The sequence below is a fragment of the Streptomyces sp. NPDC026672 genome, assembly GCF_040638185.1.
Lineage (GTDB): Bacteria > Actinomycetota > Actinomycetes > Streptomycetales > Streptomycetaceae > Streptomyces.
The window spans coordinates 56,144-113,814 of the sequence record NZ_JBEZXS010000008.1 but is presented as its reverse complement, the minus strand read 5'-3'; the positions used below and the strand labels follow the sequence as shown (position 1 = coordinate 113,814).

The following is a 57,671-nucleotide window of genomic DNA, read 5'->3' as shown; positions in this document are numbered from 1 at the left end:
GCAGCGCAGCCGCGCCCCGCCCCGCGAGGTGTCCAGCGCGGGCAGCGTCAGGGTGGCGGTGGCGGCGCTCGCCATGCCCGAGAACCACGCGCTGCGGCCCCGCGCAGGGCGGACGGGGACGGCACGGGCGAGAGCGTTGCCCGCGGCCACCCGCGGGGCCGAGCCGGAGCGCCAGGTGCGCACCGGGTGCACCGAGTTGCCCAGCACCACGAGGAACGAGTCGGTCGTCGGGTCCAGCACGAGCGAGGTCCCGGTGAAACCGGTGTGCCCGGCCGTGCGCGGGGTGGCCAGGGCGCCCATGTACCAGTGCTGGTAGAGCTCGAAGCCGAGCCCGTGCTCGTCGCCGGGGAAGGCGGTGTTGAAGTCCGTGAACATCAGGTCCACCAACTCCTGCCCGAGGATGCGGGTGCGGCCGTGGACGCCCCCGTCGAGCAGGGTGCGGCCGAGGACGGCGAGGTCCCACGCGCACGAGAACACCCCGGCGTGGCCGGCGACCCCGCCCAGGCCGTACGCGTTCTCGTCGTGCACCTCGCCCCACACCAGCCCCCGGTCGAGGCCCGACCAGGGCCGGCGGGCGTCCTCCGTGGCCGCGATGCGCGGCTTCCAGGAGGCGGGCGGGTTGTAGCGGGTGCGGCTCAGCCCGAGCGGGCCGGTGATCTCCTCGCGCAGCAGGACGTCGAGACGGCGGCCCGTGATCCGTTCGAGGACGAGCTGGAGCGAGATCAGGTTCAGGTCGGAGTACAGATAGGCGGAGCCGGGCGGGCTGACGGGCGCCTGGTTCCACAGGAGTTGCAGCTTCTCCTCGTACGTGGGTGCCTCGTACAGCGGGATCCAGGCCGTGAACCCGGAGGTGTGCGTGAGGAGTTGGCGGATCGTGACGTCCTGCTTGCCCGCGGCCCCGAACTCCGGGACGTACGAGGCGACCCTGGCCTCCAGCTCCAGCCTTCCGCGCTCCATCTGCTGCACGGCGAGCAGCGAGGTGAACAGCTTGGACACGGAGGCCAGGTCGAACACCGTGTCCTCGGTCATCGGGATCCGCCGCTCGGGCGGGAGCTCGACACCGGTGTCGGTGCTCTCGTCGTACGCCGAGTAGCGCACCGCCGAGCCGATCGGCCGGTGCAGGGCCACCGTGTGGCCGCGGCCCGCGAGCAGGACGGCGCCCGCGTACCACGGATGCGTGGGGGAGGGGCCGAGGAACGCCTCCGCGTCCGCCACCAGCCGGTCCAGGTGCTCGGGCAGGAGCCCGGCGCGCTCGGGGGTGCCGTGCCGCAGGGTCGGGCGGCCCGCGGCCGTCGGGGCGGCGGCCGCCGGGCCCGCCGGGCCCACCGGGAGGGAGGCGAACGCGAGCGCGCCGCCCAGTGCCAGGCCGCGCCTGCCCAGCGCGCGGCGGGTGAGCCCGCCCGCTCGTCCGCCTGCCGCGTCGTCGGTCATGGTGAGGCTCCCGTCTGAAAGAATCTTTCCGGACGTGCCCTGCGTGGTGAAACTTTCCTGTCAGGGGCGGGTGGTGTCAACGCCGCGCGCTGCGGGGCCGGGAACCGGCGGAACGTCAGGAACCCCTGCGGGGCTCCGAGTCGAGGGCGAGCACGGTGGTCCGCAGGGCCTCCGCCACCAGGGCCACCGCCTCCGCGGGCCGCCCGGGGAGCCGGGCCAGCAGCAGCCTGCGCTGCTCCTGCGGGCCACCGCGCACCGGCAGCACCCGCACCCCCGCGGGCGCGGCCGGGGCCAGCGAGGCGGGCACCGTGGTCAGTCCGCAGCCGGCGGCCACGAGGTGCAGCTTGGCCAGCCAGTCCCGCGCCGTGTGGGCGATCTCCGGCCGCTCGTCCAGCCCCGGCCACACGCCCATCGACCCCTCCGCCCCCGACGACGGCGCCGCGATCCAGCGCTGCCCACGCAACTCGGCCACATCCACGAACTCACCGCGCGCCAGCGGATGGGAGACCGGCACCGCCAGACACAGGGGCCGCTCGGCGAGCGTGCGGAGCACGAGCGCCGGCGACTCGGCGTCCGGCGGACGGAACGGCGGCGCCGACGCCAGCAGCGCCAGATCGAGGACACCCGTGCGCAGCGCCCGCACCAGCGCCGGGGTGCTGCCCTCACGGGTCACCACCCGCAGGGCGGGAGCGGTCCGGCGCAGCTTGCCCAGGGCGGCGGGCAGCAGGACCGCGCCCGCGCTGGGGAACCAGCCCACGCGCACCGTCCCGGCCCCCACGGGCAGCCCCGACAGCTCGCGTGCCGCCGCGTCCAGCTCGTCCAGCGCGGCCGACGCCCGGCGCAGCACGATCCGCCCGGCCGCCGTCAGCCGCACGCCCTCGCGCCGCCGCTCCAGCAGCTCCCCGCCCGCCGCGCGCTCCAGCGACGCGATCTGCCGGGACACCGCCGACTGGGTGTAACCCAGGGAGTCGGCCGCCGCGGTGAACGTCCCCCGCTCGGCCACGGCGCGCAGGACCCGCAGCGCGGTCAGCGACACATCCGATAGCTCCATGAGTACTACGCATACCATGTGTGCCGAACATTCGTTGGACGCATGGTGCGCGGCTTCCTAGCGTGGGACGCATGAACGTTTCACGCATCGCCCTGGTGACCGGAGCCAACCAAGGACTCGGCCGTGCGCTGGTGGAGGGACTGGCGGCCCGCCTCGGACCCGACGACCTCGTCCTGCTCACCGGCCGCGACGGGACCCGGGTCGCCGAGGCGGCCCGCGAGGTGGGCCGCCTCGCCACGAGCCGCGCCCGGGTCGAGGGCCGCGTCCTGGACGTCACCGACACGGCAGCCGTCGCCGCCCTCGCGAAGGAACTCGCCGACACGCACGGCGGGGTGGACGTGGTGATCTCCAACGCCGTCGCCCGCGTGCTGCCCGGGGAGTCGCAGTCCGCGCGCGCCGACGAGTTCATCGACGTCTCCAACACGGCCACCCACGCCGTGCTCCGCTCGTTCGCCCCCGTGCTGCGACCCGGCGGCCGGCTCCTGGTCGTCGCCAGCAGCCTGGGCACCCTCGGCCACCTCGACCCCCGGCTGCACCCCCTCTTCGACGGCGTGGACCTGGACCGTGTGGAGGCCGCCGTCGAGTCCTGGCGCGCCGCCGTCCACGCGGGCACCTCCGAGGCGGCGGGCTGGCCGCGCTGGCTGAACGTGCCCTCGAAGGTGGCCCAGGTCGCCGCCGTCCGCGCGGTCGCCGCCGAACGCCGCGAGAGCGACCTCGCCGACGGCGTCCTGCTGGCCTCGGTCTGCCCCGGCATGGTGGACACCGCCACCTCCCGGCCCTGGTTCAGCGACTTCGACGGCGCACAGTCACCCGCGGACGCCGCCCGCGCCGTGCTGGACCTGGTCCTCACCGACCGGGTGGACCCCGCCCTCTACGGCGAACTGGTCCGCCACGGCGAGGCCCTGCCCTGGCACGCGGGGGCACCCCTGCCCGAACAGGACCGGCTCGTCACCCCGTGACGCGCCGAGCGCGCACGGCCCCCGGGCGTCAGCGCTCCGACACCCGCACCACCCGCAGCGCGGGCGACGCCAGGATGTCCTTCTCGCAGAACCGTGACGTCACCCACCGCCCGTCGGAGAACAGCCGGGTCTGGTCGGCGTGGTGGGCCGAGTCCGGGTTCGAGGACTGGGAATACGTCAGCAGCGTACGGGCGACCGGGCAGGGGCCGCGGCCCCAGCCCACCGCCTGGATGTAGCTGGAGCCCGTCGTCACCTCCGTGTACCCGCCGTGCGCCGGGTCCCAGACCTGCTCGACCTTGTTCCACACCCCCAGCGACTCCGTCCCGCCCGGCACCGGGATGCGCCGCCCGTCCCGCACCACGAACTGGTGGGCGCCCAGCGGGGAGTCGAGCGGGATGCCCGCCGCACGCAGTTCGGCGACGGTGTCGGCGAGCGCCGCGGCGAAGGCGGCCGACCCCGTGTCGAGCGTGTTCGGGGTGTTCACCGGGTCGGCCGCCGAGAACGGCACCTTCCACAGCTGCGCCACGGGCAGTCGGCGCCACAGCCGGTCGAAGAGCAGCGCGCCCCGGCTCCCGGTGCCGGCCGTGCGGTCCCACGCCGCGAGCACCGGGCACGCCCCGCCGACGTCGACCGCCGTGCCGTCGCTGCCCGTCGCCGTGCCCCCGGGCAGCGCCGCGCACGCCCGCGCCGCGTCGTCGGCCACCAGGTCGCCCGCGGGCACCCGGTTCGCGAACTGCTGCCGCTCCAGGTCCCGCACGGTCAGACCACCGCGCGCGGCCATGGCCGACACGTCCTGGAGGGCGCCCCGGGTGCGCATCGAGCGCACGGCGCCGACCGTGCCGAAGACCCGCTCGTACCCGGTCAGCGGCCGCTCGGCGTTGGCCAGCCAGGCACTGTCGTTGGAATTCTCGGCATAGGGCGCGTCCCGCAGCGTCGGCATCTTCGCGGGCCCGAAGACACCGGGCTGCACGGCGTCGGGGTCCCGGCCGAGCGCGCAGTCGCCGCGCGAGCCGTCCAGGACCGCGAGACCGGACGACGGGTAGGTGGCCCTGCCGAGCGGTGTGGAGCAGCGCTGCTCCAGGTCGTCGGTGACACGGGGCAGCACCTGGGACTGGGTGAACAGGGTGTGTCCCGCGGAGTCGGCGGCGACGGTGTTCACCCAGGGCAGCCCCTGGGTGCGCTGGAGAGCGGCGAGGACGTCGGCCGTGCCGCGGGCCCGGCTGAAGCCGAGACCGGTGTCGGAGGAGCGCAGATTGCGTGCGTTGGGATCGTCCAGGGCGTACGCCGTGGCGGCCGTCCACGGCAGCGGCACCGACGCGCCGAGCGACGTGACCACCGGGCCGTACCGCGTCCACCACTGGGTACGGGTCACCGGCGGGCCGTCCTTCACCCGGACCGTGACGGTCCGCTTCGTCATCCGCTCGGGCCTGCCGTCCACCAGGTAGACGGTCGGCTCTGCCGGGTCCAGCGTCAGCTGCCGGAGGCTGAGGGGCACTCCGGTGGCGACCGTATGGCTCCACGCCACATGGGCGTTGTAGCCGATGGACACCGTCGGCGAGCCCAGCAGCGAGCCGCCCGTCACGTCCAGCCGTCCGGGGATCGTCTGCTGCGACTGCCAGAAGCGCCGGCCGCCCTGCCAGGGATAGTGCGGATTGCCCAGCAGCAGCCCGCGGCCACCGGCCGTGGTGGAGCCCGCGAAGGCGACCGCGTTGGACCCCATGCCGGCGTCGTCCACGGCGAACAACTCCCGCACGGCACGCGCCGTCCGCCCGACATCGGCCACCCCGGAAGAGCCGGAGGACACCACCGGCGGCGCGACTCGGCCGGTGCCGGCCGGAGCGGTGGGGGTCCGTGGTTCGGCCCGTTGGGTGCCGGCCGGTGCGGTGGGTCCCGGTGGTTGGGCCGTGGTGATGCTGTCCACCGCGCGGCCCTGGCCGGCGAGCACGGCGAGTGCGAAGGTGCGCGCGGCCACGTCGGTCTCGGTGACCGGCCGGACCCAGGCCGAGCCCCGGCACGCCGGGTCGGTGATCCGGTTCTGCCGCAGCCAGGCGTCGTACCCGGCGGCGAAGCCCCGCATCAGGTCCTTGACCTCCCGGCCGGGCCCGGCGGGGGCGGGCGTCGCGAGCAGCCGCTCCACCGTGCCCGCCTCGCGCACCCCGCGGAAGTACAGGTCGCTGGTGAGGTTGCGGCTCGCCGAGGACAGCGACTGGTCGGGCGCCGCGTCCGGCCCGAAGTGGCGCGAACGCTCCCCGCGCACGGTCACGAAACCGTCCGCCAGCGTGCACACCTGATCAGCGGCCTGCGCCCAGCCGGTGCCGAAGCCGAGATCCGCGTAACTGTTCGCGAGGATGTGCGGAACGCCGAACTCGGTGTAGCGGACGACGGCCGACAGCCCGCCGTGGGACGGGTGTTCCTGACGGGTCCGGTTCTCCGCGGCCGCCGCGGGCAGCGCGGTCACGGCGGTGAGCAGGGCGACGGCGCCGACGGCGAGCCGTCTCGGACGCATACGCATCGTGCCTCCCAACGTCTTCGGGGGAAGGGGCGGTTGAGCCGGGTGACGGGTGCGCGCCGCGGCGCCGGTCCTTGACCTCCCCCCGGCGGCACACCCAGGATCGACTGTCATGACGCAGGGACACGGCAGCACGGTTGACGGAGTGCTGCGGCGCAGCGCCCGGCGCACCCCGGCGCGCATAGCGCTGGAGTACGGCGAACGGACGTGGACGTACGGCGAACTCGACGACGCCGTCTCCCGCGCGGCGAACGTCCTGCTCGCCCAGGGACTCGCCCCCGGCGACCGCGTCGCCGCGTACGGCCACAACTCCGACGCCTATCTCGTCGCGTTCCTCGCCTGCGCCCGCGCCGGCCTGGTGCACGTCCCCGTGAACCAGAACCTCACCGGCGACGACCTCGCCCACATCGTCGGCCAGTCGGGCAGCGCCCTGGCCCTCACCGACCCCGGCCTGCGCGACCGACTCCCGCACGGCACACGGGTGTTGGCGCTGCGCGACACCGACGACTCGCTGCTCGCCCGGCTCGCGCACACCCCGCCGTACGACGGCCCCGAACCGCGCACCGAGGACCTGGTCCAACTGCTCTACACCTCGGGCACCACCGCGCTCCCCAAGGGCGCGATGATGTCCCACCGGGCCCTGGTGCACGAGTACCTGAGCGCCATCACCGCCCTCGACCTGAGCGCCGGTGACCGGCCCGCGCACGCGCTGCCGCTCTACCACTCCGCCCAGATGCACGTCTTCCTGCTGCCCTACCTCGCCGTCGGCGCCACCAACATCGTCCTCGACGCACCCGACGGCGACCGGCTGTTCGACCTCGTCGAGAGCGGCCGGGTGGACAGTCTGTTCGCGCCGCCCACCGTGTGGATCGGCCTGGCGAACCGCGCCGACTTCGCCACCCGCGACCTGGGCGGACTGCGCAAGGCGTACTACGGCGCCTCGGTCATGCCGGTGCCCGTACTGGAACGGCTGCGCGCCCGGCTGCCCGGCCTCGCCTTCTACAACTGCTTCGGCCAGAGCGAGATCGGCCCCCTCGCCGCCGTGCTCGGCCCCGACGAGCACGAGGGCCGGCTCGACTCCTGCGGCCGCACCGTGCTGTTCGTCGACGCGCGCGTGGTCGACGCCGACGGCGAGGACGTGCCCGACGGCACCCCCGGCGAGATCGTCTACCGCTCACCGCAGCTGTGCGAGGGCTACTGGGACAAACCGGAGGAGACCGCCGAGGCGTTCCGCGGCGGCTGGTTCCACTCGGGCGACCTCGCGGTCCGCGACGCCGACGGCTACCTCACGATCGTCGACCGCGTGAAGGACGTCATCAACTCCGGTGGCGTGCTGATCGCCTCGCGCCAGGTCGAGGACGCCCTGCACACCCACGAGGCGGTCGCCGAGGCCGCGGTGATCGGCCTGCCGGACGAGCGCTGGATCGAGGCCGTCACCGCGGTCGTCGTACCCCGCGGTGAGGTCACCGAGGACGAACTCGTCGCCCACGTACGGGAGAAGCTCACCGCGTTCAAGGCACCCAAACGCGTGCACCTCGTCGACGAACTGCCGCGCAACGCCAGCGGCAAGATCCTCAAGCGGGAACTGCGCGCCCGGTTCGGACCCACCACATGACGCCACGGCCGGATCCGCCAGGGTCGGGCCCGCCACGGCCGGACCCGCCGTGGTCGGATCCGCCAGGGTCGGGGCCGCCAGGGTTGGGCCCGCCGCGGTCGGATCCGTCTGGGTCGGGGCCGCCAGGGTCGGGCCCGCCGCGGTCGGGGCCGCCGCGGTCGGACCCATCACGGTCGGGCCTGCCGCACGGGGCCACAGATGGTCTCGTCCCATACCCGGCCCCGCCGCCGGTACCACGGCCGCCGTTCACACCCGCCGGGCACACCCCGCACATGGCCAGCCGCCTCCCCGCTCCCCTCGCCGCCCTCGCGGCCCTGCCCGGCCCCTGCGAAGTGCTGCGCTCCGCCCTCCTGCTCGCCCCGGCACTGCTGCGCTCCCCCTCCGCCGCCCACCGGACACGTCCCCCGCACCACCGCCCCGTCGCCGCCCTCCACCTGGAACTGGTCACCCTCACCGAGGACAGCGCCGTCATCACCTGGTACACCGCCCTGCCCGCGACCGGCGAGGGCCCGCTCACCCTGCTGCCCGCCGTCACGGAGGGCGAGGTCGTCTACGGCACGCACCCGGCCCGCCTCGACCGCACCGCGGGGGAGGACCGCCCCACCGCACACCACCATGTGGAACTCACCGGCCTGGAGCCGGGACAGACCTACTACTACCAGGCCCGATCGGAGGGTGTGGCCGCCACACCCACACCGCTGCACCTGGTGCGCGGCAACGCGGCGGGCACCTCCCACCACGGCCCCGGCCGGCACGGCGGCCCCTACTCCTTCACCACACCCCAGCCCCCGCCGGGCCGCGCCCTGATGACCCTCGCGCTCTGCAACGACCTGCACCTCGGCGAGAACACCGCGGGACTCGTGGCCGGACTGCCCCTGGTGCGCGGGGTGTCGCAGCGGCCGGGACTCCCGCCGTACCCGGAGATCCTGGGCCGGGCCGTGGTCGAGGAGGCCCTCCGGCGAGGGGCCGACCTGCTGCTGGCCGCCGGCGACCTCTCGGCCGGCGGCGCCCCGCACGACCTGGCGCGGGCCAGGGACATCCTGGACGGCTTCGGCACCCACGGACGGGACTACCTCGTCGTACGGGGCAACCACGACCGGGCCCGCCCCGGCACCGGGCACGGCGACTCCTTCCGCCGGGCGTTCGACGGCGACGACGGGCCCGGACACCTCTCCCACGACATGGGCGGGCTGCGCGTCATCGGCCTCGACACCTACCGCAGGCAGGACAACGGCGCCGGCGCCGGCAGCCTCGGCGCCGAGCAACTGTCCTGGCTGCGCCACCGGTTGAGGGAGAACCCGGACCAGCCCACCGTCGTCTTCGGCCACCACCCGCTGGCCGTGCGGGACTCCGTCCTGCCCGTGAGCCCCGGACAGCGCCTCGGCCGCCGCCAGGCCCGCTCGGTCCTCGACGCCTACGCCGCCGCCCCCGGCGTCTTCCTCCACCACGCGGGCCACACCCACCGCAACAAGCGCACCGTGCTGCCGCCCGCCCCGCACGTGGTCCAGCAGGAGGTCGGCGCCACCAAGGAGTACCCCGGCGGCTTCTTCCTGCTGCGGATCCACTCCGGCGGCTACGCCCTCAACTTCTACCGGGCCCCCGCGGCCCACGCCCTGGAGTGGAGCGAGCGCACCCGCCGACTGGCCGGGGGACTGTGGCCGCACCACGCACTCGGCCGCCACGTCGCCGACCGCAACAGCGTCGCCGCCCACGACCTGTCCGGGATCACCCGACCGGTGCCACCGGCCACCCCGGCGGGCTCCGCCCAAGGGATGAACCCCGCCGCGAACCGCCGGCCGCCCCCCGACCGTCCGCCGCCCCGTCCGTAGCCTCGGGGCATGGCGACCCTGTGGGACCTCATGCGCGACTGCATCCCCGACGACCACGCCCGCCAGGTCACGTCGCGCTACTACCTCGACGAGGCCATGAGCTCCCCCGGGGCACCCGACCGCGTGGTCGACCTCGGCTGCGGGCGCGGCACGTCGGCCCGGCTGTTCCGGCGGCACGATCCGGGCGTGCGGTGGCTGGGGGTCGACATCCGCGACTCCCCGGAGGCCGCGCAGCGCCCGCCCGGCGGCGACCCGGTGGTGTACTTCGACGGCGTCCGCCTGCCGTTCCGCTCCGACGGGCTGCCGCTGATCTACTCCCATCAGGTCTTCGAGCACGTCGCGCGGCCGAGGGAACTGCTGGCCGAGGTCGGACGCGTGCTGCGCCCCGGCGGGCTGTTCATCGGCAGCACGTCCCAGTTCGAGCCCTATCACTCCTTCAGCCTGTGGAACTACACGCCGTACGGATTCCGGGTCCTCGTCGAGGAGGCCGGGCTCGCCCTGAAGGAGATCCGGCCCTCGCTCGACGGCGTGACGCTGATGATGCGCGCCTACCACGACCGGCGGAAGGAGTACGGCCGCCACTGGAACGAGGAGTCCCCGCTCAACACGGAGATCGACGCCTGGGCCCACCGGACGCGGCGCCGCACGGCCCTCGTGAACCTGCGCAAGCTCACCTTCTGCGGCCAGTTCGCGTTCCGGGTGACAAAACCGGACCCCCGCGGCTGACCGTCGGGCACGCGCTCACGGACGACCGACCACGGACACCCGCTCCCGCGGACGCCGGCTCACGGGCGCGGGCGCAGGTCCACGATGCGGCGGATCTTGCCGACGGAGCGCTCCAGCGACTCCGGCTCGACGATCTCCACGGCGACGGACACCCCGATCCCGTCCTTCACCCCCGCGGCGATCGCCCGCGCCGCCTCCTCCCGCACCCCGGGCGTGGCGCCGGGACGGGCCTCGGCCCGCACGGTCAGCGCGTCCAGCCGCCCCTCGCGGGTCAGCCGCAGCTGGAAGTGCGGGGCGACCCCGGGGGTGCGCAGCACGATCTCCTCGACCTGCGTCGGGAACAGGTTCACCCCGCGCAGGATCACCATGTCGTCGCTGCGGCCGGTGACCTTCTCCATCCGCCGGAACACCCGGGCCGTACCCGGCAGCAGCCGTGTCAGATCGCGCGTCCGGTAGCGGATCACCGGCATGGCCTCCTTGGTGAGCGAGGTGAACACCAGCTCGCCCTCCGCGCCCTCCGGCAGCACCTCGCCCGTGATCGGGTCGACGACCTCCGGGAAGAAGTGGTCCTCCCAGATGTGCAGACCGTCCTTGGTCTCCACGCACTCCTGCGCCACACCGGGGCCGATCACCTCGGACAGCCCGTAGATGTCCACGGCGTCGATCCCGAACCGCCCCTCGATCTCGCGCCGCATCTCCTGCGTCCACGGCTCCGCGCCGAACACGCCCACGCGCAGCGAGGTGCCGCGCGGGTCCACGCCCTGCCGCTCGAACTCGTCGAGCAGCGTCAGCATGTACGACGGGGTGACCATGATGATCCCGGGTTCGAGGTCCTGGATCAGCTGGACCTGACGGGCCGTCATGCCGCCGGACGCGGGGATGACCGTACAGCCGAGGCGCTCGGCACCGTAGTGCGCGCCCAGCCCACCCGTGAACAGCCCGTAGCCGTACGCCACATGGACACGGTTGCCGGGGCGGCCGCCCGCCGCCCGGATCGAGCGGGCCACCATGTCCGCCCACATGGAGAGGTCGTTGTCCGTGTAGCCGACCACCGTGGGGCGCCCGGTGGTGCCGCTGGAGGCGTGGATACGGCGGATGCGCTCACGGGGCACCGCGAACATCCCGTACGGATAGTTCGCCCGCAGATCGGCCTTGGTCGTGAAGGGGAACCGGGCCAGATCGGCGAGCGAGCGGCAGTCCTCCGGACGCACACCCGCCGCGTCGAAGGACTCCCGGTAGAAGGGCACGTTGTCGTAGGCGTGCCGCAGCGAGGCCCGCAACCGCTCCAGCTGGAGCGCCCGCAGCCCCTCGGCGTCGAGCCGTTCCCCGGCGTCGAACAGCTCCGTGACCTCGTCCGCCATGGGGCCACCTCTCCTCACCGACCGCACCGATCCGGACGACCGATCATTCGGTCGCCCCGCCGGAGATCAGTAACCCAGCCCCCCGCCCCCGAAGCAACCCCCCGACACCGTTTCCCCCGGCCGCGGTGCGGCACGGGTGTGGGTCGGCGGGTTGTGAAAGGTCCCCCTCACGTGGCCTGTTGGCGGTCGGGAGGGGTCGCTAGGCTGGCCGCGGACGACGATCGGGAGGAGCACGGACGTGGCCGAGAGCACCATCCAGCAGCAGCCGCTCATGGGCTGGGACAAGCCGGACCTGGACCTGAGCAGCGCCGAGTGGCAGTCCAGCAGCCGAGGTCTGGGGGATGTCCAGATCGCCTTTGTCGAAGGATTCATCGCGATGCGCAACAGCGGCCGCCCGGAGAGCCCCTCCCTCATCTTCACGCCCGCCGAGTGGGGCGCCTTCGTCTCCGGCGCGCGCGAGGGCGAGTTCGACCTGACCTGAACCGCCCGCGGCGCCCCTCGGGAGCCGAACCGGGGGTGTTCCGCCCCGAATTCCGGACACGCGAGCAGCAGAGCCCCCTCGGGGATCATGCCTGAGCGAGGCTGACCCCCGCAGTGGGGGAGGTCGTACTCCGGAGGTGAGCAACCATGACCACTCCGCCGGTCATCGCCGCGGTCGACGGTTCGGACGACAGTCTGCGCGCACTCGACTGGGCGCTCGACGACGCCCGCAGGCGCTCGGCACCGGTCCGCGTCGTGCACGTACGGCAGTACGCGCCCTGGGCGCAGCCCGAGGTCCCGGTCGCCGCGCCGCCGGACGGCGACGACGACCCGGTCCTCGACCGGGTACGGGCGTTCGTGAAGGAACGGGCGGAGGGCGCGGACGCCGAGTACACGACCCTGTCGGGCGCGCCGGCCGCGCTGCTGCCCGAACTCGGCGACGCCGCACAGCTGCTGGTGCTCGGCTCCCGCGGCCGCGGCGGCTTCGCCAGCCTGCTGCTCGGCTCCAACGGCCTGGCCGCCGCCCGCACCGCCGCGTGCCCCGTGGTCGTGGTGCCCCGGCCCGGCCGCGGCACCGACGACCCGTCCCCGGTCGACACCGCCCCGGGCCCACGGGTGGTCGTCGGCGTCCAGGTGGACGACCCCGACGAGGGCACCCTCGCCTTCGCCTTCGCGGAGGCCGCGGGGCGCGACGCACGGCTCCAGGTGATCGCCGCGTACCCGTGGCCCGTGCAGACCTGGGCCGTCGCCGGCGAACCGGTGCCCACCGTCCTCGACCAGCAGCCCGTCGAGGACGAGACCCGCATCCTCCTGGAGGAGGCCCTGGCCCCGCACCGCGCCCGCCACCCGCACGTCCCCTCCGAGGCGTACGCGCTGCCGGGCGACGCCGCCGGGCTCCTCGTGGCCGCCTCCCGGGACGCCGAACTCGTCGTGGTCGGCCGGCACCGGCGGCGCCCGCTCTCGCCCGTCCGCATGCTGGGCTCCGTCACCCAGGCCGTGCTGCTGCACGCGGCGAGCCCGATCGCGGTGGTCCCGCCGGCCCCCACGGACGAGCCGACGAGCGGGTCGGCGCAGGAGTCGGCAGGGGAGTCGGCAGGGGAATGACCGGACGCACGGCCCGGACGCACGACAACGCCCGGGCGACGGCCCCCTCCGGAGGGTGCGCGGGCGCCCCGCGTCAGGGGGTTCGTCGTGCGTCGTGGTGGGGGCGCCCGCACTCCGCCGGGCGCCCGTGTGCACGTACCATGGCGGCATGTCGTTCCTCCGCCGCCGCAGCGCGACTCCCGCCGGGCCCGACTTCGACGTGCTGGCCATGGACCCGGGAGACTGGCCGGGCAACCTCGGCGCCGGTCTGCTGCCCGCGCCCGACGGCACCTGCCAGGGCGTCTTCCTGCGCTACGACCTGTTCGGCGGCCGCGGCCCCGCCATGATCATCGGCAACCTCCCGGAGGGCTCCCCGGCCCGCGAGGTGGCCGAGGACGAGATCCCCTTCGAGGTCGTGCAGCTGCTGCTGGCGCTGGACAACGAGGAGGAGGTCACCGTCACCGGCACCGAGGACATGCCGGTGCTCCAGGGCGACAACCTGCTGATCGTGCGGCGCCTCAAGCTCTCCGAGAGCCGTATCTCCTGCGTCCAGTTCGACCGCAGCGACGGTGTCCTCGTCACCATCGCCGCCTGGGACCGGCCCATCACGGACGACCTGTACGCCCTGCTGAAGCCGCTCCCGGCGGAACTCTTCCAGCAGGGCTGACGGCCCCGTGGCCTAGGGCGTGTTTCGAAAGTCCCGCCCTCCGGGCGGACGGCGCTACTTTCGAAACACGTCCTAGCGGGCCGAGGACTCCACCCGTACGTCGGCGGCGCGTACCCACGCCACCCGGTGGCCGTACTGGATCTCGTAGTACAGGTCCTCGCCGATCACGACCGCGTGCGTGCCGGTGGTGTAGGTGACGGCGTAGTAGTACTCGCCGGGCGCCCGCTCACCGACGGCGTACCGCTGGCCCGCCGGGATCGTGTACGGCAGCGGCGACACCGTCTGCGCGGGCACCCCCGCCGGGTACGCCGCCGCCTCCGGGTACGCCCGCCCGTACACCGGGATGCTCGTCACCCCGTCCTTGGGCGTGATCACCGGGCCGGACGCGTTCACCGCCGCCGGCCGCCCGTTCGGGTTCCTGAACCAGGCCTTCCGGCCGAGGTACCAGATCGCCGTCCAGTCGCCCCAGCGGCCGGCGACCGCGAACCGCTGGCCGGTCGACACCCGTGACGACAGGTCGTTCACGTCGGTCGTCGGACCGGTGCCGAGCCCGACGTCCCTGATCAGCGGCGAGTCCTCGCTGTGGTCCGAGTACAGCCGCACCTCGCCCGACCCGTGGTCCGCGCACGGGTCGCCGGCGGTGACGCAGCCCGTGTAGACGGGCCGGTTCGCCGTGTAGTCCGGCAGGATCGTGACCAGCCCGCCGGCCCTGCCCGCGGTCTTGCGGAACGGGTGGCCCAGCAGCTCGAAGTAGTGCCGCCAGTCCCAGTACGGGCCGGGGTCGGTGTGCATGCCCGCGACCGCGGACGTCGTCGGACCCGGCACGTTGTCGTGGCCCAGGACGTGCTGCCGGTCCAGCGGGATGCGGTACTTGGCGGCGAGGTACCGCACCAGCCGGGCCGACGAACGGTACATCGCCTCCGTGTACCAGGAGTCCGGTGAGGTCAGGAAGCCCTCGTGCTCGATGCCCACCGACTTCGCGTTGACGTACCAGTTGCCCGCGTGCCAGGCCACGTCCTTCGCCTTCACATGCTGGGCGATCAACCCGTCCGTCGAGCGGATCGTGTAGTTCCACGACACATAGGTCGGGTCCTCGATCAGGTTCAGCACACCGTCCCAGGCGCCCTCCGTGTCATGGATGACGATGAACCGGATGCTCTGCGACGCCGGCCGCTCCCCGAGGTCGTGGTTGCCGTAGTCACCGTCCCCGAACTCCTCGTACGGCGCCGGGACCCAGGTGCAGGACACCGACGAGGGGCACTCCGTGTCGCCGGACGACACCGACCTGAGCCCGGTCCGCCGCAGCTGCGCGGTGTCCGGCACCAGGTCCGGCCGGGCGGCGAGGGTCACCGACCGGCCCTGGTCGGTGACGCGTTCCTCCCCGGTGCGCAGCACGTCGTACACGTCGTCCGCGTACGCCGCGGCCGTCGTCGCGTCCTCGGCGCCGGAGAAGCGGGCCACCGCGCCGTACCAGCGTGCCGGGTCCGCGCTCAGCGGCTCGCCGAGTTCCCGCTGGGCAGCCGCGAGCAGGGCCGCGCCACCGGCCACGTTGGCCGCCGGGTCGGTCCGCAGTTCCTCGGCCGGCAGCCCGGTCAGCCCGGCGGCCCTCGGCAGCGTCCTCAGCCGCGCCGGCAGCGCACTCCCGGCCGGCAGGGCCGCCGCCACCGGGGCCGTTGCCGCCGCGGCCGGACGCGGGGCGGGGCGGGCACCGTCGCCGCGGGCGTCCTCGGTGCTCCCGTCGTGGTGCGAGCGTGCGGCGAGCGCGGTGCGCGCGTCGGTCAGGTGCATGGGGCCGTACCCGCCGGTCACGCTGGGGGCGCCCGCGTGCGTGTCCCAGCGGGACTGGAGGTAGGAGACGGCCAGCAGGACGCTCGGCGGCACGTGGTACTCGGCGGCGGCGCTCGTGAACGCGCGTTGCAGTCCGCCGGCGGTCGACGGGCCCTGCGCGGGCGGCGGGGCGGCGCCCAGCAGCGGCAGCAGCAGGGCCCCGCAGGCGACGGCCCCGGCCGCCCTGCGGACGCGTCCGCCACCGCGGGCGCGCGTGGGTGTGTCGGATCCTCGCAAGGCGACCTCCTGGGACGGACGGGCTCGACGGGTCTCGACCGGTTCGACGCGGTGTGCGGGCACTGAGCGTCGCTCAGTGGTACCGGCTTGCCGACGATCCGTCAATCATGCCCAGGAGAGGGCGATTTCCCATGTCAGGCGGGTGCTGCGGGAGTTTCGCGGCGGCAGTGCCCGGGCCTGCGGCGCGTCAGTGGCGTACACCTGTGGGGCCCGCACACATGTCCTGGCGGTCCGCGGTCCGCGGTGCGCCGTTGCCCCGGGCGTTCCGCGGACCGTCGTCCCCTTCGATGAGGCTCAGCGAGTGCCGACCGCCGCGCGTACGGCCCTGCGGGCCAGCTGGCAGTCGTCGTGCAGCCGCCTGAGCAGCAGCCGCTGTTCCTCGCCGGACGGTGCGGCGCCCGGGGTGGCCGCACCGGGCGCCGCCGTGGGCGTGTGGTGCAGGGAACGCTGCACGGCGGTCTCGTAGGTGCGGATCTCCCGGGTGAGGACCAGCATCAGGTTGACGAGGAAGGCGTCCCGCGAGGCGGGGCCGGCCGACTGGGCGATCTGGCTGATCTGACGCCGCGCCACCGGCGCGTCGCCGAGGATCGCCCACAGCGTCGCCAGGTCGTAGCCCGGCAGGTACCAGCCGGCGTGCTCCCAGTCCACCAGCACCGGACCGGCGGGGGAGAGCAGCATGTTGGAGAGGAGCGCGTCCCCGTGGCAGAACTGGCCCATGCCCTGGCGGCCCGCCGCGTGCGCGATGCCGTGCAGCAGCTTCTGCAGGTCGCCGAGGTCACGGTCGGTGAGCAGGCCCAGTTCGTGGTAGCGGGAGATCCGGGCCGCGTAGTCCAGCGGCGCGTCGAAGGTGCCCGCCGGGGGCCGCCAGGCGTTCAGCCGGCAGATCGCGCCCAGCGCCGCCCTGATGTCCGCGCGCGGCGGGGTCTCCAACGGGTGCCGGTGCAGGGCGGCCACCCGGCCGGGCATCCGCTCGACGACCAGCGTGCCGTTGTCCGGGTCCGCCGCGATCAGCCGCGGCACCCGGATCGGCGGCCGGTGCCGGACGAACGACCGGTACGCCCCTATTTCGTGCCGGATCCGCTCGGCCCACGCCGGCGACCGGTCCAGTAAGCACTTGGCGACGGCCGTGCTGCGCCCCGTCGTTCCCACGAGGAGCACCGAACGGCCGCTCTGGCGCAGCACCTGCACCGGAGCGAACTCCGGGCAGATCCGCTGCACCGACGCGATCGCGGTGCGCAACTGCGCGCCCTGGGGGCCGGACAGGTCGAGTCTGCCGCTGAGCGGACCGGTGCCGGGTCCCGCCGCGCGCCGCGGCCGGCCCGCGACCGGCACCGGCGCTCCCGGCCGCGCGGGCTCGAGACGGGGGCCGCCGCCCGCAGGGCGGGAGCGCAGCGGCCGGGGCGGGGCGGACACGGAGGACGATGCTGCGTACATGGGAGATACAGATCCCTTCGTGTGCCTGCTGTGCCTGCCGTGAAGCTCGATCGCCCTCCCGTCCCGGCCGCCCCGGTGCACCCTGGGGAGTGTTCCTCGGCGACCGGGTCGGGGTGGCGCATTCCTACCTGACACCCGGTGCCCAGTGGCACACCATCTGGCGCACCCTGGCGAACCCTGGCGAATAGTCGCCCGGCAACCGCCACCGGGCTAGTGTCAACTCAGCCGAGAACCTGGGGGCTTGACGTGAGCGGACAACCCAACACCCGGCTCGCGGACCTGTTCGGCCTGGCCGGCTGGTCCAAGGGCGAACTCGCGAGGCTGGTCAACCGGCAGGCGGCGGCCATGGGCCACCCCCAGCTGGCGACCGACACCTCCCGGGTGCGGCGGTGGATCGACACGGGAGAGATCCCGCGCGATCCGGTGCCGCGGGTGCTGGCGGCCCTGTTCACCGAGCGTCTCGGTCGTGTCGTGACCATCGAGGACCTCGGTCTGGTGCGGCACGGGCGCGCGGGGAAACGGCAGGGCGGCGGGAAAGCGGAACATCCCGACGGCATGTCGTGGGCGCCCGAACGGACTGCCGCGGTCCTCACCGAATTCACGGGAATGGACCTCATGCTCAACCGACGCGGCTTGGTGGGCGCGGGTGCCGTGCTCGCCGCGGGATCCACACTCAGCAGTGCCATGCACGACTGGCTGACCACCGATCCGGCCCTCAAGGCCGACGCCCCTGCCGTCAACGACCCCCTGCACGCCGACCCCGCCGGGTACGACCGTTACGAGGCCGTCCCCATCGGGTCGCAGGAGATCGAGGAACTGGAGCGCTCGGTCGAGGTGTTCCGGGCCTGGGACGCGGCCCGCGGGGGCGGGCTGCAACGCAAGGCGGTGGTGGGCCAGCTCAACGAGGTGGGCGGCATGCTCGCCTACCGTCACCCCGACCATCTCCAGCGGCGCCTGTGGGGCGTCGCCGCCAACCTGGCCGTCCTCGCGGGCTGGATGTCGCACGACGTCGGCCTCGAACCCACGGCCCAGAAGTACTTCGTCATCGCCGCCCACGCGGCCCGTGAGGGCGGTGACCGGCCGCGCGCCGGGGAGGCGCTCTCCCGAGCGGCTCGCCAGATGGTGCACCTCGGCCGGCCCGACGACGCGCTCGACCTGATGAAACTCGCCCGGTCCGGCTCGGGCGACGAGGTGCTGCCGCGCACCAAGGCGATGCTCCACACCATCGAGGCCTGGGCACAGGCGTCGATGGGCAAGGGACAGGCGATGCGCCGCACGCTCGGCCGGGCGGAGGACCTCTTCGTCTCCGACAAGGACGACGTGCCGGCGCCGAGCTGGATGCAGACCTTCAAGGAGGAGGACCTGTACGGCATGCAGGCCCTGGCCTACCGCACGCTGGCCGAGCACGATCCGGCAGCGGCCGTGCACGCCCAGTACTACGCGGAGAAGGCCCTGGCGCTGCGTGTCGACGGCAGGCAGCGGTCGAAGATCTTCGACTTCCTGTCCATGGCGTCCGCCTGCTTCATCGCGGACGACCCCGAACAGGCGGACCGGTACGCGCGGTTGGCCCTGATGTCGATGGGATCGAACTCCTCCCACCGCACCTGGGACCGGCTGCGTCAGATGTACCGGCTCACCGCCCAGTACGCCGGCTACCCGAGGATCAACGAACTGCGGGAGGAGATCATGCAGGTGCTGCCCAGGAGCAAGGGCGGGGGAGCCGGCGCCCAGGTATAGGAGGCGGCGCACAGGCACAGGGGGCCTGTGACGCGGCGCCGTCCTACGCGGTCACCCTGACGACGAGCACACACGCGTCGTCCTCGCGGCCGCTTCCGCCGAACTCCTCCACGACCGTCCCCACGCAGTCCTGCGCGGTGTCTGCCGCGCCGAGCCGCGGGGCGAGGTCGAGGAGCCGGTCCACGGCCTCGGTCCCGCTGTTCCCGGGCACCAGTCCCGTGGTGTGCAGCAGGAGCAGGTCGCCCGGTTCCAGGGTCAGTTCGGCCTGTCCGTACGCGGCTCTGGTCGTCGTGCCCAGCAGGACGCCGTCCGGTGCGGTGAGCGCACACCCCGTCCCGTCGCGCAGCAGCAGCGGGGCGGGGTGTCCTGCCTGTGCCCACCGGAGGGTGCGGGTGTCGGGGTGGTAGCGGCAGCACAGTGCGCTGCCCAGGGCCGGTTGGGCGGTGGTGTCGAGCAACTGGTCGAGCCAGGTGAGGAGTTGACCGGGTTGGGTGCCCGCCGTCGCCATGCCGCGCACGGCGCCCAGCAGCATCGCGGTGTCCGGGGCCGCGGTGCCGTGTCCGGTGAGTCCGCCGACGCTCAGCAGGGTGTCGCCGTCGGGCAGTTCGAGCGCGTCGTACCACTCGGACCCGGTGAACGCCCCCGTCGCGGAGGGGAGTCGGCGGGCCGCCACGTCGAGGGCGGCCGGTGCGCGGGAGGGGAGGCGGAGCGGGACGTGCCGCTCGGGCGCGTCCGGGGCCCCGGTGCCGGTGCCGGTGCCGGTGCCGGTGTCGCGGTGCAGGCGCAGCGAGTCCTGGGTCTCGCGCACCGTCCGCCGCCTGCGGCGCACTTCGCTGACGTCGCGGAGCACGGCCCACATGGTGGCGGTGGCGCCGTCGGCGTCGAGCACCGGCTCGCCCATCATGTGCACGGTCCGGACGGAGCCGTCGGGCCGTACGACGCGGAACTCGCCGTCGATGGGCTTGGCGTCGACGAGGCAGTCGGTCACCATCGCGGTCAGCCTCGGCCGGTCCTCGTCGAGGACCAGGGAGGGCAGTTCGTCGAGGGTGAGCGCCGGCGTGGCGGGGTCGAGGCCGAGGATGCGGTACAGCTCGCCGGACCAACCGGCCTCGTCCGTCAGCAGGTTCCATTCGGCGGTGCCGACCCGGGAGAGCGGCAGGGCGTCCGGGCGGGCGTCGGCGCCGGGTCCGTCCGTGGCGTGCGCCGGGGCGGTGGCCGGGGGCTGCGGTCCGTCGCGCAGTTGTGCCAAGTGCTCGTCCAGGTCGCTGAGTTGGTGCAGCGCCAGGTCGTAGAGCGCGCGCCTCCAGCGTTCCCCGGGGTCCGATCCGTCGCCCTGCGCGTCCCGTCGTACGGCGTCCACGTCGCCCCTGAGCCGCCGCGTCTGCGAGATCAGCGACTCGACCGAACCGGGGTCCGGTGGCCGGCCGGCTGGGCGGTCCGCGGAGAGGTGGGACGGCATGACGCGCTCCGATGCGGGGACGGTACGGGCACACGGGCGTGGGAGGTGGAGGGACCGCTACGACTGTTGCACAGCCCGACACCCCCTGTAAGGGATTTGGCAACACACGATCCGGTGGTGCTTCCGGCATATGCCAGAGTCTTCATCGTGTGGTCACGCGGTGTGAACGCCGTACGCGGGTCGACGGTCCAAGTCGTAGGAAGACTACGCGACTTGGCTGACAGAAAGGGCTTTCTCCATGGCATCCGGGCATGCGTTCGACGGGCATGTGTTCTATGTTTCATATGCCCACAATCGGGGTGACGCAGGTCACACGAGATAGTGGGCCTCCAGGTGTCAGGCGAACGGCTTCCCGGACTCGTACAAGCATGGACATCACCATCCGGCAGCCCGCACGTGCCCGGCTGATCACCGCCGAGGACCACGAGATCCCCGTGCCCGCGACCCTCCGGTACACCGCGGAGGACCCGCTCGCCGTGTTCATCGACTTCCCGCCGCAGGTCACCCTCGACGGCGACAGCGTCACCTGGACCTTCGCGCGTTCGCTCCTGGACGAGGGGCTCGGCGCCCCGGCGGGCCGCGGGGACGTGCGCATCCGCCCGTGCGGGCGGGTGTCCACGGTCATGGAGTTCCACTCGCCGCACGGACTCGCCCTGCTCCGCTTCGAGACCGCGGCCCTGCGCCGCTTCCTGCTCCGCAGCCACGCCGCCGTGCCGTCCGGCCGGGAGGACCTCGGCGAGATCGTCGAACGGGGGCTCGGCGCGCTGTTCGGCGGGGTGTGAGCGCGGCCCGGCCGGCCGGGCGGTCAGGCGTACAGGGCGGGGCGGGGGGCCAGTTCGACCGTGGTGCGGGCCCCCGTCTCCAGGGCGCGCACACCGGCCTCGGCGACGGCGGAGGCCGCGTAGCCGTCCCACGCACCGGGCCCCGCGACCAGGCCCCGCCGGGTCGCGTCCACCCAGGCCCGCACCTCGCGGTCGTAGGCGTCGGCGAACCGCACGAGATAGTCCTGCGCCACCTCCTCGCGGGCCCCGCCGCCCGAGGTCACCAGCATGGAGCGGTCGTCGCCGATCCGGGCGCTGCCGTGCTCGCACACCGCCTCGCAGCGCACCTGGTAGCCGAAGCCGGAGTTGACGAAGACCTCCACGTCCACCAGGGCGCCCCGTTCGGTCTCGAAGAGCACGAACTGCGGGTCGGCCAGCCCCTCGGGGGCGCCCGCCGAGGACGCCGGACGGTGCACGGTCACCGCGGTCAGCTCCTGCCCGAGCAGCCAGCGCGCCGCGTCGATCTCGTGCGACACCGAGCTGTTGATCAGCATGGGGCTGGTGAAGTACGGCGGGGACGACACGTTGCGGTGGGTGCAGTGCAGCATCAGCGGACGCCCGAGGCCGCCCCCGTCGAGCAGGGCCTTCAGCCGCTGGTACTCGGCGTCGTAGCGGCGCATGAAACCGATCTGCGCGAGCCGGCGCCCGAGCCCGGCCTCGGCCTCCACCACCCGGAGCGCTCCCTCGGGGTCCGGCACCATGGGCTTCTCGCACAGGACCGGCAGACCACGGGCGAACGCGGCGAGCAGCGCCTCCTCGTGCGCGGGACCGGGGGAGACGATCAGCACCGCCTCCACACCGGGCGCGTCCAGCGCGGCCTCCGCCTCCGTGTGGACGGTGACCCCCTCGATGCCCGCCACGGCCTCCTGCGCGCGGTCGGTGTCGGGATCGGCCACCGCGGCGACCCTGGCGCCGCCCACCCCGCGGTCCAGGCGCCGTATGTGGTCGGCACCCATGTGTCCCGCGCCCAGTACCGCTACGCCCAGCAGGTCTCCCACGTGCGCACTCCCTCTCGGCCGACGATCACGCCGTAGCGTACGCCGCGGGGAGGGGACGCCCACCGGGGGCGAACGCGCCCGAGGGGGCGGGGTGCCGTCGGCGCACGGGGGCGCCGTCAGTAGCGCAGGACGCCCGCGATACCGGCGGCGTCGTCCAGGGTGCCGTCGGGGACGAAGCGGACGTCGGCGCCGGTCTCCAGGCACTGCTCGACGATCTCGTCCACGATGTCCTCACGGGCGTCCAGATCGCCGCTGTCGGCGGGGATCAGATGGTCGCCGGCGTCCCGGACCGTCACCCGGTAGTTCTCCTCGACGGCGAGCAGCCGCACCCGGCCCTCCCGGGCACTGCGCCACACCTCGTCCACGCCCGCGGCGAACTCCTTGCGGCCGCGCGCGCCGTCCAGCTCGCGCGCCACCCCGCGGGTGCCGCGCAGCGACGCGGCGTCCACCGCGGGGCGTACCGCCTGCCACACCGCGTCCGGGGTGCCGTGCGCGAGACCGCCGTGCGGGACCTGCACCGCGTCGCGCGTGATGCCGCCGACCTCGTCCAGCAGGGTCAGCGCGGCCGGTTCGCCCGTGACGTACAGCGTCCGCGGGGCGTCGCGCAGCACCTTGGTGATCGCCGTGCCGGCCTCCCGCAGGAAGTGCCGGGTGTCCTCGTCGCGGTAGGGGCTCGGGGTGTCGCCGATCTGCTCGCGCCGCTCGGCGTCGAAGTTCTCCCGGTCCCGTGACATGGGGAAGCCGCCGGCACGGGCCTCGGTGACCCGGTCGACGCCCCCGTTCCACAGCGTGACCCGGTCCGAGGAGACCGACAGGACCCAGAAGGGCCGTTCGGCGGCGTGCGCGGAGACCAGGTTGCGGGTCAGGAAGGTGTCGGAGAGCACCACACGTTCGGGCACCGTGCGGGCCAGCGACCACACCTGGTGCTCGCCCGGCGCGGCGAAGATCACCAGTCCGTCCTCGGCGTGCGCCAGATCCACCTCGGCGAGGGCGCGGTCGAGCTGGTCCACGACGTCGGCGCGGCGCTCCCGGGTCACGGACGGATCGGACTCCAGCTGCTTCTTGGCCTCGGCCACCACGTTGCGCAGCCGGACCGGGTCCTGGGAGTTGTCGGGCTCGCGGCGATGCGTCGGCGTCAGCACCGACACCGCGGGATAGGGGCGCGGACGCCGCAGCTCGGCGAGGGTCACGGGACTGAGTGCGTGCTCCATAAGAGCACGATAGGTCCGATACGCCGATCGGGCATTCGGGGTAATTCACCGCATGCGGACGGGATCGGGCGGGGTGAGAATCGACGCAGGTCACGGCAGGAGGTGATCCCGGTGGCCCGGCTCGACGTCGACGGCGACGACCTGGTGGTCCGGCTGAGCCCCGCGGAGCGGCTGGCGGCGCGGCGCCGCGAGGTCCGCGTCCCGCTCGCCGCCGTGCGCCGGGCGGCCGTGGAACCCGACTGGTGGCGCGGCCTGCGCGGCGAACGGCGCGCGGGGCGGTGGCTGCCCGACCGGTTCTGCGTGGGGGAGTGGCGGCACGGCGGCGGCCGTGACTTCGTCGCCGTACGTGAGCGCCGCCCCGTCGTCGTGGCCGACCTCGGCCCGCCCGCGCCGTTCGCCCGCCTCACCGTCTCCGTCCCGGATCCCCAAGCTGTCGTAGCGGCCATCCGGCAGGCTGTGTAAGCGAGTTGATATGTTCGTCCGGTCGTCCCCGGCGACCGCCCACGTCAACTCCCGTGGACGCCAAGCGTTCTTCGGTGTCGGCATGTCGATCACAACCTGCTTGCTAAGGTGCTACCTGCCGGTAGCAAGCTGCTGCGGGGGGAACACGGGGAGTCACCACGGCGGTGGCTCCCGTCACGGGGGAGCCGGTCGAACGGTTCGGCAAGGGGGCCGAACCGGCAGTGCGCGCATGTGTGACGTGACCCAGAGCTCCAGTTTCCTCGCCCTACTTCTTCAGACAGGTGAGAGCGTCACATGGCACGTACCCTGGTCGATCAGCTGACCGAGCACGCCGCGAACCATCCCGACCGGACCGCCTACCGCCACCTCGTCACGGGTGACGCCGACGGCGAGGTCCAACACCTCACGTACGCCCGACTCGCCACCCGCACGCGGGCCGTCGCCGCCTGGCTCCAGGAACACGTGCCGGCCGGCTCCCGCGCCATGCTGCTGTACCCGCCGGGCCTGGAGTTCATCAACGGCTACCTGGGCTGCCTCGCGGCCGGCGTCGTCGCCGTGCCGGGCGTGCCCCCGCAGGGCCGCTCCCAGAACCACCGCGCCCTCATCCGCATGAAGCGCCTGCTCGCCGACGCCGACGCCAGGGTGATCCTCGGCGGGCGCGAGGTGCTCGCCGCGCTGGACTCGGCGGCGGAGCACCTGCCCGAACTCGACGGCATACCCCGCGTGGTGACCGAGGACATACCCGACGAGGCGGCCACCGCCTGGCGCGAACCCGACCTCACCGCCGACTCGGTCGCCTTCCTCCAGTACACCTCCGGCTCCACCTCCGCCCCGCGCGGCGTCATGGTGACCCACGGCAACCTCCTCGACAACGAGCGGGTCATCACCGAGCGCATGGGCCACACCCCGGACGCGATCGCCGCGTACGACCACGAGCTGTACGTCAGCTGGCTGCCCGTCTACCACGACATGGGCCTCATCGGACCGGTCCTCAACACCGTCCACCTGGGCGCCACCGCCACCCTCTTCTCACCGCTGCACTTCCTCCAGCGGCCCGCCCGCTGGCTCAGCGCAGTCACCCGCTTCCGCCCGCACACCAGCGGCGCCCCCAACTTCGCCTACGAGCTCTGCCTCAAGCACGCCACCCCGCAACTGCTCGACGAACTCGACCTGAGCGCCTGGAAGGTGGCCTTCAACGGCGCCGAACCCGTCCGCGCCGCCACCCTGCGCCGCTTCACCGAGACATTCGCCCCCGCCGGCTTCCGCGACACCGCGCTCTACCCCTGCTACGGCCTCGCCGAGGCCACGCTGATGGTCACCGGCGCCACCGCCGGCGCCCCGCCGACCCTGCTGGCCGCCGACGAGAGCGGACCCCACGCCGGCGAACAGGACGCCGCGACCGTCGGCTGCGGCCGCCCCGGCCCCGGTGTCACCCTCGCGATCGCCGACCCCGAACGCCAGATGGAACTGCCCGGGGGCGAGGTCGGCGAGATCTGGGTCGGCGGCGCGAGCGTCGCCAAGGGCTACTGGCGCAACACCCTCGCCACCCGCGAGACCTTCCGCGCGACGCTCCCCGCCCACGAGGGCCGCTTCCTGCGCACCGGCGACCTCGGCTTCCTGCGCGACGGCGAACTCTTCGTCACCGGGCGCCTGAAGGACCTCATCGTCGTCGACGGCCGCAACCACTACCCGCAGGACCTGGAGCTGGCCGCCGAGCTCTCCCACCCCGCCCTGCGGCCCGGCTGCACCGCCGCGTTCTCCGTGGACAGCGGCGTCGAGGGCGAACAGCCCGTCGTCGTCGCCGAGTTGGCGCCCGAGGCGGCCGGCGAGCACGAGAAGATCGGCGAACTGATCCGCAGCGCCGTCGGCGAGGCCCACGGCCTGTCCGTGCACGACGTGGTGCTCGTCCACCCCGGCACCATCCCGAAGACGTCCAGCGGCAAGATCCAGCGCCGCGCCACGCGCACCGCCTACCAGGACGGCACCCTCGCCGTGGTGGGCGTACCCGCCGCCGGGTGACGGCCCCTTCGCGCCCGTAAGGCCCCGTACGGCCCCCCGCGGCCCCGACGCCGTTCGCGGCGGCCGTACGCCGGTGCCCCCGCCGCACCCGAGCGCCCCGTCGAGGCGCCGTGCCGGCTCCCACCCGTCCCACGGAATCTGCCCGAGCCCGAGTCCACGAGGACACCTGACCCAGATGTCTGATCACGAGTCTCCGCAGCAGTCCCCCACGACGTCCCCGGCGACCCCCGAGAGCGTACGGGCCTGGATGGTGTCGGCCGTCGCCGAGGCGGCCGGGATCGACCCGGCGGCCGTCGACCCGGACCGCCCGATCGCCGAACACGGCATCGGATCACGCCAGTTGGTCACCCTGGCCGCCGAACTCTCCGCCCACCTCGGCCGCACCCTCGACGCCTCCCTCGTCTTCGACCACCCCACGGTCGCGGCCCTCGCGGACGCGCTCTTCCCACGGTCCGGCGCCCCGGCGGCAGCGCGGTCCGCCGCCGGCACCGGCACCGACACCGGCACCGAGGGCGGCACCGAGGGCGAACGGCCCGACGGCGACGTGGCGATCGTCTCCATGGCCTGCCGACTCCCCGGCGGCGTCGAGGACCCCGAGGGCCTGTGGCGGCTGCTGGACTCCGGCACGGACGCCATCGGCGAGGTGCCGCACGGCCGTTGGGACACCCACGCCCTCCTCGCCCCCGACCCGGAGGCCACCGGCACGGCGTACACCCTGCGCGGCGGCTACCTCGACCCCATCGACCGCTTCGACGCCTCCTTCTTCGGGATCTCCCCCAAGGAGGCCGCCGCCATGGACCCGCAGCAGCGGCTCCTGCTGCGCACGGCCTGGGAGACGATCGAACGCGCCGGAATCGTCCCGGAGTCCCTGAACGGCAGCTCCACCGGCGTCTACGTCGGCCTGTACGACAGCGGCTACCTCGCGTCCGCGCCCCTCGGGCGGCTCGACGGGCACGTGGGCACCGGCTCGGCAGCGAGCGTCGCCTCCGGGCGCATCGCCTACACCCTCGGCCTCCAGGGGCCCGCCGTGACCGTCGACACCGCGTGCTCGTCCTCACTGGTCGCCCTCCACCTGGCCGCCCGCTCGCTGACCAGTGGCGAGTGCGACCTCGCGCTCGCGGGCGGCGCCACGCTCCTCGTCACACCGCGCGGACACGTCGAGTTCAGCAGGCTGCGCGGACTGTCGCCGTCGGGCACGTGCAGCCCGTTCTCGGCCGCCGCGGACGGCGTGGTGTGGGCCGAGGGATGCGGACTCGTCCTGCTGAAGCGGCTCGCGGACGCGCGGCGCGACGGCGACCGCGTCCTCTCCGTCGTCAAGGGCTCCGCGATCAACCAGGACGGCCGCAGCCAGGGCCTCAGCGCCCCGAGCGGCCCCGCCCAGGAACGGGTGCTGCGCACGGCCCTGACCGCCGCCGGACTGGAACCGGACGACATCGACTACGTCGAGGCGCACGGCACCGGCACCCCGCTCGGCGACCCCATCGAAGGCCGCGCCCTGGCCCGGGTGTTCGGGCCCGGCCGCCCCGCCGACCGGCCCCTCGGCATCGGCTCCCTCAAGTCCAACATCGGCCACACCCAGGCCGCCGCGGGCATCGCCGGCGTCATCAAGACGGTCCTGGCCCTCGGCCACGGGCGCATCCCCGCGTCCCTGCACGCCGACACCCCCACCGAGCACATCGACTGGACCGACAGCGGCCTGAGCGTACGGACCGAGGCACGGGCCTGGCCGCGCACGGCGGGGCGGGTGCGGCGGGCCGGGGTGAGCGCCTTCGGCATCAGCGGCACCAACGCACACGTCGTGCTGGAGGAGGCCCCCGGGACCGACGCGCCCGCGTGGGACGGTGCCGACGGAGGTGCGCCCGAGGGACATGTGGCCGAGAAACATGTGCCCGAGAGGGAGCCGTCCGGGCAGAGGGGGCGCCTTCCCGCGGAGGCCACGCCGGTCACGACGGACGTGGCGGATGTGCCGGCCACCACGGTGACGCCGGACACGACGGATGCGCCGACCACACCGACCACACCGGCCCCGGTGCCCGCGGTCTCCCCGATCCTCTTCCCGCTCTCCGCCCGCAGCCCCGTCGCCCTCCGGGGCCAGGCCGCCCGCCTCCTCGGCCTCCTCGAAGCGCGGCCCGGGACGCCGCTGCCCTCCGTGGCCGCCGCCCTCGCCCACCACCGCACCCACTTCGACCTGCGGGCCGTGATCCAGGCCGGGGACCGGGACACGCTGCGCACCGCCCTGCGCGCCCTCGCCGAGGACCGCGCCGCCCCCGACACCACCGCCGGCCCCCAACAGGCCCCGCCGCAGGGCAAGGTGGCGTTCGTCTTCCCCGGCCAGGGCGCCCAGTGGACCGGCATGGCCCGCGACCTGCTCGACCGCGACCCGGTGTTCGCCGACGAACTCGACCGCTGCGACGCCGCCCTGCGCCCCCTCACCGACTGGTCCGTGACCTCGGTGCTGCGCGGCGACCCCGGCGCCCCCTCGCTCGACCGCGTGGACGTCGTCCAGCCCGTGCTGTTCGCCGTGATGGTGTCCCTCGCCGCCGTGTGGCGGGCCCGCGGAGTACGGCCCGACGCCGTGATCGGACACAGCCAGGGCGAGGTGGCCGCCGCCTGTGTCGCCGGGGCGCTCAGCCTCAACGACGCGGCGGCCGTGGTCGCGCTGCGCAGCCAGGCCCTCACCCGGCTGTCCGGCACCGGAGCCATGGCCGTCGTCGCCCTGCCCCACACCGCGATCGAGCCCCGCCTCCCGGACGGCGTGGGCGTCGCGGCCGTCAACAGCGGCCGCTCCACCGTGCTCGCGGGCGACCCGGCCCCCCTGGACGCCCTGCTCGCCGAACTGGAGGCGGAACAGGTCTTCGTCCGCCGCCTCGACGTCGACTACGCCTCCCACAGCGCCCACGTGGAACCCGTCCGCGCGGCGATCCTCGACGAACTCGACGGCGTGCTCGCCCTCCCCACGCCCGTCACCTGGTACTCCACCGTCACCGGCGCACCCGTCACCGGCGAACTGGAGGCCGACTACTGGTACACCAACCTCCGCGAGCCCGTACGGTTCGCGCCCACCGTGGCCCGCATGGCCGCCGACGGCTACCGCCACTTCGTCGAGCTGAGCCCGCACCCCTCCCTGCTCACCGCGGTGCGCACCGTCGGCGAGGACACCGGCGACGACCTGCTCGCCGTGGGCTCGCTGCGCCGCGCCGAGGACGGCCCCGCCTGCCTGGACCGCGCCGCCGCCGAACTCCACGTCCACGGACGGCGGATCGACTGGCGCCGCACGGTCCCCGACGCCGCGCCGGCCGATCTGCCGACCTACGCCTGGGACGAGGAACGCCACTGGTCCGAGCCCGAGTCCGGCACCGGAGGACCCGGACCGTTCGACCGCGCCGCGCACCCGCTGCTCGGCATCCAGCTCCGGTCGGCCGACGAGACCCGCTGGACCTTCCGCAACGAGTGGTCCCCGGCCACCGCCGACTGGCTGCCGGACCACACCGTGTTCGGCCGCACCGTGGTGTCCGGCACCACCCTGCTGGAGCTGTGCCGCGCCGCCCTCGCCGTGGCCCGCCCGGACGCCCCGGCCGACGTCACGGACCTGCTCCTGCTCAGCCCGCTCGTGCTGCCCGCGTCCGGCACCGTCGAGGTCTCGGTCGAGGTGGGCACCGCCGGGCCGGTCCCGGAGATCACCGTGCACAGCCGCCCGCGCGCCCGGGACACCGACGGCTGGACCCTGCACGCCACGGCCACCGCCGCCACGGCCGGGGCCCACATGTCTGATATGTCCGGGCATTACACATCCGAGCACCACACCGCCGGACGGCCCCCCGTGTGGCCGGAGACCACCGAGGAGGCGTGGACCCCGGAGACGTACACCCGGCTGAGCGCGCTCGGCCTCGGCTACGGGCCCGCCTTCCAGGGCGTACGGTCGGTGGCCGCGACCGGCGACGACACCCTGCTCGCACGGCTGTCGCTGCCGTCCACGGCCCGGGACACCGCCGACCCCTACCCGGTCCATCCGGCGCTGCTGGACGCCGCGCTGCAGACGGCCGCCGCCCTCGACGCCGACGGGGGACGGGTGCTGCTGCCCGTCGCGGTGGGCCGCTGCGCCCTGCCGCCGGGCGGCCCCACCGACCTCACCGTGTCGGTACGGCGCACGGGTGTCACCGCCACGGACGTCACGCTCGACGTCACCCTGTGGGACACCGACGGGTTCCCGGCCGGCCGGCTCGACGGCGTACGGCTCCGGGCCGCCGACCCCGCCGACGTCATCGCCGCCGCGGAGAACGGGCGGCACCTGTACGAGATCGCCTGGACCGCCCCGGACGGCACCCCCGGCGAACTCCCCACCGGCACCTGGACGGTGACCGGCGACCGCTCCGACCCACAGGTCGAGGCCACCCTGCGGGGCCTCGCCGAGACCGGCGTCGAGGTCCGCGACACCGAGGCGGGCGCCGACGTACACGGCACCGACGCCGACGTACGCGACACCGAGGCAGGAGCCGACGTACACGGCACCGGTGTCGACGTCGTCGTACGGTTCTGGCCGCGACCGGAACCGGACCGCGACCCCGTCGCCGCGGCCCACGGTACGGCGGCGACGGCGCTCGCCGAGCTGCGGGCGCTGATCGACCTGCCGAGGGAACGGGCGCCCGTACGGACCGTGTGGGTGACCCGTGGGGCGATCGCGGCCGGGGAGGCGGACACCGTTCCCGCGCCGCACCTGTCGGTGCTGTGGGGCCTGGCCCGCAGCGCGCGGACGGAACACCCCGACCTCGGGCTGACCCTGCTCGACCTCGACGACGTGGCCGGCCCACACCTCCTGACCGCCGCCCTGGCCCACCCGGACGAACCCGAACTCGCCCACCGCGACGGCACGTTGCTCGTCCCGCGCCTGATACGCGCCCGTGCCGCCGTACCACCGGGCGGGCCGGCCGGGGACGAGCACCCCGGCACCCCCTCCCCGGTCCCCACCGACGGGACCGTGCTGATCACCGGTGGTCTCGGCGCGGTCGGGGCGCACATCGCACGGCTCCTCGCCGAACTGGGCGTACCACGACTGCTCCTGACGTCCCGTCAGGGTGAGCGGGACCCGCGTGCCGCCGCCGTCACCGCCGAACTGGCCGCGCTCGGCGCCGAGACCGAGGTCGTGGCCTGCGACGTCGCCGACGCCGACGCGCTGGCCGGCGTGCTCGACGGCATCGGCGAGCACGCGCCCCTGCGCGGGGTGGTGCACTGCGCGGGCATCCTGGACGACGGAGTGGTGGCCGAGCTGACGCCCGAGCGGCTCGCACGGGTGCTGCGGCCCAAGGTCGACGGCGCCGCGCATCTGCACCGGCTCACCGCGGACCGGCCCCTGGACCTGTTCCTGCTGGTGTCCTCCGCCGCCGGTGTCCTCGGCACCGCGGGACAGGGCAACTATGCCGCGGCCAACGTCTTCCTCGACCAACTCGCCCACCACAGGCGGGCGTCGGGACTCCCCGCGGTCTCCGTCTCCTTCGGAGCCTGGGCCGGCGAGGGCCTGGCCGCCGCCCACGCCGACCTCGACCGCATCGCCCGCCTCGGCCACCGCGCCCTCACCGCGGACCAGGGCCGCGACCTCGTCGCCCTGGCCCTGCGCCGCGGCACCCCGCACCTGGTCGCCGCCGCCCTCGACCTGCCCCGCCTGCGCGACGGCGGCACCGCCGACACCGCGCTGTGGCGCTCACTGCTGCCCCCGGCCCCCGCCGCCCGGGACACCGGCGACCGCCTCGCCGACCGGCTGGCCCGCCTGCCCGAGGCGGAACGCGCCGAACGCGTCCTCACCCTGGTCCGCGAGGAGGCGTCCCGCGCCCTCGGCCTGCGCTCCGCCGAGTCCGTCCGCTCCGACCAGCCGCTGCGCGACCTCGGACTCGACTCCGTCACCGCCGTCGAACTCCGCAACCGCATCGGCGCCCGCATCGGCGTGCGGCTCCCCGCCACCCTGCTGTTCGACCACCCCACGGCGGACCGCCTCACCGCCCACCTGCTCGCCGACGTCCTCGTACCGGACGGCCGCGGCGGCCGTACCGCGGCAGGCACCACGACCGCGCGCACCCCCGCCACCACGACGGCCACCGGCACAGGCACCGGGGCCGGGGCCGACGAACCGATCGCCGTCGTCGCCATGGCCTGCCGGCTCCCCGGCGGCGTCACCGACCCCGAAGGGCTGTGGCGGCTCGTCGCCGAGGGCCGCGACGCGGTGGGCCCCTTCCCTGAGGGCCGCTGGGACGTGGCGTCCCTCTACGACCCCGACCCCGACGCCCCCGGCAAGTCCTACGCCCGCGAGGGCGGCTTCCTGGACGACATCGAGTCCTTCGACGCGTCCTTCTTCGGCATCACCCCGAAGGAGGCGGCGGCCATGGACCCGCAGCAGCGGCTGCTCCTGGAGACCGCCTGGGAGGCACTGGAACGCGCCGGGATCGTGCCCGCGCGACTGGCCGGCAGCACCACCGGCGTGTACGTCGGCATGTTCGGCAGCGACTACCTCGCGGGCTCCCGCCTCGACCAGCTGGACGGCTACGTCGGCACCGGCTCGGCGCTCAGCGTCGCCTCGGGCCGGCTCGCCTACGCGCTCGGGCTGCACGGCCCCGCGATGACCGTCGACACCGCGTGCTCCTCCTCGCTGGTCGCCACCCACCTCGCCGTCCAGGCGCTGCGCTCCGGCGAGTGCGACCTGGCGCTGGCGGGCGGGGTGACGCTGATGGTGACCCCGCAGACGTTCGTGGAGTTCAGCCGGCTGCGCGGCCTGTCCCCGACCGGCCGCTGCCGCTCCTTCTCCGACGACGCCGACGGCGCGATCTGGGCCGAGGGCGCCGGCATGCTCGTCCTGAAGCGGCTCGGCGACGCCCACCGGGACGGCGACGAGGTGCTGGCCGTGCTGCGCGGCACCGCCGTCAACCAGGACGGCCGCAGCCAGGGCCTGTCCGCGCCCAACGGACCCGCCCAGGAACAGGTGATCCGGCGGGCGCTGGCGGTGTCGGGGCTGGAGCCCGCCGACATCGACCACGTCGAGGCCCACGGCACCGGCACCACCCTCGGCGACCCCATCGAGGCGGGCGCCCTGGCCGCCGTGTTCGCCGGCACGCGCCCGGCGGGCCGGCCGCTGCACCTCGGCTCGCTCAAGTCCAACATCGGCCATGTGCAGGCCGCTTCGGGCGTCGCCGGGCTGATCAAGGTGGTGCAGTCGCTGCGGCACGGCACCCTGCCGCCCACCCTGCACGCCGGCACGCCCAGCCGTCACGTCGAGTGGGAGGACAGCGGCCTCGGGCTGCTCCAGGAGGCCGTCGCCTGGCCGCGCACGGACGGTCGGACCCGGCGCGCCGGGGTCAGCGCCTTCGGGATCAGCGGGACGAACGCCCATGTGATCGTCGAGGAGGCACCCCCCGCACCCGGACTCCCCGCCGCCGCGCCCACCGCACCCGCCGCCCCCGAGCCCCCCACCCCCGAACCTCCCTCCGGCAAGCGGCTGTTCGTGCTGTCCGGGCACAACGAGACCGCCCTGCGCGGACAGGCCGCCCGGCTGGCCCGGTACCTCACCCCGGACACCCCGCTGGCCGACGTCGCCCACACCCTGGCCCGCCACCGCACCCACTTCCCCTGGCGCACGGCCCTCGTCGCGGGCGACCGGGACGAACTGCTCTCCTCCCTCAAGGCACTGGCGGCCGGCCGCAAGCCGCTCACCGCGCCGCGCGAGGAACAGCACGGCAAGGTGGCCTTCGTGTTCTCCGGGCACGGCGGCCAATGGAACGGCATGGGGCTGGAGCTGATGTCCCACTCGGCCGCGTTCCGCGAGGAGCTGACCCGGATCGACGCGGCGGTGCGGCGGCGCGTCGGCTGGTCCGTGCTCAACGTGCTGCGCGCACCCGAGGAGTTCTCCCCGCTCGACCGCACCGAGTACCTCCAGCCCGTGCTGTTCGCCGTCAACACGGCCCTCGCCGCCGCCTGGCGGGAACTGGGCGTCACCCCGGACGCCGTGGTCGGGCACAGCCTGGGCGAGATCGCCGCCGCCCACAGCGCGGGCGCCCTCGGCCTCGACGACGCCGTCGCCGTGGTCACCGGACGGGCCCACGCGGTCCTCCCGGTCGTCGGCCACGGCGGCATGCTCGCCGTCGAACTGCCGCCCGCGGACGTCGAGAAGCTGCTGGAGCGCCACCCCGACCACGCCGGCCGGCTGTTCGTCGCGGCCGTCAACGGCCCCGCCGCCACCGCCGTCTCCGGCGACGCGCCCGCGCTCGCCGAACTCCGCGACCACCTCGGCGGGCTCGGCGTCACCACCCGGCCCCTGTCCACGCCGTTCGCCTCGCACACCCCGCTGATGGAGCCGCTGCGCACCGGATTCCTCGACGCCCTCTCCGGCGTGCGCGGGAAGCCGGGGCGGGTCCCGCTGTACTCCTCCGTGCTGGCCGAGCCCGTGCCCGGCGACCGGCTGGACGCCGCGTACTGGTTCGGCAACCTGCGCGAGCCGGTGCGCTTCGCCGACACCGTGCGGCGGATGCTGGAGGACGGCTACCGCCACTTCGTCGAACTCAGCCCGCACCCCTCGCTCCTGGCGTCCGTCGAGGCGGTCGCCGCCGAGGCCGGGATCGAGGCGGTCGGCGTCGGATCACTGCGCCGCCAGCGCGACGGACAGGACGTCCTGCCGGGCAGGCTCGGCGAGTTGTACACGGCCGGACACACACCCGACTGGTCCGCCCTCTTCCCGCGCGGCCGCCGGCTCGACCTGCCCACCTACGCCTTCGCCCGCGAACGCCACTGGCTCGCCCCCGTCCGGGACACCGCGGCCGGCGGCACCTCCCCGCTGCTCGGCACCCATGTCGAGGCCAGCGACGAACCCGGCAAGGACATCTTCCAGAGCGAACTCGACCTGCGCGACAGCCGTTTCGCGTATCTCACCGACCACCGGGTCACCGGCGAGGTCTGGCTGCCCGGCGCCGCCTTCCTCGACATGGTGCTCTCGGCCGCGTCCACGGCCGCCGACGGAGGCGAGGTCCGCCTCACGGACGTGGCGTTCGTCCAGCCGCTCAGGCTGACCGGGGAACGGCCCGTACGGCTCCAACTGGTGCTGCGGCCCGCCGAGGACGGGCACCGGGACTTCACCGTCGCCTCCACCACCGGCGACACCTGGCAGCGGCACGCCACCGGACGCGTCGTCGTCGGACCCGAACAGGACGCACCCGGCGCGGGCGCCCCCACGTCGGACCGGCCCGCGGCGGACGCTCCCGAATCCCTCGCCGCCCTGCGGGAACGGTGCGCGGAACCCGTCGACACGGCCGCCGTGTACGCCTCGCTCGCCGCCCTCGGCATCGAGTACGGCCCCTTCTTCCGGGGCCTGGAGGACGGCCGCCGCGGCGGACCCGTCGCGGTCGGCAGGCTCGCCGCCAGGCCCGCCGCCGGACACACGATCCACCCCGCCGTCCTCGACGCCTCCTTCCACTCGGCCGCACTGCCCGGGAACGCCCCGGAGGGACGGGCGTTCGTGCCCGCGGGGGCCGCGCACATCCGGTTCACCGGACGCCGCACCGCACCCGTCTGGGTGAGCTGCGCACTGCGCCAGGTCGACGGCGACAGCGCCGGCCTCGATCTGAGCCTGTGGGACGAGGACGAACAACTCGTCCTGGAGGCACGCGACTTCCGGCTCGCCGCGCTCTCCCCGCTGGACGGCGCTCTCTTCGAGACCCGCTGGCGGCCCCGCCCCCTCCCGCAGGAGGCACCCGCCGACGGCGGCTGGCTCGTCCTCGCCGACGGGACGGGCGTCGCCGACGAACTCGCCGCCCGCCTCACCGGGCCGGCCCCCCACGTGATCGCGCGCGGCGGACGGGAGTTCACCGACCAGGGCGGCGGCCACTACGTCCTCGACCCCACCGACCCCCGGCAGGTGGCACGTCTGCTCGCCGAGGCGTTCCCCGACGGGCCGCCCGCGCGGATCGTGCAGCTCACCGCGCTCGACGCCCCCGCGATCGACGACGAGCACACCGCCGAGGGGGCCGCCCGGCTGTGCTGCCTGAGCACCCTGCACCTGGTCCGCGCCCTCGCCGCCCACCCGCAGGGACGCCCACCGCGCCTGTTCGTCGTCGTCCGCGGCAGCCAGGCAGCCGGGGACAGCACCCGGGTCACCCACCCGGAACAGGCCCTCGCCTGGGGCTTCGCCCTCGCGGTCGCCCAGGAGCACCCCGAGCTGGCCACCACACTCGTCGACCTGCCACCGACCGGCGGCACCGACGACCTGTGGACCCAGCTGTGGCACGCCGACGACGAACGCCTCGTCGCCCTGCGCGGCGCCGGCCGCCTCGTCCCGCGCCTGGCCCGCACCCGCCCCGACGCCGGGGAGGACCCCGGCCCCGACGGCGTGCACCTGATCACCGGCGGCCTCGGCGGCCTCGGCCGGGTCGTCGCCGAACGGCTGGTGCGGCGCGGCGCCCGCCGTCTCGCGCTGCTGAGCCGCGGCGGGCCCGACGCGGCAGGTGCTGCCTGGATCGCGGACCTGGAGCGGCGCGGCGTCGCCGTGCACCTGGCCCGCGCCGACGTCACGGACCGCGCCGCGCTCGCCGCCGCCCTGGACGCCGTACGCGACGCCGCGGGACCCGTCGGCACCGTCGTGCACGCGGCCGGCGTCCTCGACGACGCCACCCTGGCCAACCTGACCGACGACCGCGTCCGGCGGGTCCTCGCCCCCAAGGTCCTCGGCACCGCCCTGCTCACCGAACTGGTCCCCGAGGCACGGAACCTGGTGCTGTTCGCCTCGGCCGCCGGACTGCTCGGCTCGGCCGGACAGAGCCCCTACTCCGCGGCCAACGCCTTCCTCGACGCCTGGGCCCACCACCTCTCCCTGACCGGACGGCGCGCGCTCAGCCTGGACTGGGGCGCCTGGTCCGGCGTCGGCATGGTCGCCGGGTCCGGCACCCGGGCCGCCGAGACCCGCCGCACCGGCCTCGTCGCCTTCTCCCCGCAGGACGGCGGCGAACTGTTCGACCGGGTCCTGTCCACCGCCCGCCGCCAGCTCGCGCCCCTCGCCCTGGACTGGGAACTGCTGTCCCTCGACCCCGACGCGGTGCGCGACCGGCCCCTCCTCGGCGACCTCGTCACCGTCCCCACCGGCGGCGCGGACACCGACGACCTCGTCAAAAAGGTGTTCGCGGCGACGTCCGACCAGGACCGCGCCGAGTGGCTGGAGGCGTATGTGCGCGCCCGGGTCGGCGAGGTGTCCGGCGGCGCGGTCGACGTGTTCGCCACCACCGCCCTCAAGGAACTCGGCCTGGACTCCCTGATGCTGGTCCGGCTGCGCAACGCCTTCGCCCGCGAACTCGGCGTCGAACTCCCCGCCGCCGACGTGTTCTCCGCCGCCGACGTCCGCGGCCTCGCCCGCACCCTCGGCGACGCCCTGCCCGAACGGCAGGACGTCTCCCCGCCGCAGCCGCAGGCCCCCGCGGCGGCGGTGCCCGAGAGCGAACTGCGGCCCGCCACCCGGGACGTCGTACGGCTCCTGCGCAGCGCCCTGCCGGACATGCCGCCCGCCGCCCACGGCGTCGGCCTCGCCGTCCGCCTCAGCACACCCGTCACCCGCGACACCCTGACCGACGTCCTGGAACGGCTCGCCCGGCGGCACGCGGCCCTGCGCACCGCCGTCGTCACCGGCCCCGAGGGCGGCCGGCACCTGCGGGTCGACCGCGCGCCGACGCGCCCGCTGCTGCGGTGGACGGCCGACCCCGACCCCGACCCCGCCGACCGGCTCCGCCTGCTCCTGGAACCCGCCTTCGACCTGGCCGAGCCGCCGCTGTGGCGGTTCGAACTCCTCGACGGCGCACCCGAGGGACAGCTCCTGGTGTTCGGCGCCCACCACGCCGTCAGCGACCTCCAGTCGCTGCTCCTCGTGGCCGCGGAGATCGACGCCGAACTGTCGGGCACCCGGCTCGACGGCACCGTCACCAACCGGGACGTCGACCTGCTCGTCGAGGCCCAGCGGGGCGGCGGCAGCGCCGGCCCCGAGTGGCGCGAGCTGTTCCGCGGCAGCGAACGGCTCGACCTCACCCTCGCCTCACCGCGGCCCGCCACCCGCTCCTACCGGGCCGGCAGCGTCACCGTCACCGTGCCCGACGGGCTCACGGCACGGGTCGCGGCGGCGGCGAGCGGCCTCGGGGTCACCCCGGCCGCGTTCTGCCTCGGCACCCTGACCGTGCTGCTGGCGAGGACACGGGAGCGTGAACGGTTCGCGCTCGCCGTGCCCGTGGACACCCGCATCCACGCCGACGCGTTCGGCGCGGTGGGCTTCTTCGGCGTCCCGGTGCCGTTCCCCGCCGAGGCGAGGGCGGGGGAGACCGTCGGGGCGGTGCTGCGCCGCACCGACGAGCGGCTTGAGCGGATCCTCGCCAAGGGCGCCATGTTCTCCGACGTCCTCGCGACCCTCGCCCGGCAGGGGCTCCACCGGCCCGGCGCGCCGCTCGTCGAGGTCTACTTCAACTACGTACGGTTCGCCGGGCAGTTGAACCACCTGGAGGTACTGCCCGCCGGGACCGGACACACCGACCTCGACCTGATGATCACGATGACCCCGGACACCGGCACCGTCCGGCTCGACCACAACCTCGACATCCTCGACGCGGCGACCGCCACGGGGCTGGGGGAGCGGTTCCTGGAACTCCTCGACAGGACGACACAGGACCCGACCCTCCTCGCCCGCCCCACCGCGCCCACCACACCGACAGAGCCCGACGAGAGTGACGCGTCCGAGAGCGCCGCACCCGCCGGAAGCACCGCGCCCGAGAGCGCCGCGCCCGTCGCACCCGCCGAGCCCGCCGGACCCGCCGAGCCCGCCGGACCCGCCGGACCCGCCGGACCCGCCGAGCCCGCCGGACCCGCCGGACCCGCCGGACCCGCCGAGCCCGCCGGACCCGCCGGACCCGCCGCACCCGCCGAGCCCGCCGCGCCTGCCGGACCCGCCGGACCCGCCGCGCCCGCAGCCCCCGTCGAGAACGCCGCGCCCGCCGTGTCCGCGGAGCCCGCGGAGCGCGTCGCTCTCGCCGCCACCTTCGCCCTCGGGGATCTGCCGCTGCTGTGCGGGGCCGCCCTCGACGGGGACGGGACGGAGGTGGACGAGGCGCCGTACCACCAGGTCCTCGCGAGCCTCCAGGACCCCGCCGGGGTCCTCGCCGCCCCCGGCACGACCGTCGGCGTGGTGCTGCTGCGCGCCGCGGACCTGGAGCGCTTCGGCCCGGTCGACGACGCCCTGCTCGACGAACTCGCCGCCGCCTACCCGGCCGCGCTGGGGGCCCTCGCCGAACGCACCCGCAGGCCCCTCGTCGTCGGCATCCTGCCGACCGCCGCGGCCGAGGACCGGCTCACCCGCTGGGAGGAGACGCTCGCCGACGCCCTCGACGGACTGCCCGGCATCGCGGTCCTCGGACCCGACGAGTGGACCCGCCACCACCCGGTCGACGAGCGCTTCGACCCCCGCACCGAACGCCTCGCCCACCTGCCCTTCACCCGGCCCTTCCAGGCGGCCGTGGCCCTGCGCCTCGCCGAGGTCGTCCGCGCCGTGCGGCGCCCCGCGCCCAAGGTGATCGCCGTCGACGGCGACGAGACGCTGTGGGGCGGCGTGGCGGGCGAGGCCGGACCGGACGCCGTCGACCTCACCGGGCCGCGCGCCCGGCTCGCGCGCCGGCTGCTGAGGTGGCGGGAGGCGGGCGCGCTGCTGATGCTCGTCAGCAACAACGACGAGGCGACCGTCCGGGCCGTGCTCGACCGGCCCGACAGCCTCCTCGACGCCGAGCACTTCAGCGTGCTCTCCGCCGCCTGGGGACCCAAGCCGGAGCGGCTCGCCGAGGCGGCCCGCACCCTCAACCTCGGCGTGGACGGCTTCCTGTTCCTCGACGACAACCCGGCCGAGATCGCCCGGATGCGGTCCGCCCTGCCACAGGTGCTCTCCGTGACCTGCCCGGCCGCCGACGGACTCGACGCGTTCCTCGGCCGGCTGTGGCCGCTGGTGCCGCTCGCGGCGACCGCCGAGGACACCCTGCGCGCCCGCTTCTACACACAGGAGAAGGAACGGGAGGCCGTACGCGAACGGGGCGGCGGCTTCGAGGAGTTCCTCGCGCAGCTGGAGCTGGAGGTCGACGTCCGGGAACTGACCGGGGACGACGACCCGGCGCGCGCCGAACAACTGGTGCGCCGCACCAACCAGTTCACGCTGCGCGCCCGCTCCGCCGACGGCGGCGACCTCGAACGGTGGCGGCGGCGGGGCGAGGTGTGGACCGCCGCGGCGCGCGACCGGTTCGGGGACTACGGGCAGATCGCCCTGCTCGCCGTGCGCGCCGAGGACGACCGGCTCGACGTCCTGGCCTGGGCGATGAGCTGCCGCGCGCTCGGCCGGGGCGTCGAGGAACGGCTGCTGGGATGGCTGGCCGACCGCGCCGACGCGCTCGGCTGCGCCAAGGTGCGGCTGACGGCGGAGCGCACCCCGCGCAACGTACCCGCCCGGCGGCTGCTGGCCGCGCTCGGCGGCGGCGACCCGGACGACGAGCGGCTGGACGTCGTGGTCACGCCCGAACACCTGCGGGCGTTCCGGTCGTGGGAGCGGTGAGCGACGAGCGGGAGCGGCACGGCACGTGGACGGCAGGAACCGTACGAAGCGAAGGACTCCCATGCGTGAACTGAACGACGACCTCGACCGGCGTACGACCGCCGAGTCCATCGAACGGGGCGGCGGGGGACCCGGCGTGGCCGAACTCCTGGCCAGGGTGAGGGCGGTGGAGGAAGCGCCCGCGTCCGCGACGCCCGTGCGGGACGCGACGGCACTCGCCGAGACCATCGCGGCCGCCGCCGGCCGGCATCTGCCCGGCGGTGAACTCGCCCCCGACGCCGACTTCTTCGACGCCGGCGGCACCTCCGTCCACGCGGTGGAGCTCGCCGCCGAGCTGGAGGAGGAGCTGGGCATCGAGATCGACCTCGACGACGTCTTCGCCGACGCCCGCCCCACCGCCCTGGCCCACCGCTGGCTCCCCGCCCTCCCGGCGGCCCCGGACGCCCGGACGCCCGCCCCCGCGCGTGACCCGCACACCCCCGTCCCCACCGCGCTGCCCCCCGTCGCCACCGCCCTGCCCGCCGTCGCCACCACCCCGCACACCCCTTTCCCCACCACCCCGCACACCCCTTTCCCCACCACCCCGCCCGGCCTCCCCACGGTCCTGCCCGCCGTCCGCCCCCGCACCCTCCCCGCCCCCCGCACCCCGGCCCCCGCGCGGCACGGGGAGACCGGGCCCGTGCGGGCCAGGCAGGAGGACCTGGCGCAGATCCTGGAGGACCTGTCCCTCGCCGACCGGCTGCCCTTCGTCGACGTGCCGGAGCCCGTGGCGCCCCGGCGGATCCTGCTCACCGGGGCGACCGGATTCCTCGGCGGGCACATGCTGCTCGACCTGCTGCGGCACAGCGACGCCCAGGTGTACTGCCTCGTCCGCGCGGACGACGAGGAGTCCGCGACCGCCCGGCTCGGCGAGCAGTTGCGCGCCCACCTGCTGCCCTGGTCCTCCGAGGTCCGCCGCCGCATCACCGTCCTGCCCGGCGACATCCGCCACCCCCGCCTCGGCCTGACCGACGAGCGGTGGCACACCCTCGCCCACGAACTCGACAGCGTCGTCGGTGTGGCGGCGGCCGTCGACTTCCTGCGCGGCTACCGGTCCCTGCGCGCGAGCAACGTCCTCGGCGCCCTCACCCTCGCCGAACTCGCCGCGACCGGACGCCCCAAGCCGCTGCACCACATCTCCTCCATCGCCGTGTTCAACGAGGTCGGCATCACCTCCATGGGCGAGGACGACCCCCTCGCCCACGTCGACCGGCTCATCTCCGGCTACGACCAGTCCAAGTGGGCCGCCGAGGTCGCCCTGCGCCGCGCCCGCGACCACGGCCTCGTCGTCACCGCGCTGCGCCCCGGAGGCATCGGCGGCCACACCCGCACCGGCGCCCACAACCCGCTCGACCTCAGCAGCGGCCTGATCTCGGCCTTCGGCCGCCACCGCACCGTACCGGCGTTCCGGCACCTCAACGCGGCCCCCGTGGACTGGGTGAGCCGGGTGGCCGTCGCCACCGTGTGCGAACCCGACGCCTGGGGCTTCGACTACAACCTCACCGGCGTGCCCAACAGCCTCGACGACGTCGTGCGCGACATGGCGTTCGGCGGCATGCACGTCCGCGTCCAGGACTGGGACGAGTGGCGCGCCGACACCCTCGCCCGCCTCGACGCCGACCCCGTCCCCGAACTCGCCTTCCTCACCCGCGTACTGCGCAGCCCCACCGCGCTCAAACTGGTCGAGGCCACCCTCAAGGGCCCCGAGGCCGGCGCCGAACGCACCGCCGCCCTCGTCGCCGCCCTCGGTCTGCCGCCCGCCGCCCGCTACGACGCCCGCGCCCAGCTCAAGACCTTCGAGAAGCTCGCCGCCGACGGCCTCGCCCGCCTCCCGCACAAGGACGACCAGCCCTACCTCTGGTTCACGGAGACCACCGAGGGCACCGTGGGCCCCGTCGGCGCGACCGCCTCGACACCCTGCTCGATGGCGCTCACCCTCTCCATCGCCGGCATGCACCAACTGGTCAGGGAGCGCCGGGTGGACGTCAGCGGCGAGGTCACCTGCGCCGCGATCCACCCCGAGCCGCTGACCGTGGAGCGCGGCGACCTCTGGGTCCGCCCCGAGGAGGGCATCCCCCAGCGGCACGGACTGCGCCACCAACTCCTGCGCTACCGGCTGAAACTGGTCGACGCCGACGGCGGCAGGTGGTGGCTGGAGGGCCGCAAGTACGCCCGCGCCCGCCGCGACCTGTGGCGCCAGACCCGCGCCCTCACCGTCGAGATAGGGCGCGAGGGCGAGGCGGCCGGCCTGCTCGGCGAGGTCGTCGTCCCCGCCGACTCCTACGTCCGCGACCAGATCGACGGCATCAAGGTCGACCCGCGGCTCACCGGCCAGGAGAAGCGCGCCGCCAAGCTGACCTGGCTCGCCTGGTTCGGCCTGGAGATGGGCCGCGGGCTCGTCGGACCCTTCGCCCGCGCCGCCGCGGACCTGCTCGACCTGCGCCGCACCCCGAACCTCACGGAGCAGCAGCGATGATCTTCCGAACCAGTCCCAGGACCGCCCGGCCGGCGCTCCGCCGGGTCCGCACCACCGCCGGTCTGCGCCCGCTGCGCCACCGGCTCGACCCGGCGGCCGTCGAGGAGATCCCGCTGCGCACGGCCGACGGCGTCCGCATCGGCCTCACCCGCGTCCACACGGGCGACCCGGGGCGGCCCGCCGTGCTGATCCTGCACGGGCACACGGCGTCCGCCGACATGTTCCTGCTGCCCGAGACCCGCAACCTCGTGGACGTCCTGCTCGACGAGGGCTACGAACCCTGGCTGCTGGACTGGCGGGGCAGCTGCCGGCTGCCCTACAACGAGAACGGCGGCCGGTACACCTACGACGACGTCGCGCTGTACGACATCCCCGAGGCGGTCGCCCACGTCCGCACGCACATCGGCGACCGGCCGCTGTTCGTGGTCGCGCACTGCGTCGGCTCCCTCACCCTGTCGCTCAGCATGACCGCCGGGCTCGTCCCGGGACTCGCCGGAGTGGTCTCCCAGGGCGTGTTCCTCACGCCGAAGCTGGCGGGCCGCACCTCGCTGCGGATGTCGGTGATGGGGGAGCTGCTGAAGTCGCGCATCGACCACATCCCGGTCGACATCCGCAAGGTCGGCCTCTGGTCGAAGTACACCCCCCTGTTCGCGCTGGCCTCCCGCGGGGCGGACTGCCCCGACCCCACCTGCCAGATCCTGCACAACTCGGCCTGGGGCTCGGGCGCCTCGCTCTTCGTGCACGAGAACCTGGCCGAGGCCACCCACGACCGGCTCGCCGAACTCCTCGGCCCCGCGCCCCTGTGGATCCTGCCGCACCTGCGCCGCATCGAACTCGCCCGCACGGTCGTGCGCTGGCACGACACCGACCACCGCTACCGGGCGCTGCCGCCCAACGCGCTGGACGCGGTCGACCGCATCGACACCCCCGTCCTGCTGCTCGCGGGCAGCGACAACGGGCTGTGGCTGGACTCGCAGAAGCTCTGCCACGAGGTCCTGGCGCACCGCAGGCCCGAACTGGACGTGCGGTACGCGGAGATCCCCGGGTACGGCCACCTGGACACGTTCCTCGGCCGCGGCGCCGCCCTCGACGTCTACGGGCACATCCTCGACTTCCTGGGCGAACGACGGTGACGGCGGGCGCCCCGGCCGGTTACCGTACCGGTCAGTAACGGGACGGACACCAGGAGGCCCCCATGCCGCAGCTAGAGGTCGACGGCGCGGTGCTGACGTACGACGACGAGGGTCCCCGCGACGGCGACGGCGTGCCGCTCGTGTTCGTCCACGGCTGGACGGCCGACCGGCACCGCTGGGACCACCAGATCGGGCACTTCTCGGCGACCCGCCGGACGGTCAGGCTGGACCTGCGCGGGCACGGCGAGAGCACCGGGGCGGGCGTGCGCACGGTCGCCGAACTGGCGGACGACGTGCTCGCCCTGCTCGGCCACCTGGAGATCGACCGCTGCGTCCTGGTCGGCCACTCCCTGGGCGGGATGATCGCCCAGACCGTCGCGCTCGCCCACCCCGAGCGGGTCGAGCGGCTGGTCCTGGTCGACTCCATCGGCCGGATGACCTACAGCCGTGGCCGGGGCCTGCTCATGGCGGTGTCCACGCTCGTGCCGTTCAAGCTGTTCGTCGCCGCCAACATCCAGCGCGCCTTCTCGCCTGGCTACCCGCGCGAGGAGGTCCGCAAGTACGTCCGCGCCTCCGCCGGCACGCCCCGCGAGGTCGTCATGACGCTCTACGGGGCCATGCGCGCCTTCGACGTCCTCGACCGCGTCGGCGAGATCACCGCCCCCACCCTGCTGGTGCACGGCTACCACGACGTGCAACTCCCCGTCGCGCAGATGCTGCGGATGGCGAAGGAGTACCGGGACGCGACGATCCGGATCGTCGACGCGGGCCACGAGCTGCCCGTGGAGAAGCCCGCCGAACTGACCGCGGCGATCGACGCGTTCGTCACCACCAAGGCGGCGTAGCGACCCGTACCGACCCACGATCACGGAGGACACCCGGACGGGTGTCCTCCGTTTTTGGCAACTCTTTGCCCGTGGCCGATTAGGGGCAGCCGCGGCCCGCCACCGCCGGGCCCGCCGCCTCTCGCGCAGGCAAAACACGGCCGAAAGAGTGGGGAGAAGGGGGCCGTCCGGGTTACGGCCGCGTTGACCGGATGGGGTGTCCGGACACACGGTTGTTACATAGATGCTCAATACAACTGGTTCGGCGCCCCCACCGCCCACGCGGAAAGTACGCAGGTGAACCGGGTGCGGCGGCCGGACCGGAGTGAGGAGGCACATGATGTGCGGCATCACCGGCTGGGTTTCCTTCGACCGTGACCTGCGGAACGAGACCGCCGCATTGGATGCGATGACGGAGACCATGGCCTGCCGCGGCCCCGACGACCGGGGCACCTGGACCGAGGGCCCCGCCGCCCTCGGACACCGCAGGCTCGCGATCATCGACCTGCCCGGCGGGCGCCAGCCCATGACCGCCGACACCCCCGACGGCACCGTCGGCCTCGTCTACTCCGGCGAGACCTACAACTTCACCGAACTGCGCCGCGAACTCACCGACCGCGGACACCGGTTCACCACCGACTCCGACACCGAGGTCGTCCTGCGCGGCTACCTCGAATGGGGCGACCGCCTCGCCGAGCGGCTCAACGGCATGTACGCCTTCGCCGTCTGGGACGGCCGCCACGACAGGCTCGTCATGATCCGCGACCGCATGGGCATCAAGCCCTTCTACTACGCCCCCACCCCCGACGGCGTCCTCTTCGGCTCCGAACCCAAGGCGATCCACGCCAACCCCCTGGTCCGGCGGCGCGTCGGCCTCGACGGGCTGCGCGAGATGTTCACCATGATCCAGACCCCGGGCCACGCCGTCTGGGAGGGGCTGCGCGAGGTCGAGCCCGGCACCGTCGTCACCGTCGACCGCGACGGCCCGCACACCCGCGTCTACTGGCGCCTGGAGACCCGCCCGCACACCGACGACCGCGACACCACCGTCGCCCGCGTCCGCGAACTCCTCGACGACATCGTGCGCCGCCAGCTCGTCGCCGACGTCCCCCGCTGCACCCTGCTGTCCGGCGGCCTCGACTCCTCCGCCATGACCGCGCTCGCCGCGCGGCAGCTCGCCGCCGAGGGCGAGAAGGTGCGCAGCTTCGCCGTCGACTTCGTCGGCCAGGCCGACAACTTCGTCGCCGACGAACTGCGCGGCACCCCCGACACCCCCTTCGTGCACGACGTGGCCCGGCTCGCCGGCACCGACCACCAGGACATCGTCCTCGACGCGCAGACCCTCGCCGACCCCGCCGTCCGCGCCAAGGTGCTCGGCGCCCGCGACGTGCCCGCCGGCCTCGGCGACCTGGACGCCTCCCTCTACCTGCTGTTCAAGGCCGTGCGCGAACGCTCCACCGTCGCCCTGTCCGGCGAGTCCGCCGACGAGGTCTTCGGCGGCTACCGCCAGTTCTTCGACGAGGAGGCCCGCACCGCCGAGACCTTCCCCTGGCTGGCCGTGACCGGACGGCACTTCGGCTCGGGCGCCGGCATCCTGCGCCCCGACCTCGTCAAGGCCCTGGACCTGGAGACGTACGTCGCCGACTCCTACCGCACCGCCGTCGCCGCCGTCCGGCGCCTCGACGGCGAGAGCGACTTCGAGTACCGGATGCGGCGGATGAGCCACCTCCACCTCACCCGGTTCGTCCGCGCCCTCCTCGACCGCAAGGACCGCATGAGCATGGCCGTCGGCCTGGAGGTCCGCGTCCCGTTCTGCGACCACCGGCTCGTCGAGTACGTGTTCAACGCGCCCTGGTCCCTGAAGTCCTTCGACGGCCGCGAGAAGACCCTGCTGCGGGAGGCCACGGCCGACGTCCTGCCGCGCTCCGTCTACGACCGGGTCAAGAGCCCCTACCCGTCCACGCAGGACCCCGGCTACGGCCGCGCCCTCCAGGACCAGGTGAAGGATCTGCTGGCCCGCCCCGACCACCCGGTGTTCGACCTCGTCGACCGGGAGCAGGCGGCCCGTGCCGCCCGCAGCGACACCCCCGCGAGCACCCAGGCGGGACGGCACGGACTGGAGCGGACCCTCGACCTGGCCCTGTGGCTGGACCTCTACGCCCCCGAGCTGACCCTCAGCTGAGGCCGAGCGCCCGGTCCGCGGCGGCCCGCGAGGGCTGCCACCACGTCGTCACCGGCTCCCACACCAGCACGGCGTCCCCGGCGCCCAGCCGGGCCGCCGTGAAGGTCCGCCCGAAGTGGGAGGGGTCGGCGGCGACGGTGATCGTGTCCACCCGGCGGGCCTCCGGGTCCGCCGGGTCGGCGATCGTGCGCACCGCCGCGTAGGCGGACGCGCCCGCCCCGATGCGGTACGGCCCGCTCTCGCCCTCGGGCACCGGCAGCGCGGCCCCGTCCAGGTCGCCGAAGGTCACCGTCGGGATGCGGTCGACGACGCAGGCGCGGCCACCCCGGTTGGTGACGTCGATACGGACGATGGACGGGGCGACGGCGTCCGCCTTCGCGCGGACGGTCAGGGCCTGCTCCGCGCAGGGCGCGACACGGGCCCCGGCGGCCTGGCTCTGCGGAGCGGACAGCAGCAGGGCGGCGACGGCGGCCGGAACGGCGCCCGCGGCCACGGCGGTACGGATGCGCATGAGGAACTCCCCCTGATTCGTTCGATGCGGTCACGGCGTGCCGAAGCACGCACACCCTGTGTGACGTGCGGGACCGCGCCGAGGTTGTACCGCTTCCCTGCCCGCCGTCCGACTGTCACCCGTCCGGAGCAGCCGGGTCACTGCCTGGAGGAGTACGGGGCGGAGTTCCAGCGGGTCCCGCCCGCCGGGCACGAACTGCCGTCCGGCGGCAGGGTTCCGTACAGCAGGAAGTCGTCGACCTTGCGGTGCACGCACTTGGACGACCCGTACCCGGTGTGGCCCTCGCCCTTGTTGTCCAGCACCACCGCGGCGGGACCGAGCCGCTTCGCCGTCTCCTCGGTCCAGCGGTACGGCGTGGCCGGGTCGCCCCGCGTGCCCACCAGCAGCACCTTCGCCGAGTCGAGGTCCTTCACCTTCTCGCGGATGAAGTCGGTGCCCTTCGGACGGCCGTAGCACATCAGCACCCCGGTCAGCCGGTGGCGGCCGAACACCGGCGACGCCTTCTCGTACGCCGCGCGCAGCCGTCCGACCTCCGCCGTCACCCGGGCCGCGGTGGGCCGGTCCGGGTCGTCCGCGCAGTTGATCGCCATGAACGCGGCCGGCAGATTGTCGAACGGGACGTCCGCCTCGTCCACCAGCCCGCCGGAGCCGCGCCACGGCGCCATGCCGCCCGACGCGAAGCTCTCCACCCCACTGGTGTCGCCGTTCTCGGTCAGCGCCGCCAGCGCCCGTTCCAGGGACGGCCACATCTCCTCGCTGTAGAGGGCCTGCCCGATCGCGCCCACCAGGTCCTGGCCGGTGAACGGCTCGCCGAAGCCCGTCGGCACCGGGTCCCGGTCGAGCGAACGCACCAGCTCGGTGACCTTGTCGCCCGCCGTGCGCCGGTCCTGCCCGAACGGGCAGCCCAGGTCGGTGACGCACCGGTCCAGGAAGCCGTCCAGCGCGGTCTGCTGCCCCGCGGCACCCGCGAGCCCCTGCTCGGACAGCGGCTCGGTCAGGGTGTCCACCCCGTCCAGGACCATCCGCCCCACCTTGCCGGGGAACTGCGTCGCGTACACCGCGCCGAGCCGGGTGCCGTAGGAGAAGCCCAGGTAGTTGAGCTTCCCGTCGCCGAGTGCCTGGCGTATGACGTCCATGTCGCGGGAGGTGTTCACCGTGCCCATGTGCCGCAGCACCGGCCCCGAGTGCTCGGCGCACTCGGCCGCGGCCTTCCTGAGCCGTTCCAGCATCGCCTTCGGGTCCCTGGCGTCCGGGGCCCGCACGGCGCTCTCCGGGACGTCGTCCGCGCCCTCGCCGCAGCTGACGGGGGAGGAGCGGCCGACCCCGCGCGGATCGAAGGTGACCACGTCGTAGCCGTTGGTCAGCCCCAGGTAGTCCTTGCCCGCCCCGGCGAGCGTGCTGATCCCGGGGCCGCCGGGCCCGCCGAAGTTCAGCAGCACCGAACCGCGGGACTTCCCGGTCGCCCGGTAGCGGGCCAGCGCCACGTCCAGGGTGCCGGCGTCCGGCCGGGCGTAGTCGAGCGGCACCGTCACCCGGCCGCAGCGCAGGTCTTTGGGCACGGCCGCGCCCTCGCAGGCTGACCAGACGACCTTCTGACGGTAGAAGCGGGTGAGATCCGGCTGCGACGCCTGCGACGGCTGCGCGGCGGTGGCCGCGGGCAGGCCCGCCGCGAGCAGGGCCAGCGCGACGACTCCGGCGCCCGCCCAGCGCCGGGCGGTGGGCCGTGTGGTGGGCCGTATGGACGGCTTGGCCAGCATCGATGCCTCCAGGGACGCCCCGCGGCGGACCCGGGCAGCGCCCTCGAACACCCTATGCGGGCCCCGGAACACCCGCCTCCGGACGGACCCGCTCAGGTGTACGGATAGTGGGCATTCGAGGTTTTTACCGCTGGTTCGACAGATTCACCACCCGATGGAGTGAAAGAGCGTTTAGCCATAACTCGGGTGCTCCGGCGGCGTTCTATCCGGTGCGGGCAAGTGCCCGCGTCCAAGTCTGGAAGGCAGGGAACCATGAAACGGTTCGCCCGAAACGGCGTGCTCGTCGTCGCGGCCGCTTCCGGGGCGATGGCCGTGGCCGGGCCGGCGTTCGCCGACTCGGCCGCGGACGGCTCCGCGGCCGACTCGCCGGGAGTGGCATCCGGCAACTCGATCCAGTTGCCGGTCCACGTCCCGGTCAACGTGTGCGGCAACACGGTGAACGTGCTGGGGCTCCTCAACCCCGTGGCGGGGAACTCGTGCGCCAACGAGGGCGGCTCCCGGGGCGGAGGGTCCGGCGGGTCGTCCACGTCCGGCGGTGCGAGCGCGCAGAGCGTCGAGTCCGACTCGCCGGGGCTGCTGTCCGGCAACGGCATCCAGGCCCCGGTCGACGTCCCCGTGAACGTCAGCGGGAACTCGGTCAACGTGGTCGGCATCGGCAACCCCGTGTTCGGCAACGAGTCCGTGAACGGCCCCGGCGAGCCGCCGGCGACCTCCACCCCGGAGCCGCCCGCCCCGCCGAGGTCCGAGCGGACCCCGCCGGAGCCGCAGGCCCCGCCGGCCACCCGTGAGGTGCCGCCCACCGGGCCGTCACTGGCCCACACGGGTGCGGACGCCACGGTGCCCGCCGTGGCCGGCGGTGCCGTGCTGCTGCTCGCCGGCACCGTGCTCTACCGGCGGTTCCGCCCCCACCAGGGGCGCTGACCGCACCCCACCGCACGGCCCCACCGGAATCCCGACCGGTGGGGTCCTCCCCTGTCCGCGGCCCCGCACCGGCCGCGGATCAGGTCACCCCGTGCGCGCGCCGGTGCAACGCCCGCATCCGCCCGGCCAGTTCGGGCACCGGCCCGTCGACCGGCACGCCCGGCGCGACCTCCCGCACCGGAAGGGGCCGCACCGCGAGCTCCGTCACCCCCAGCTCGCCCAGCCAGGCGACCAGTTGTTCGGACGAGGCGACGTACACGATGCGGCCGAGCCCCACCCAGGCGTGCGCCGCCGCGCACATCGGGCAGTGCTCGCCGGAGGTGTAGACGGTCGCAGCGGCCCGCTCCTCCGGGGCCAGTCGCTCGGCCGCCCAGCGGGCCAGCTCGAACTCCGGGTGCCGGGTGAGGTCCCCGCCGGACACCCGGTTGCGGTCCTCGGCCAGCACCGCCCCGTCCGCGCCGACCAGGACCGAACCGAACGGTTCGTCCCCCGCCTCCAGCGCCTCGGCCGCCAGCTCCACGCACCGGCGCAGATACCGCAGTTCGCTCTCCTCCACCATGGCGTACGCCCTTTCTCCCGGTCGGCTCCCGGGCACGGTACGGGTGCGCCGGGGCCTGTTCCAGGCCATGACCCGGGTGTCCGCGAACACCCCACGAACGGGGGTGAATCCGGCATCCCGTCGGCGGGAGGACGATCAGGACAGGAAAAACCATTGCTCCGCGTGGCGCGGGATGCTGGAGTGAGCGCATGGATCACGGTGCGGTACTCGCCCTCTACGACCGGGACATGCGCGAGGGAGCCAGGCCCGACGGCCCCGGGACGGAGGTCGAACACACCGGGCGCGTGGTGCGCCAGGTCGCCGACGACCATGGCTGGAACGGTGTGGTCTGGTCCGACCTGGACGAGTCGACCGCGGACGCGGCGATCGCCGAGCAGATCGCGCGCTTCACCGCGCTGGGCCGGGACTTCGAGTGGAAGCTGTACGGCCACGACCTCCCGGTGGACCTCGGCTCCCGGCTGCTGGCCGCCGGTTTCAGGGCCGAGCCCGAGGAGACGCTGATGGTCGCCGAGGTCGCCACCCTCACCGCCGACGCCGAACCGCCGGAGGGCATACGGATCGTGCCCGCCGTCGACGCGGCAGGCATCGACCTCGTCGTGGACGTGCACGAGAAGGCGTTCGGCACCGACGGCTCCCGGCTGCGCCGCCAGTTGCTCGCCAGGCTCGCCGACTCCCCCGACACCGTCGTCGCGGTGGTGGCGCTCGCCGGGGACGAACCCGTCAGCGCGGCCCGCATGGAACCGGTGCCCGGCACCCGCTTCGCCGGGCTGTGGGGCGGCGGCACCGTCGAGGCGTGGCGGGGCCGGGGCATCTACCGCGCCCTGGTCGCCCACCGCGCCCAGGCCGCCGCCGCCCGCGGCTACCGCTACCTCCAGGTCGACGCCTCGGTCCAGAGCCGCCCCATCCTCGAACGCCTCGGCTTCCAGCCCCTGAGCACGACGACGCCGTATCTGTACGGCCGCTGACGCCCGCTCGGCCGGAGCACGGAGCACGGAGCACGGAGCACGGAGCACGGAGCACGGAGCACGGAGCAGGGGGCGCGGGGCGCGGCAGCGGCCCGGGGCCGAACGACCCGGAGGTCGGGGCCGGTTGGCCCCACCGGGTCGCACGCGTGAGCTGTGATGCTGGTGTTCGAGGGCGCGGCACGGCGCTCTCGGGGGGACCGCCTCCCGTGGCGTCCGTCGTCTCGCGCACCCGGGACGTCACGGTCGAGGCACGGGCCCGTCGCCCGCAGCGGGGAGCCGCGCGCGGCGGGCCCGCGGTACCCCGCCCGACCGGCCCCGTCGCCCGGCCACTGCCCGGCGACGGGGCCGGTCCGGTCGTCACCGCCGGGTCCGCGCCGCTTCCCGCGGCCCGGTCCGACGCGATGTGCCGGACCGGCGCGGGTCGCCTCCGCCCGCCGGGCGGATCAGCGGCGGCTGCGGGACCGGTCCAGGGCGGCGACGCCCACCGCGGCCAGGGCGATCTGGATGAACCACTCGATCCAGTCGGGTCCGTCGGTGTCGGCGACGCCGAGGCCCGCGGCGATCGCCGAGCCGAGCAGCGCGGCGACGATGCCGACGACGATCGTCAGGACGATGCCGATGTGCTGGCGCCCGGGAACCACCAGGCGTCCCAGTACACCGATGATGATGCCGATGACGATGGCACTGATGATGCCCGCGATCTCCATGTCCGCCTCTTTCCGTTCGTGACCCTCCGTTCTGCAATCTGCCCGCAGAAAGCGGAGGCACGCCGTACCGGTTCTTGCCGGGACTTGGTGTTCACCGCACAGTCATGCCATGTACCTTTCAAGCGTGTGACGCGTGTAGAAGTCTCGGTCCCGCTCTACGCGCGAAGACATGGCGCCCCCACCGCCTCACCCCACTCACGGAGGTTCGCCGGATGCCCGCATCCAGAAGGTTCCGCCGCAGACTCACCACCGCCCTCGCCGGACTCGGCCTGCTCGTGACGGGCGCCGCCGTCCAGGTCGGCCCGAGCGCCGCCCCCGCCCACGCCGCCGGCACGCACCGCGTCCTGTTCGACAACGCCCACGCCGAAACGGCGGGCAACGCCGACTGGATCATCTCCACCAGCCAGCCCGACCCGCTCGGCCAGGACGCCACGCCCAACGCCGAGACCGACTGGACCGGCGCCCTGTCCTCGTGGGGGGTCGCCCTCCAGAAGGCCGGCGGCTACAGCCTCAAGACGCTGCCGTCGGGGTCGAGCCTCGCCTACGGCGGCTCGTCGGCGACCGACCTGTCGAACTTCGACACCCTGGTCCTGCCCGAGCCCAACACGCTGTTCACGTCCGCCGAGAAGACCGCCGTCATGAACTTCGTCAAGAACGGCGGCGGGCTGTTCATGATCTCCGACCACACCGGCGCCGACCGCAACAACGACGGCAAGGACGCGGTCGCGATCCTCAACGACCTGATGAGCAACAACAGCGTCGACTCCACCGACCCGTTCGGGTTCTCCATCGACGCGCTCGACATCGCCTCCGGCTACCCGGCGGCGATCACCTCCGCCACCGACCCGGTCCTGCACGGCCCGTTCGGCACGGTCACCAAGAGCCTCGTCGCCGACGGCACCACGGCCACGCTCAAGCCGGCCGACAACCCCGCCGTCAAGGGCCTGGTCTACCGCTCCGGTTCCTCGGGCAACACCGGCGCGTTCTTCCTGACCAGCACCTTCGGCAGCGGCCGGGTGGCCTTCTGGGGCGACAGCTCGCCCATCGACGACGGCACCGGCCAGTCCGGCAACACCCTCTACGACGGCTGGCACGACACGGGCGCCACCAACGCGGCCCTCGCCCTCAACGCCACGGCCTGGCTGGCCGGTTCGGGCTCCACCGGCGGCGGTGGTGGAGGCGGCGGCACCTGCACGGCGGGCCAGCTCCTCGGCAACGGCGGCTTCGAGTCGGGCGCCACCACCTGGAGCGCCGGCAGCGGTGTCATCACCGACTCCACGGGGGAGTCGCCCCGTTCGGGCTCCTACTACGCCTGGCTCGACGGCTACGGCACCGCCACCACCGACACCCTGTCCCAGACGGTGACCGTCCCCGCCGGGTGCACCTCCGCCACCCTCGGCTTCTATCTGCACGTCGACACGGCGGAGACCAGCACCACCACCGCCTACGACACCCTCAAGGCGCAGGTCCTGAACGGTTCCGGGACCGTGCTGAGCACCCTGGCGACCTACTCCAACCTGGACGCGAACAGCGGCTACACCCGGCGCAGCTTCAACCTCGCCGCCTACGCGGGCCAGACCGTCACCCTCAAGTTCACCGGCACCGAGGGCTCCAAGCTCCAGACGTCCTTCGTGATCGACGACACCGCGCTCGACGTCTCCTGAACCCTGGGGGGCGTCGCCCGCCCCCCACCGGGTCACCCGCGCCGGCTCACCGCGCGGCGACGGTCCGCTCCGGGGTGTTCCAGCCGGACACCCGTACCCGGGGCGCGGAGCCGTGCAGGTCGGAGGTGCGGTAGGTGGCGGTCAGCGTCACCGACTCGCCCGGCCACAGGCTGACGTCGTTGTCCGACCAGCGCACCGGCAGCACCGGCCGGCCCCGCGTGTCCACGAGGTGGACGTCCGTCAGCAGCGACGGAGTGCTCCCGCCGCCCGCGTGCCGCAGCGTCACCGTCGTGGTCGACGTCCCGCCGTCCGACACGGTCGACGCCTCGGCCGCCACCGGCACCGCCGCCATCGACTCCAGGCCCTTGAGGTCGGCGTAGCTCGTGGTCGGCGTGTAGTACCAGTCGGTGCGGTCCCAGTCGAGGGTGTCCGGCTCGGTGGAGAGCCAGTACACGTTCCGGCTCACCTCCCTGCCGTCGGGGCCGGTCAGCACCAGCCGCGCCAGATACGTCGCCGGCAGTCCCTCCACCGATTCGGGCAGCGTGAGCGCGGTGGTGTGCGCGCCGTCGCCCTCCACCGACACCCCGGCGACGGACCTGTCGTACAGCTGCCTGCCGTCGGGGGCGAACAGCGTGGCGCGCGCGGTGAGTCCGCTCGCGACGGCGTGCCGGTTGTTGACCACGGCCACCGAGCGGTCGTCGTAGGAGTACTGCACGTGCAGCGGCTCGCCCGCCTTCTTCGCCCCGAAGTAGGCCCCGCCCTGGTCGAGGTAACGGTCCGTCAACTGCCAGTGCAGGGACGTCCAGCCGCTGTTGAACATCCAGTAGACGACCCCGGTCGACGGCTCCGAGTCGTCCTTGGCGTTGCGCCCGTACGCCTCGAACTGCGCCCGCACGTTCTCGTACTGCGCGAGCTGCGCCTTGCGCACGTAGTCCGTCAGACTCGTCGGGGTGCCGTAACGGCCGCTCAGCGCCTCGTCGTAGATCTTCAGGGTGGCGAAGGTGTCGGACGGCGAGCGGTGGTACTGGCGGGCGTCCGGGTCCTTCCAGAGGGTGTCCAGCTCGGCCGGCGTCAGCATGCGGCGCAGCGTGTCGAGCGTGGGGACGTCGGGGCCGGCGCTGGTCTCGGAGTTGAAGCCGGTGGCCCCGCCCTCGCGCTTGGCGTACCAGTAGCCGGGCGGGACCCAGTCGTAGGGGCCGGTCATCTTCATGCCCGAACTACCCAGCTGCGGCGAGGACTTGTCGGACGCGGCGGCGACCACGGGGGTGGACCAGTCGGCGTCGCGCAGGGCGTCCAGGTAGTCCTTCTCGATGGTCGCGTCGGGGGCGAAGTCGCTTCCGATCAGGAACGAGATCACGCTCGGGTGGTCGCGCAGACGGGCGGCCTCGGCGGCCATCGACGCCTTGGCCACCGGGCGGTCGGCGGCCGTCCACTCCTCGCCCTTCTCGTCCCCGTTGACCTCGCCCTCCCACTTGTCGCAGCACTCCCAGCCCGGCAGGGTCAGCACACCGAGGCGGTCGGCCAGGTCGAAGAACTCGTCCGGTTCGATGTGCCCTTCGAGACGGATGGTGTTGAGGCCCAGGTCGAGGGCGTACTTCAGCCGGTCCTCCGCAAAGGTGCGGTCCCAGCGCAGGAACTCGTCCGGCGACCAGCCGCCGCCCTTGATCAGCAGATCGCGGCCGTTGATCCGGTACTGCCGTGCCCCGTCGGCGTTGAGGGGTGCCCGCACGTCCCGGACGCCGAAGGAGCTGTGCGCGGTGTCCGACGTCCGGCCGGAGACGGACGCGGTGAGGTCGAGGTCGTACAGGGGCTGGCCGCCCATGCCGGCGGGCCACCACACGCGCGGCGCGGTGAGGCGCAGTCCGGGGACGTCGGCGGGGGTGAAGGTCACGGTCCGTGTCTCGTGGGCGGCGAGGCGCACGGAGCTCCGCAGGGCGGTGCCCGCGACGCTGCCGGCGAGCTCGGCGGTGACGGGGGAGCCGGAGTCGTTGCGGACGCGTGCCTCGACCGTGAGGTCGGCGGTGGCGAGGGAGGGCACGGCGAGGTCGGTCACGACGTGCGCGTCACGCAGCGCCACCGGGCCGCCGCGGCGGACCAGGACGTCCCGGACGATGCCCATGTTCTCGTCGGGCGGCGGCTGGAGCCAGTCGAGCCAGCCCATCGTGAGGTTCTTCGTCGGCTCGTTGGGCCGGATGCGGAAGGCGACCGTGTTGGTGCCGGACCGGATCAGCGGGGTGATGTCCAGTTCGTGGTGGGTGTAGGCGCCGACCACCTTGTCCGCGTCGGCGACCCGGTGGCCGTTCACATAGACGTCGGCGGCCGAGATCACCCCGCTGAAGTCGAGGGAGGTGCGCTCGGAGGCGTCGGCGACGGTGAAGTCGGCGCGGTACCACCAGGGGACCCGGAAGTCGGCCCGGGGGATCTTCTCCTGGTCGGTGGAGTGGAACGGGTCCGGGTGGACGCCTTCGGCGAGCAGCGCGGCGAGCACGGTGGAGCGGGGGCCCGCGGGGTGCCACCCGGAGGTCGGATAGCCGGGGGAGGAGACGGCCGACGGGTCGTCGCCCACCTTCGCCGTCGACTGGATCGCGTACCCGGACAGCGGGGTGCCGGTGCCGGCCGCGGCGGGGACCCGGGTGACCGGGGCGGTGCCGTGCGGCCGGACGGGGTCGTGGAAACCGGCCCAGGCACCGGCGGACAGCGAGCAGAGCAGGCCCAGGAGGACGGCGGGGACGAGCCGGCGGCGGGCGGTGGGGGGAGGGGTCACGCGGGCTCCAGGCTGGTAAAGTTAGGAAACTTTACTAACCTGGGCCAAGCTAGGGGGCCCGACGGTCGCTGTCAATCATCCCGGCGCGCGGGGGACTTGGCCGTCACCCGGCCGAGCGACGCTCGTACACCAGCTCGCGCGCGGTGCCCAGCGCGGTCGCCACCGCCCCGAGCAGTACCGCGTCCTCGCCGAGTCCGCTCGGCGCGATCCGCGGCCGCAGCGGGGTGAGCGAGCGCAGATGTTCGCGCACCGGGCGCAGCAGCAGGTCCACGCTGTGGCCCACCCCGCCGCCGAGCACCACCAGATCAGGGTCGAGCACCGCGGCGGCGGCCGCCACGGTGTGCGCTATCCGCTCGCCCTCCAGCCGGACCGCCTCCACCGCGGCGGTGTTCCCGTGCCGTGCCGCGTCGAACACGCCCTTCGCGGTCAGCTGCCCGCTCATCCCGAACCGCCGTGCCGACTCCACCACGGCGAGCCCCGACACCGCGTCCTCCAGGCGCTCCGGCTTCCGCCGCCCCGGCCACGGCAGGAACCCGATCTCGCCGGCCAGCCCGTGCGCCCCGGTGAACAGCCGCCCCTCGCTGACCACACCCATGCCGAGCCCGGTGCCGATGAGGATGTACGCGAACAGCCTGCTGCCCGTGCCCACCCCGTACGTGTACTCGCCGA

34 protein-coding genes (2 of these 34 running past the window's edge) are annotated in these 57,671 nt (G+C 74.3%); 19 read left to right on the top strand and 15 right to left on the bottom strand.

The features are described 5' to 3' along the window. Together AB0F77_RS11795 and AB0F77_RS11790 are read right to left on the bottom strand one after the other, a co-directional pair. On the bottom strand, positions 1–1,431 hold the 5' portion of the coding sequence (locus AB0F77_RS11795) for a serine hydrolase (RefSeq protein WP_361945391.1). Its footprint begins 366 nt before the window's first position; 1,431 of the gene's 1,797 nt are visible here — the first part of the coding sequence; its start codon is at positions 1,429–1,431; the stop codon falls past the left edge of the window. Positions 1,432–1,546: 115 nt separating this feature from the next. Beyond that, positions 1,547–2,482 (bottom strand): LysR family transcriptional regulator, encoded by a 936-nt coding sequence (locus tag AB0F77_RS11790; RefSeq protein WP_361945388.1) that lies wholly within the window; start codon positions 2,480–2,482, stop codon positions 1,547–1,549. Between the two features lie 71 nt (positions 2,483–2,553). Between AB0F77_RS11790 and AB0F77_RS11785 the strand changes: the two genes are divergently transcribed. Continuing rightward, positions 2,554–3,441, top strand: a complete 888-nt coding sequence (locus AB0F77_RS11785; protein WP_361945385.1) for an SDR family NAD(P)-dependent oxidoreductase — start codon at positions 2,554–2,556, stop codon at positions 3,439–3,441. Positions 3,442–3,469: 28 nt separating this feature from the next. Here the strand turns inward: AB0F77_RS11785 and AB0F77_RS11780 are convergent, their stop codons facing one another. After that, complete coding sequence (locus tag AB0F77_RS11780) at positions 3,470–5,953, bottom strand: penicillin acylase family protein (protein ID WP_361945382.1); 2,484 nt, start codon at positions 5,951–5,953, stop codon at positions 3,470–3,472. 109 nt (positions 5,954–6,062) lie between these two features. On the opposite strand from AB0F77_RS11780, the gene AB0F77_RS11775 reads away from it, so the two are divergent. The 3 genes from AB0F77_RS11775 to AB0F77_RS11765 all read left to right on the top strand — a co-directional run bounded on the left by AB0F77_RS11775 (position 6,063) and on the right by AB0F77_RS11765 (position 10,120). Beyond that, positions 6,063–7,565 carry an acyl-CoA synthetase gene (locus tag AB0F77_RS11775; RefSeq protein WP_361945379.1) on the top strand — a complete coding sequence of 501 codons (1,503 nt, stop codon included), beginning with the start codon at positions 6,063–6,065 and terminating at the stop codon, positions 7,563–7,565. Between the two features lie 272 nt (positions 7,566–7,837). Continuing rightward, a complete protein-coding gene (locus tag AB0F77_RS11770) occupies positions 7,838–9,394 on the top strand; it encodes a metallophosphoesterase family protein (RefSeq protein ID WP_361945376.1) in 1,557 nt (518 codons plus the stop codon). A gap of 9 nt (positions 9,395–9,403) precedes the next feature. Further along, complete coding sequence (locus AB0F77_RS11765; RefSeq protein WP_361945373.1) at positions 9,404–10,120, top strand: methyltransferase domain-containing protein; 717 nt, start codon at positions 9,404–9,406, stop codon at positions 10,118–10,120. 59 nt (positions 10,121–10,179) lie between these two features. Here the strand turns inward: AB0F77_RS11765 and paaK are convergent, their stop codons facing one another. Continuing rightward, the gene (gene paaK / locus AB0F77_RS11760; RefSeq protein ID WP_361945370.1) at positions 10,180–11,481 is read right to left on the bottom strand and encodes a phenylacetate--CoA ligase PaaK; all 1,302 of its coding nucleotides are present in this window, start codon (positions 11,479–11,481) and stop codon (positions 10,180–10,182) included. Positions 11,482–11,719: 238 nt separating this feature from the next. Here paaK and AB0F77_RS11755 point away from each other — a divergent pair, with 238 nt between their 5' ends. The 3 genes from AB0F77_RS11755 (at position 11,720) to AB0F77_RS11745 (ending at position 13,711) form a co-directional block, all read left to right on the top strand. After that, on the top strand, positions 11,720–11,962 hold the full coding sequence (locus tag AB0F77_RS11755; RefSeq protein WP_361945367.1) for a DUF397 domain-containing protein: 243 nt from the start codon (positions 11,720–11,722) through the stop codon (positions 11,960–11,962). 146 nt (positions 11,963–12,108) lie between these two features. After that, entirely contained in the window at positions 12,109–13,065 is a 957-nt protein-coding gene (locus AB0F77_RS11750) for a universal stress protein (protein ID WP_361945364.1), read from the top strand. A gap of 148 nt (positions 13,066–13,213) precedes the next feature. Then, the gene (locus tag AB0F77_RS11745) at positions 13,214–13,711 is read left to right on the top strand and encodes a hypothetical protein (RefSeq protein ID WP_361945361.1); all 498 of its coding nucleotides are present in this window, start codon (positions 13,214–13,216) and stop codon (positions 13,709–13,711) included. A 72-nt stretch (positions 13,712–13,783) separates the two neighbouring features. Here the strand turns inward: AB0F77_RS11745 and AB0F77_RS11740 are convergent, their stop codons facing one another. Further along, positions 13,784–15,775, bottom strand: coding sequence for a peptidoglycan recognition family protein (locus AB0F77_RS11740; protein ID WP_361945358.1), 1,992 nt, complete (start codon positions 15,773–15,775; stop codon positions 13,784–13,786). 294 nt (positions 15,776–16,069) lie between these two features. Continuing rightward, positions 16,070–17,209 (bottom strand): aminoglycoside phosphotransferase family protein, encoded by a 1,140-nt coding sequence (locus AB0F77_RS11735; protein ID WP_361945355.1) that lies wholly within the window; start codon positions 17,207–17,209, stop codon positions 16,070–16,072. 246 nt (positions 17,210–17,455) lie between these two features. Between AB0F77_RS11735 and AB0F77_RS11730 the strand changes: the two genes are divergently transcribed. Then, positions 17,456–18,946, top strand: coding sequence for a hypothetical protein (locus AB0F77_RS11730; RefSeq protein ID WP_361945352.1), 1,491 nt, complete (start codon positions 17,456–17,458; stop codon positions 18,944–18,946). 43 nt (positions 18,947–18,989) lie between these two features. Here the strand turns inward: AB0F77_RS11730 and AB0F77_RS11725 are convergent, their stop codons facing one another. Beyond that, positions 18,990–20,405 (bottom strand): SpoIIE family protein phosphatase, encoded by a 1,416-nt coding sequence (locus AB0F77_RS11725; RefSeq protein ID WP_361945349.1) that lies wholly within the window; start codon positions 20,403–20,405, stop codon positions 18,990–18,992. Positions 20,406–20,773: 368 nt separating this feature from the next. On the opposite strand from AB0F77_RS11725, the gene AB0F77_RS11720 reads away from it, so the two are divergent. After that, a complete protein-coding gene (locus AB0F77_RS11720) occupies positions 20,774–21,187 on the top strand; it encodes an SsgA family sporulation/cell division regulator (RefSeq protein ID WP_361945346.1) in 414 nt (137 codons plus the stop codon). Between the two features lie 23 nt (positions 21,188–21,210). On the opposite strand, the gene AB0F77_RS11715 is transcribed toward AB0F77_RS11720, so the two are convergent. Together AB0F77_RS11715 and AB0F77_RS11710 are read right to left on the bottom strand one after the other, a co-directional pair. Beyond that, a complete protein-coding gene (locus AB0F77_RS11715; RefSeq protein WP_361945343.1) occupies positions 21,211–22,224 on the bottom strand; it encodes a Gfo/Idh/MocA family oxidoreductase in 1,014 nt (337 codons plus the stop codon). A gap of 116 nt (positions 22,225–22,340) precedes the next feature. Further along, complete coding sequence (locus AB0F77_RS11710; protein ID WP_361945340.1) at positions 22,341–23,435, bottom strand: chemotaxis protein; 1,095 nt, start codon at positions 23,433–23,435, stop codon at positions 22,341–22,343. Between the two features lie 111 nt (positions 23,436–23,546). On the opposite strand from AB0F77_RS11710, the gene AB0F77_RS11705 reads away from it, so the two are divergent. From AB0F77_RS11705 to asnB, 7 genes are all read left to right on the top strand, one after another. Continuing rightward, positions 23,547–23,897 (top strand): hypothetical protein, encoded by a 351-nt coding sequence (locus tag AB0F77_RS11705; protein WP_361945337.1) that lies wholly within the window; start codon positions 23,547–23,549, stop codon positions 23,895–23,897. 294 nt (positions 23,898–24,191) lie between these two features. Next, positions 24,192–25,916: a fatty acyl-AMP ligase gene (locus AB0F77_RS11700; protein ID WP_361945334.1), complete on the top strand. Its 1,725-nt coding sequence runs from the start codon at positions 24,192–24,194 to the stop codon at positions 25,914–25,916. Between the two features lie 175 nt (positions 25,917–26,091). Then, positions 26,092–40,500, top strand: a complete 14,409-nt coding sequence (locus AB0F77_RS11695; protein ID WP_361945331.1) for an SDR family NAD(P)-dependent oxidoreductase — start codon at positions 26,092–26,094, stop codon at positions 40,498–40,500. 61 nt (positions 40,501–40,561) lie between these two features. Beyond that, entirely contained in the window at positions 40,562–43,015 is a 2,454-nt protein-coding gene (locus tag AB0F77_RS11690; protein WP_361945328.1) for a thioester reductase domain-containing protein, read from the top strand. After that, a complete protein-coding gene (locus tag AB0F77_RS11685) occupies positions 43,012–44,148 on the top strand; it encodes an alpha/beta fold hydrolase (RefSeq protein WP_361945325.1) in 1,137 nt (378 codons plus the stop codon). Before AB0F77_RS11690 ends, AB0F77_RS11685 begins: the two co-directional genes overlap by 4 nt. A gap of 62 nt (positions 44,149–44,210) precedes the next feature. After that, positions 44,211–44,993, top strand: a complete 783-nt coding sequence (locus AB0F77_RS11680) for an alpha/beta hydrolase (protein WP_361945322.1) — start codon at positions 44,211–44,213, stop codon at positions 44,991–44,993. 319 nt (positions 44,994–45,312) lie between these two features. Continuing rightward, positions 45,313–47,154: an asparagine synthase (glutamine-hydrolyzing) gene (gene asnB / locus AB0F77_RS11675; protein ID WP_361945319.1), complete on the top strand. Its 1,842-nt coding sequence runs from the start codon at positions 45,313–45,315 to the stop codon at positions 47,152–47,154. Here the strand turns inward: asnB and AB0F77_RS11670 are convergent. Beyond that, positions 47,147–47,665 carry a DUF4232 domain-containing protein gene (locus AB0F77_RS11670; RefSeq protein ID WP_361945316.1) on the bottom strand — a complete coding sequence of 173 codons (519 nt, stop codon included), beginning with the start codon at positions 47,663–47,665 and terminating at the stop codon, positions 47,147–47,149. The two genes, asnB and AB0F77_RS11670, sit on opposite strands and share 8 nt — an antisense overlap. Before the next feature lie 137 nt (positions 47,666–47,802). After that, on the bottom strand, positions 47,803–49,422 hold the full coding sequence (locus AB0F77_RS11665) for an alpha/beta hydrolase (protein ID WP_361945313.1): 1,620 nt from the start codon (positions 49,420–49,422) through the stop codon (positions 47,803–47,805). Between the two features lie 252 nt (positions 49,423–49,674). On the opposite strand from AB0F77_RS11665, the gene AB0F77_RS11660 reads away from it, so the two are divergent. Continuing rightward, a complete protein-coding gene (locus tag AB0F77_RS11660) occupies positions 49,675–50,343 on the top strand; it encodes a chaplin family protein (protein WP_361945311.1) in 669 nt (222 codons plus the stop codon). Positions 50,344–50,422: 79 nt separating this feature from the next. Here AB0F77_RS11660 and AB0F77_RS11655 read toward each other — a convergent pair whose 3' ends face one another. Next, positions 50,423–50,902: a nucleoside deaminase gene (locus tag AB0F77_RS11655; protein ID WP_361945847.1), complete on the bottom strand. Its 480-nt coding sequence runs from the start codon at positions 50,900–50,902 to the stop codon at positions 50,423–50,425. Positions 50,903–51,090: 188 nt separating this feature from the next. On the opposite strand from AB0F77_RS11655, the gene AB0F77_RS11650 reads away from it, so the two are divergent. Continuing rightward, positions 51,091–51,867 (top strand): GNAT family N-acetyltransferase, encoded by a 777-nt coding sequence (locus AB0F77_RS11650; protein ID WP_361945308.1) that lies wholly within the window; start codon positions 51,091–51,093, stop codon positions 51,865–51,867. Positions 51,868–52,310: 443 nt separating this feature from the next. Here AB0F77_RS11650 and AB0F77_RS11645 read toward each other — a convergent pair whose 3' ends face one another. Beyond that, positions 52,311–52,574, bottom strand: a complete 264-nt coding sequence (locus AB0F77_RS11645; RefSeq protein ID WP_361945305.1) for a GlsB/YeaQ/YmgE family stress response membrane protein — start codon at positions 52,572–52,574, stop codon at positions 52,311–52,313. Between the two features lie 212 nt (positions 52,575–52,786). Between AB0F77_RS11645 and AB0F77_RS11640 the strand changes: the two genes are divergently transcribed. Further along, a complete protein-coding gene (locus AB0F77_RS11640) occupies positions 52,787–54,238 on the top strand; it encodes a hydrolase (RefSeq protein ID WP_361945302.1) in 1,452 nt (483 codons plus the stop codon). A gap of 46 nt (positions 54,239–54,284) precedes the next feature. Here the strand turns inward: AB0F77_RS11640 and AB0F77_RS11635 are convergent, their stop codons facing one another. Together AB0F77_RS11635 and AB0F77_RS11630 are read right to left on the bottom strand one after the other, a co-directional pair. Next, positions 54,285–57,002: a sugar-binding domain-containing protein gene (locus AB0F77_RS11635; protein WP_361945300.1), complete on the bottom strand. Its 2,718-nt coding sequence runs from the start codon at positions 57,000–57,002 to the stop codon at positions 54,285–54,287. Positions 57,003–57,105: 103 nt separating this feature from the next. Next, a protein-coding gene (locus AB0F77_RS11630) for an ROK family transcriptional regulator (RefSeq protein ID WP_361945297.1) crosses the window boundary here: on the bottom strand, positions 57,106–57,671 show its end. Its footprint extends 616 nt past the window's final position; only the last 566 of its 1,182 coding nucleotides appear in the window; its start codon lies off the right edge, out of view; the stop codon is at positions 57,106–57,108.

Coding starts and splice junctions, on each gene's coding strand:
- AB0F77_RS11645 (WP_361945305.1), bottom strand. CDS start 52,574: ATGGAGATCGCGGGCATCATCAGTGCCATCGTCATCGGCATCATCATC.
- AB0F77_RS11750 (WP_361945364.1), top strand. CDS start 12,109: ATGACCACTCCGCCGGTCATCGCCGCGGTCGACGGTTCGGACGACAGT.
- AB0F77_RS11685 (WP_361945325.1), top strand. CDS start 43,012: ATGATCTTCCGAACCAGTCCCAGGACCGCCCGGCCGGCGCTCCGCCGG.
- AB0F77_RS11655 (WP_361945847.1), bottom strand. CDS start 50,902: ATGGTGGAGGAGAGCGAACTGCGGTATCTGCGCCGGTGCGTGGAGCTG.
- AB0F77_RS11680 (WP_361945322.1), top strand. CDS start 44,211: ATGCCGCAGCTAGAGGTCGACGGCGCGGTGCTGACGTACGACGACGAG.
- AB0F77_RS11710 (WP_361945340.1), bottom strand. CDS start 23,435: ATGGAGCACGCACTCAGTCCCGTGACCCTCGCCGAGCTGCGGCGTCCG.
- AB0F77_RS11640 (WP_361945302.1), top strand. CDS start 52,787: ATGCCCGCATCCAGAAGGTTCCGCCGCAGACTCACCACCGCCCTCGCC.
- AB0F77_RS11790 (WP_361945388.1), bottom strand. CDS start 2,482: ATGGAGCTATCGGATGTGTCGCTGACCGCGCTGCGGGTCCTGCGCGCC.
- AB0F77_RS11720 (WP_361945346.1), top strand. CDS start 20,774: ATGGACATCACCATCCGGCAGCCCGCACGTGCCCGGCTGATCACCGCC.
- AB0F77_RS11765 (WP_361945373.1), top strand. CDS start 9,404: ATGGCGACCCTGTGGGACCTCATGCGCGACTGCATCCCCGACGACCAC.
- AB0F77_RS11745 (WP_361945361.1), top strand. CDS start 13,214: ATGTCGTTCCTCCGCCGCCGCAGCGCGACTCCCGCCGGGCCCGACTTC.
- AB0F77_RS11780 (WP_361945382.1), bottom strand. CDS start 5,953: ATGCGTATGCGTCCGAGACGGCTCGCCGTCGGCGCCGTCGCCCTGCTC.
- AB0F77_RS11735 (WP_361945355.1), bottom strand. CDS start 17,209: ATGTACGCAGCATCGTCCTCCGTGTCCGCCCCGCCCCGGCCGCTGCGC.
- AB0F77_RS11725 (WP_361945349.1), bottom strand. CDS start 20,405: ATGCCGTCCCACCTCTCCGCGGACCGCCCAGCCGGCCGGCCACCGGAC.
- AB0F77_RS11660 (WP_361945311.1), top strand. CDS start 49,675: ATGAAACGGTTCGCCCGAAACGGCGTGCTCGTCGTCGCGGCCGCTTCC.
- AB0F77_RS11770 (WP_361945376.1), top strand. CDS start 7,838: ATGGCCAGCCGCCTCCCCGCTCCCCTCGCCGCCCTCGCGGCCCTGCCC.
- AB0F77_RS11650 (WP_361945308.1), top strand. CDS start 51,091: ATGGATCACGGTGCGGTACTCGCCCTCTACGACCGGGACATGCGCGAG.
- AB0F77_RS11695 (WP_361945331.1), top strand. CDS start 26,092: ATGTCTGATCACGAGTCTCCGCAGCAGTCCCCCACGACGTCCCCGGCG.
- AB0F77_RS11670 (WP_361945316.1), bottom strand. CDS start 47,665: ATGCGCATCCGTACCGCCGTGGCCGCGGGCGCCGTTCCGGCCGCCGTC.
- AB0F77_RS11700 (WP_361945334.1), top strand. CDS start 24,192: ATGGCACGTACCCTGGTCGATCAGCTGACCGAGCACGCCGCGAACCAT.
- AB0F77_RS11785 (WP_361945385.1), top strand. CDS start 2,554: ATGAACGTTTCACGCATCGCCCTGGTGACCGGAGCCAACCAAGGACTC.
- asnB (WP_361945319.1), top strand. CDS start 45,313: ATGTGCGGCATCACCGGCTGGGTTTCCTTCGACCGTGACCTGCGGAAC.
- paaK (WP_361945370.1), bottom strand. CDS start 11,481: ATGGCGGACGAGGTCACGGAGCTGTTCGACGCCGGGGAACGGCTCGAC.
- AB0F77_RS11690 (WP_361945328.1), top strand. CDS start 40,562: ATGCGTGAACTGAACGACGACCTCGACCGGCGTACGACCGCCGAGTCC.
- AB0F77_RS11775 (WP_361945379.1), top strand. CDS start 6,063: ATGACGCAGGGACACGGCAGCACGGTTGACGGAGTGCTGCGGCGCAGC.
- AB0F77_RS11665 (WP_361945313.1), bottom strand. CDS start 49,422: ATGCTGGCCAAGCCGTCCATACGGCCCACCACACGGCCCACCGCCCGG.